Here is a 56,210-nt window from a genome sequence, read left to right on the forward strand (position 1 = left end):
CCCCAGTACAATGCCACTTAGCGCAGCAGCAACTGATATGATTGCTGTAATCACTGTAAGATCCATACGTCTACCCTCTCCTTAATATCTCCCCGGATCGGCTCCGAGGGCATAAGAAAAACGCCCTACGGCGCTTCTGTGGTTTGTTCGGTTCCTTCTTCCGGTTGTTCGGTGACTTCTTCGTAGTTTTCGGCGAGATATTCGTAATCACAAACTCCCACGGTGCCGGTGTTGTTCTTGTAAACAAATTGCCCCGGGAGCGCGGTGATCGTTTTTGATCCGTCTTTAAAGGTCACCGATTGCAAATTACCTGTCGGCGTAAAAATAACGGTCACCCCCATGCCTGTAAGCTGAATAATTGCCTGGATTGACGCAAAATCTACGAGTTCGATTGCTTGTACATAATCTTTACTCTTAAACATCCTGATCATTGTCAACACCCTTCTAATTTGATTATGCAATTCATACACCGAATACTATATATTTTGTAATTGCTCCGCCTGATTGGTAACTGCCATTTCGAGTAAACTTAATGGTAAAAGACAGTTCACTTAGACCAAAGTTAACAGTTTCAATATTCATCGAAGCATACTGCCCATAATTAGGCTCCATCAATTCTCCTCGAATACTATCACCAACGGTTAGTGTTCCACTAATGTTGTATGCGACCAAATTTCCATATACGTTCGCATCAATCGGCCCAGGAACAGAATATAGATTTACATATCCAAACAAAATTAGCAATTTAGGAGAAAACGGCAGGTTTGCTATAGACCCTACTGGTGAATTTGAGTTAATTGCCGGCGAAAAATTTCCGCTTGCAACTTTTATACCCGTCGAAATCTGCCCAATCTTCTGCGCCAAGACCGCAAAAGTATCGCTGCCTAATGCCGGTACGCCTTTGTCAGTGATAGCGGCAGCGACCGTATTTTTCCCATCACTGACATTTGTAAAAAGTTCGTTAATCGCGGCAACCGTGTTGCCTTTGGCCGTCGTAAGTAGGCTTGAGAGTGAACCAACGGCAGCATTTACTTTTGCCTGTGCTCCAGCTGGCGTCTCAGCTGCATCTGCTTTGGTCTGCGCCGCTGCGGCCGCTAGGTTCGCGGCATTTGCCGTCGTTTGCGCCGCCACAGCTGCATCATATGCCAACTTGACAGCCTTAGGCGTAGCTGCACGATCCTCTGCGGTACTGTTGGTGGCATTGGATAGCTGGACAATCCCCTTTTGCGTCGTGGTGGCATCGTTGATCTGTATTCCAGCAATAGCATCCGCCAAATCCTGCTGGGTGGCGTATACTAGCGACTCGTCGATGTTGGCCGTGATGTTTGCCGCGGATCCAACAAAGACGTTCATATTCAGCGCCTTCTCAATCACCCCATCTCCTTGCGGGGTAATATAGTCGGCTGTTGCTCCAGAGTTGGCGTACATATAAAGGATCTCGCCGTCGTCCGGATCGTCAGCGAATATACCAACCTCCCGTAAGTAAAACCCGGTCGTAACGTCTTGGTTTGTCAATGTCGCCCCGATGAGCGCCCGTGTAGCCCCGGCCGGACGTTTGAGCCTGGTAATGTCGAGGTCCTTAACGGGGGCAATCAGTGCGGTCATACTCTCAAGAGATTGCCCGCTCAGCGTGCCGCTCCCTACCGCCATCCTTGTATAAACTAGTTGAGCGCCAGCCTGCGCTTTTGCCTGCAACTGACGCCCCTTATTTGTTAATGCATAGCTCCAAGAGCTCACTAAAATCACCTACCCTATTGTGATAAACTCGCCGATGTGCAACAGGCCGCCAAAGTACATATCACGCGCCTCGATGGTTTCTTCCAAAATTACAGCTTCAAGCCACGCTGAGAGTCGCTTTACGGAGTCGATAGCCTGTACAAACTCTTGAGCCCTCTCATTTGTAGCCGACGGGTCGCTTGTGCGTACCCGGAAATAACCCGGCTCGCCGCCATACTCAAACCACTCTTCAACCTGTCCCGTCCCGAAAAGGATGGATATTAGCTCCTCGACGGCTGCGGGTGTGCCTTTCCGTCGATGGAACCGAATTGCGTTTTTGACAAGTTCCCGTTTTTGATCGATCGGCAGCGTCACATCATAAAAATCAACGTGCAGCTGCCAGGCAAGAGCGTCGGCCTCCTCATCGTCCAGGTTGTCCAGCCGGGAGAAAAAAGGCAACTGATAAATTTTGTCGGTTGCCGCCCTCAACTGTTCGTCCAACGCTTCTGCAAAGGCGATCACTTTAGGATCGTATCTGATACTCGTCGGCAGCAGATCAAGCAAGCTCACGCTTTTTATATCAGTCATCTTCAAGCCCTCCATACGCCGTATTGACCGTGCCCTCTTGGGCCACTTGATAGGCCGCCAACTCGGTATAGACCGGCTCCGTTACGTCCGCCCGCAGCGCACCGGCGGCTATCACCCGCTTGATCAACTGCGAAGGGTTAATGTGTCGGCCAAGCTTCGACTTTTGCCAAAGTACATAATCCGCCACGGCAGCCGTCACCGCCTCCTGGATGGTCGCCGCCTTAGTCGCATCTTCATCTGAGATGTAGTAGGTCAGATTGATGTTATACAGTACAGTTTCGGGAGCTTGTACAGTTACTTTGTCCGTAATCGGCCGGACCGTTCGATCATTCAACGTTGCTGCTACTGTATCCAACACGTCCTGCCCTGGGATGGCTCCGTTTTCGAGCAAGGGCACAACGAGCACCTCGCGGACCGCCGGGGACGTGACATATACGTCCGCGATCGCTGAGCTCGCCGTTTTGGCCCAATACTCATATGCTCCACCCGGTCCAGCCGTGGAAAAACTTTCGGGGGACATGCGAATGCGTTCCCGCAGGGCGTCATCGTCCTCCTCGTCGTTTCCGCCGGAGCTCTCTGTCACATTGACAGCGCTTTGCACATAAGGAAGGGGATCCATGATCGCATTGATTTGTCCGGGGATATAACCATTACCTGCCTCCCCCGCTTCGTTTGCCACAGCAGCAACATCTACTGTGGTGTTCCCGGCAGTAATTACGGCGACTTTCTCGGTCGAAAAATATACCGCACCTCCGCTGTCCTGAACTGCTACCCGAGTGCCGGACGGGATGATCGTATCCGTTGTAAGCGGTATGGAGAGGGTAAATCGGAGCGTAGTTGTGGCAGCATCCGCATCCAGCCGATAGACATTAAAAAGAGCACCCAGATGATCGAGCGCTCCACCGCTTGCATATTTCAGCAAATCCGATTTCTTAACCCTGTCGATCAGTACCCGCTGCTGGATGATGATATCAATGAGTGCCAAAAACAAGATTCGCTCCGGATCCGCACGATTCATCGTCCGGCCAATTTTTCTCTCCACCGTAGTCAGTGCTGCGTCCCGGATCGCCGCCACCTCTTGCTCAGTGAATTGGATATCCGGCAAATCAACGTACTTCATCAGCCTGCCACCTCCTCCTTTAGCACAAATTTAATTGTCGGTATGACCTTCTCCCCGTCCGTCTGCAAAGAGATATCCGTCACGATGGCCCGTGGCTCAAACTGCTCGATCGCTGACAGGATATTAACCTGCAGCAGCGCGGCGGCCGCCGTCGTAGATTTGTCCATGGCAGTTAGATCGATGCCAAATGCCCGGTCTATAGGGCAACTCCCCAGCATGGTCGTACAGATAAGCTGGATATTTTGTTTCACCGACGCTACCCCGGTCAGGCCAAATTGAATCTGCAGAGCGTCGGCCGTCACACTGTAAGTCGTCGTCATACGTATTCCTCCAATGTGATGGTGTATTCCGCACTGAGGAGGTTCCCACGATGATCAAGCGTATTCCAGTTTTGAACAAGGTTCGTGATCTTTACCTTGTTCACGCCCATACCTTTACCGCCGATCACCAGCGATAATACCTTGCCCTCACGGCTGTAGGCGACCAGTTTGTCTACCTCAGCCCGAGGATTCAAACCTAGCCGCGCATCCACCCGGACCGTCATCTCAAAGGTATCCAGCCCGGGCCCGAGGAACTGCGAGCGTGGTTTTTTGTGGATGATGTCATTATTAGCCCAGCGGTCCGTTGTCGTCCGAGAAAACCCCGAAAATGTGCGTACCTTGCTGCTGGTGACGATAAAAACGATATCCCCCAGCGTCCCAATGCCGTCTGGTAATGCCATATCAACCACCTCCGATATTGACCGCCGTCACCTTGCCCGTAACGATCAAATCGCCTTCAATTTTAACGCTGCTGGCCGCCTTTACAACGAGCCGCTGCTCATCCTGGTCATAATAGACACAGCTGCCGTCCGGGAAATATACCCCTTGCTGATGAGCTGCCCCCGGGAGAGTGTCCGGAATAACCCCAAGACATACGCCATTACTTGGGCCGTTGCCGAACATCAAGCAGACAACCATATCACCTGGCTGCGGCATGCCGTTACCTGCACCACGTCCCCCGGCGAATAGGACGGGAATCGATCGGGAAACCGCATCCTGACGATCGGGAAAGGTTACCGTGATGGTTCCTGATGCGAAATCAGAAGTCGAGCAGATGCCAGTCTTCACCATCTCCGCCGCAATGTTCGCCATATTCACCACCCCAACACCTTTCTGATCTGAATTTCGGTTGTATAGGCTGCGCCCGCGCTGATTTGATGTGTTGCATTTTCGATGATATATTTCCCGTCAAAATAACCAAACCCCCTTATATTGAGCGTCTGGCCAGCGGCGATCCTAGTGTCTCCTTCAAGCGTCAGGCGGGCCTTCCCCGCCTTTTTATTTTGCTCGCGGAGTCTGTTTTTGGCCACCCGGTTAGCTTCGGCGACGGAATCGACTTGCTCATTCACCCGCAACACAGGCAGCCCTTTCGCTTTCGGCAGTTTATACGATCCTTTAATCGTCTTTGCCAGTGATTTTTTGGTTTTCGGGGCTGTATAAACCACTTCACAAGATCCATAGGCAGCTGTTTCGCTGTTTGATTCAAAATTGTATGAGAGGATATGATCAACCCCAAATTCTAAATCAAAAGCAGGCTTTGCCGCCTCGTACTTTTCCTCGTCAAACATCACCAACGAGGCCCCGCTGACTTTTAAGGTGATGCCCTCTTTCAGGGCCAATTGGATGAGAAACTCAAAATCACTCTGCTCCGTTTGATCAAGCCTTTCATACGTCGGGTTTGACGTCGACTCATAGACCAGTTTCAACTTCGCACGCTTCGCGATTTCCGCCGCGACGGTTTTTAACTTAATGTTTTCCCAGGATTTCGACCGTTTTTCCTGTTTGGACGAATTCCCCTCAACCGGTAACGCGCTTGCTTCCAGCGTAACCACATCTGGAGGCCCATTATATGTAAACGACTTGAGGTAAAACATACCGCAGGGCAGTTTCTTCTTTTCACCTTGCTTCTCCCAATGCCAAGTTACAATTTCGGCCTTAATCTCATCACCAGTGACCGGAACCCAACTCTTGATCCAGTTGCGTTCCCGATCATCCAATTGGATTGTAATATCATCAGCTTGACCGCTGTACCCATCGTTGTATTTGAAGGATACCAAATATGGAGCCAGGTCCTTATCTACTTGTTTGCCGTTGAAAAACAACGAAACTAGTGCATAACGGCCGTTTTCAACTAACTTACTCATGCTTCAACCCTCCAAGGCGGCAGTAGATCAGAAGCAGACTCTATCGCCGTGTCAGGGATGTTGAGGACCACGCCGGCCGGGAATATGACGGTTTCCAAATGATCGGGATTTGCCTGCATAAGCTCCGTCATAAATGATTCGGTCCCCGCCACCTTGAAGGCTATGCCGTCCCATGTATCGCCCTGAATCGTCCGATATGTCGTCATGCCAGGTTCCTCCTTTGTTGCTGCCGCTGCCAAGCCTCCATATTCTGCTCCCATTCGCGCTGGGAATCTCTCATAACAGTCCGGACCATCTGCTCGTTCGCGCTTCCTTGAATGATGATCTGAGGCTTATAAACAGGTGCGAAAGTCCCACCGGGGTTATACCCTAACGCCTCTCCTGCAGCTGCGTAGAGGGCGTGCGAGCGTCGGGAGTTGTTGACCGGGATGATAAACTCGTCATCTCCTCCCTCGCCCACCCAGGCGAGCTCCGGCGAAGTGATTCGAGCGCCATCAGCATACCCGTTAAAGCCAGGATCGCGGAGTTGTATTTGCTTCAGCTTTTTACCAGCAGGAGTGGAAAAGTCCGGAATTGCTCCGGTCTGCTGCCAGACAAGTTCGAGGTTTACCTTTTTGGCATCGGGGATCATATCCATCTCCCGGTTGAGTTCTGTCAAATCTTGTAAAGCCGCATCAAATCGCCGCTTTTCGACCTCAGAAAGCTCCTTATATTTGGTTGCCTGATTTTCTATTGTGCTGCCTAGATCGAGCTCAATGAGTTTTTTCTGATTGTCATACAGTGCTTGGAAGCTATCTTCAGCATTTTTTATTTCTTCTTGAGTCTTTCTCCAACTCTCCGAGGAGGAATGCATTTCCTTCCATGCTTCTTGAGCATGATCGTAAATTAGTGCTGTTTTCCCAATAAAGTCCAGGCCTGTGTCATCATATATCTTTTTGGCCAACTCATCGAGTTGAGCGTTCATTTCCTCAAAAGATAGACTGTTATTATTTACTATAGCCTGCTGTTGATTCCAGTACTCTGAAAACTGGACATAGCTATCCTTCGCTTTCAAGTATGAATCATTAGTTTCAGCAAGTTTTTTGTTTAATCGTTCATACTCTTTTTCCAAATCAGGAAGATTTTTCTCACCTTCAATAACCGACATTTCCAGTTCCCGGCGAGCCATCTCTGACCGCGATTCGTTCAACTGTTCGGCCAGATCCAACTGATCACGGAAACTTGCACTTTTGGCATCCTCGGCCCGGAGAATATCCGGATTAAGATCTATTAATTCTTTCTCAACATTGGCTAGCTTACGACGAGCTTCGGTTAGTTCCTCGGCTGGCGTGTTGCTGTTCTTGATTTTTTCCGTAAGCCTGTCATATTCCTTAATCAAATCTTTGGTGCGTTGTGTTTGCTCATCAATCGCCGAGTAGTCATCATACGCTTTATCAAGGGCATCACCCATGTTGATGAGCTCTTGTCGTGCTGCTTCCTGGTGTTTTTTATAGGCAATGACCCCCAGGGAGAGAGCACCAATGGCTCCAAACGCCAGACCAATCGGGTTGGTCAGCAACCCGACAGCTCCACCAAATTTACCAACGTTCCCCGCAGTGCCAAGTAGTGATTTCCCAACCTTGGCAAAGTCCTTGCCCATCGATACGGTGTTTTTGGCTAACATTCCCGCAGGCACCGCCAAAGCCAACGTTTTGATCAAATCCTTGTTGTCTTTAGCCCATGCGGTCATGTCCTGGAGAACAGGCATGAGGTCCTCACCAATTGGAATAATGACCTCGTTCATCAGTTCGCGTCCGAGTTCCTGCAGGTTTTTCGTGACGCTGCTGTATTTTATCTCCTCGATCTGCTGCATGGTGTTGGCGGTTTTGTCGAACTGGTTGTCTACCGTGGCTAGAGAATTGACAACCTTTTGCCCCAAATCCTCATATTGCGTCCCCATGATGGCAATGCCTAGGGTTTGTCGCTCGATCGGGTCCTCAATCGCGGCGAGCTTGGCCAAAACGAGCTGAAACGCATCAGCGCCTTTGATCGAACCATTGGACAGCTCGACCAGCATCTTATTGGAATCTCCTAAGATTCCCTGGAGAGCGGTCATAGCCGTTGCGCCTTTATTGCCGCCTTTCCGCAAGTCAGCCACTAATTGTTTCGCCGTTTCTTTCGATGTCTTAGCAACCAGTTCCAGATATTCTGCAGTTTTCGTTGAGCCTGTCATTAATGCTGATACATACTTTTCAAAGTCCTCTGGTGCGAAAAGTTGGGCCAGCGCTTCTCGGTTTGCGGTATCCCCGGCATCCTTCAAGCGGTTATCAAATTCCTTAACCAGGTCACCGACCTTATCCAGGTTCCAAGCCCCAGCCTCCAAACCGGCGGAGAAAAAGTCAAACATCTCATTCGCTGTAAAGCCAAGAACCGAGAATTGAGGGGAAAACTCATTGATCGTATCCAGCAACTCGCCGGACTTATCCAGCCCTTTCTGCGACCCTTGAGCGATCAAGTTATAGGCTTGTTCGGAAGTCAGCCCAAATTGCCGCATAAGCATGTCTGCGGATCGAACCGACTCACTGACTTCATAGCCGAAGGTATCTCGGAGAATAAGAGCGTTCTTCGTCGTTTGCTCCAAGGCATCTCCGGATTCTCCGGTGATCCTGCGAACACTGACAAGGGCATTCCCGATGTCGCTGAATCCTTCGCCAAAGTTCCCTTCGTAGATCTCTTGGATAATATCCTTGAATTCGGCCATTTCCTCGGCCGTCGCTCCCGTAGCCGCGCCCATTTGATGAATAGAATCGTCGAGGGAACCGACCTCACTAACCATGTTGGAGAACATGTCTCCTACCGTCGTGATGATCTTGTGTGCCCCTGTAAATTGGAGCGTCTTGTCAAAAATTTCACCGAATTCTTTGGCTCGTTCCCGCAGACCAGTAAATGCCCCTTCTGCCTCTCCAGCCTCTCTGGTGAGTTTATCAAAAGTCTTGGCTTTCCGAAGTTGACCTAGATCATCCTTTAAATCAACGACTTCCCGGGACAACGTGTCGAACGCCTTGGATATTCGGGGGTCGATTTCCCCATTCAGTTCAAACGACATTTCATATTGCTTCTTCCCTGCCATGGTCAACCCCCTTCCTGCGCTTTCTTCTCTTCCTCGTATAGCTCCCCCCGGGCCAAAAACCACTCATGCATAACCCAAATCGGGCGGCTCATCCAATGATTCGGATCGCCGCCCATCCGGGAGAGGATGATGGATTTTTTCATAAGCTGCCGGAGTGGATTTTGAGCTAGACCAAACTGGACAAAAAATCCCGGGCAGCACCTGTCACTTTCAAAAAGTCTTTACCAGAGAGCTTCTTCATGAGGTTTGGATGAACACCCGCAGCCTTGGCGGCAATCACCGCCAGATACCCGGGATGCTCGGTCTTAAACTGGACAAAGACATTCTTTTGCCCCCGGATAAAGTCCATGAAATCCGACTCCACATCAAGGATGTCCTGGCCGCTGAGCGTCTCAAAATCCAGCTTAAGCTCCTTGTATTCAACATCCTCCCACTTGATCGGTCGGGATAACATAATGACCTTTCCGACGGTTTGTACTTCTTGCAAATCCTCTGTCTTCACGGTATGTTCACTCATTACTTGTTTCTCCTCTCTTAGGCCAGTCCAAGGGCTTTGCGAACATCTTGTTGGTCATCTTCACCATTCACGCGACTGATATGATTAAATTTATCCAGTTCGAAAACGGCCTCGCCGTCGATAAAGATTTTGATGTAGATGACCTCGATCGTGTTGGTAGTATCTGTGGTGGCGTTTTGCGCTAGGGTTCCAAGATCGATCCCTTTACCGACGCCGCGAACGACAATCTTGATCGCTCGGGTTACAAAGGCGCTTTTTGTGTTATCGAACTCGTTAAAAGCCCCCCGGATCTCAAGCGCTTTTTTCTGCGAACTGACCAACCGGAAGGCATCTCGATCAATCGTCCGCCAAGTGATGCCAAGCTCCATGGAGCTATAATGTCCCGGAGAAGGAAGATCAACCTCCCCCAAAATACCAGCTCCAGAAACGGTATCTGTCATTGGTGTCAAGGACGGCAGCGTAATGTCGCCGGTGGCAAAATCTTGATTACTGCCCTCCATAAAAAGTGCCATGCCTACAAGTTTGGTAGGAATTTTATTTGCCAATTTAACCCCTCCTTATGCCGCCGTTAAGGCGGATAAATAAGATGCGTCGTAAGCGACGATGAATTCAATTTCCTGGGCGACGGATGGCGGAGTGATGAATACCCGGTAAACCATTTTCCCGTTGCCGATTTGATCTGTGGAGTTATCCGTAGTTCTGAACTCGATCCGACCACCGAGTAAATACCCTGCACCAACCAAACCATTCAGCCAGATATTGGCATCGTCTGTAATCGATTCGATCAGCCGCTGATTGAGTGGGTTGTCGAGTTTTTGCCAATGCCGAAGGATGAGGTTGTTTTTGATATATGAAAACATCCGCCGCACGGGGATAAAGGAACGCTGCGCATCGGTATGCTCCGGATATGCTCCCGTACGATTCCCCCAGACCCGGAACCCATCCTGCCAGCGGAGTGCGGTCACAATGCCGTTTGCATTAAGCAGATTCGCTTGGTCAAACGGGATATTGACCGCAGTACCATCCGCATAGACCATTCCATCCGCAGTGATCGCCTGATTCGAAGGCGTCTGCACAGGGACGCCGGCGTTGGATAAGTCCGTCGCAACCATTGCGGCTGTCACTAGCGTTGATGCGTGATAGGTTCGGCCTTTGTAAGTCAATAGCGGGTACGTATTGGTCTGCAAGTGACTTGTATAACCGTTCTGTTCCTTCCAATTCACAGCTTTTGTGTACTTCTGAGTAGCATCCAGATCGGTCACGGCATGCGCTTCGAACAAACCGTTGATGTCTGCTGCCTTCGCGGCCATCACAGCGGCCACAGTAGGATGATCCGACCAACCCGGGGCCACAATCAGATTTGGCACAAACGAGGTTTCTGCGAATACGTCCTCAATCAATTCCAGACCGGTTCTGACCCCCGTTTCAGCATCCGTTCCGCCAATGATTCGTGCGGCATTTACCGCCGATGGCTTAAGGACTTGATACCCCACCTGCAGCGTGGTTGTGCCCGCAGGGATATCGCCGCCGTTTACGATCGCTATGACGAGGTTTCCGGCGTCATCAAAGGTTGTCGTGTAGTCTTTCCCTTGTTCATACGTCGTGCCCCCGTCTGCGACCGTGACCGACGTTTTCAGGACGCCCTCTTTTTGAATCGTATGGATTCCGCCGACAAAGGTAACCGCAGCCGGCGCGACGTTCTCGACATCGGTAACATCGAGCACATTGACAAAGGCAATCGGCCCCTGCTCATTCTCGACAAAATGGGCATAAGCCGCTTCGCAAAGAGTAAAGGACTTCCAATCGTCGGAATATCCCAGTTTCGCCTTAAATTCGTCGATATTGTTGGCCATAATCACCTTATTGACCGCGCTCGCCGGATCAGGAACTTGATTGATCGGCGCCGTGCCAATATAAAAAGGCAGCGTATTGGTTTGAACCACTGCTGCCTTTGAGATAAACGCTTCTGAGGCTTTTACTCCGTGAAATTCTACCATACCTTAAACTCCTTTCAAGGACCGAATGGCGGTGTATAGCGCCGTCCCCGGCATATGGATTTGTTTTCGTGCCTCAATCAGATTTTCCACCGGGACAAAAAGCTGCTTGATCAGCGGATACTCATCATAAAGTGCTTTCATATACGCCGGATGCCCGCCGACAAACACCTGGTTTGTACGCAACCCAATACCGTTTTTACGGACAGTTGGGCCGATATAAATTAACTGCACCCGCTCAACCGTTGCCGCACTCTCCACCGCCGCCGACTGAATTTCTACTGCCGGGGTAACTTCCTTTATTTCTTCGACGCTCAACTGCTCAAGTCTCTCCCGCGACTCTTCGGCGGTGGTTGTTTTTTTAGAAGCCATGCTTCCATACCTCCTGTTCGTAACTAGGCACTTCCCACGTGGTAGACATATAGCCTAACCAATACGGTTCGGCCTGCTCATCGTAAAATCCCATCGAAAGCGGCAGAGATAGCCTGAAAGGCCAACCTTCCCACGTTTCCCGTAGAAAAGAGGCCCTGACGTGCTCCATCAGATGTAACACATCCATGTAGCCGTCAGCGCCTCTTCCTTCGCCCCCAAATGTCAGAGCGATTGTAGCTGTTCTGTATCCGTCTTCGTTGTCCTCCGAGTCGGAATAAACAATGAGGATAAACGGCCAGCGCTCGTCCCGCTCGTCCGGCAGGTGCGGATCCGCCGTAGTTGGTGGGAGATCTGTCATTACAGGTAAATTCGTATCATAATCCGGTGTAGCCCGCGCAGGCAAATCAACCTTGTAGATATTCGGCCGGAGTCGATGGGGGCCCAAAAACATATCTTTGGTGATCTCCCGTAGGTACTCCTGTAGCTTATCCATCATCATGCTGGGCGTCATGCTTTCAGCCTCCCTAGCGTGCGATTAAGCTCATGTGGCAGGCGTTTTTGCATCTCATCAGCATAAACACTCTGCACATGTTCACGCACCTCATCGTTCACGGCCATCGACGGAACCGCAGGGCCTCGGAGTTCCCTAATGGGTAACCGCTTCTTACCTTCCCTCTTAAAGACACCCAAATGGCTTCCAACAGTAGCGATAAATGCGCCTGGGATAGGCTTCTTCGCTCCCCCCCGAAATACAGCTGCCTTAATAACCTTGGGTGCCTTCTTGAGTTGTTTTTTCGGCGTGACGCCAAACCGAATCAACGGGATGGTATAGCCCCTGGATGTCAAGGTTGCCGACAATGCTTTGCCCTTTGCCTTCCGGATACTGACGGTTTTAACCACTTCTGCCTGCTTGACAATGTACTTTTCACGTACCTTACGCCCCATCTCCGTCTTCGCCCGCTGCGTCGATCGGTTAATACTGGACAAGACCGCCTGCCGTACGGCCTTGTCCATTTGCTTGAGCGACTGGTTAACCTGCTTCAGATTATCCTTAATCTCCAGAAAATCGCTCATGGTCGCCCCCGATTAGCACTCATCGATATTCGTAAAATACCAGATTCAAGTGCCAGGGCATCAACAATGTATTTTGCATGGTCCAAGTGAAACGCCTGGTCTACTCGAGGGGTATAAGCCAACACTTCAGGCTTGATGTACACAACTACACGAATAGAGGATACGCCGTCTGCATGCTCAAATGGGCGTCCGTCCAAATTAAAACTCTCGACGATCATCGGAAGTTCTCGATGCTGCGGGTTTCCATTCCTATCATAAGTTGTGACAACATGAGTCTCAGCAAACTCCGATTCATTTAAAAAAACGCCCACGTCATTTATGAGCATTTCTTTAAAACTACTCATCTGCCAGTTCCTTTAACCGTTTTTCCAAAACCTTGATGGCGCTGGCTCTTGGACTATTGCTCGCTTTTTCCGACTCAAGAAGTACCGAAACGTGATCAATATCCTCAACGTTCTTAAGGTACTCTTCCAGTTCAGCTACAGACCGTGATGGCGAAAGTGAGGAATTGTTATCTTCAGACAATCCCTCCAGATTGTCCTTGGAATAGAGCGGTTCGGCTTCATTTTGATCTTCAAAGCCTCCCCTTTCCTCCAAAGCTTGAAGGAAATCCAAAGGAAGTTTTCCTTTAACCTCCTCACCGGCGTCGAATAAACGGCCGGCATAATTAAGCGGTCTTTTTAGTTTCATGGCGTCTCCTCCTCGCCCGGATTTTTAAACAACCCGCGACTATCCAGCACCGTAACCCCGTAATCAAAATAAATCCGGAAATCAATGCCGAGACGATCGAAAGGAATATCCGTTTCCAGTGTCGGTTCCTCTTGCCCCCGCAGGTAGGTAACTTCGATCGTATCTGCGATGTTCGGGTTAGCCGCAAGATACCATGCCGTCTCCGAGTATTGATCCAGCTCTGCATCTACAACAATGTCTAGGGAATTACGGAAAGTATTGGTTACCCCGGAATGCTTGCCTGCAGGATCAGCATCACTGTGGATAAACTGATTCGCATCCGTTTCAAGCGCTGCCGGAACGAGCAAAAATTGAGGAGCAATGTTCAGTGTAGCCTCTCCGCGTAATCCCTTTTGGGTCCGCATCTTTCTACGCCCTTCGCTCATGCTCAGCGTATTGATTGGCCCCGCCGTCCCCAAATTGTTATGTGCCGCACCAAATAGCGGTTCGGAATCATAAATGGTTGGATTGGTCGCCAACATTTTATAAACCAATCGATTGATACCGCGTTTGGCCGCAATAACATAAGCAGCGGGCACTTTGGAAAGCATATCCAAGTCATCGTTAATGAATGCCTCGCGAGTGAATCCCCAGCGTTTGCTGTAGGTTAGTACCGCTTTTGTAACCTTCTCATCCTTCATGGGTGTATCATAAGGAATCAAGCTATTTTGAGGTGTAAGCTCAAGCTCACCTGCTTCAGAAATCCGATAATGCTCAGCTGCTTTGAAATCAGAGTTAGAACCTTTACCTGTCCAATACTGAAAAGTTGTCGGAGCCTCCTGATAGGCTTGAGAGAGAGTCTTATGTGCTGCATTCGAAATAATCCCCTGAAACGTACTGTCGGGAGACAGAGCCCGTCTCAAAAGATCTTCATCGCGTAAGAGATGCGCACCACTTACGCCAGCACGCTGTAAACACTCGACGGCCAAATCCCGAAGCCGAAGATTCCGAAGTTCAAATGCACCGTCCGCGGCCTTTGGAATATTTCTTCCAGCTCGAAGAAGCAACGCATCTGACGCAGCAGAACGAAATTTATCAATCTCCTCGGAAACCACTCGCACGCCCGAAGGATGTGGCTTTTTATCTTCGATTTGTTTTTTCAAGATGGCATCTTTTACTTGCTCCACGGTGCTTCCATCTGCGATATACACCGATGCATCCAGCCCAAAATTTCGGCAAAGCGTAGTGATTTCTGTAACGCGTGTCCGTTCTGCGGCAGCCGCTCTTTGCTCAATCTCCCCCGTATCAATTGCAGGAGGAACGGCAGCACGCTCTCCATCGCTTTTATTTCCTCCCGGATTTCCACCAGTATCCGGAGCATGCATCAGGCCCTGAGCGGCTAGGGCAATCATTTTCAAACCATTCATTCCTTTTTCCTCGCTTTCAAATTCCCAATCGCTTGGGATTATGGTATTGTGACTTCTTCCAACTCCAACCGAAGGATCGGCAGGGGTCGGTTCGATGCTGATTTCAAACGGCTGCCATTTCAACGCAACATATGCTGGACCAGTAAACCGTCCGTTCGCAGATGACTTGCCTGCCTTAACCTCTTCCCAAGAGCTAACAGAGTAGCCAACAGATACCCCTTTGATAATACCTTTCTTCACCTTTTGGAATACCTTATCGCTATCTTCGTCGTCATCAAATTGGACGATCGCCCTGCCCTTACGTTCCTTCTCATCAATCCATACCTTTTGAATGACACCAATCGGCATACGACCATAATTGGTATCCCGTCCATGAGCGAATAATAAAACCCCGACTTCGTTTAACCTTGTCAGGTCAACCGCTCCGGGGTCATGACTTAAAATTTCTGAGCCAAAATAACGCTCATAAGGTGCTTCAGATGAAAAGGAAAGTTCTACTGTCCTTTCCTCCTCATTGATGGTGTTTCGATTGAAAGTGAACGTGCGAGAAAGCAGTTCGTCAGATGGTGCACTATTCCTATGCAGCATCATCGGAGGATTCCTCAGTTGACTCATTCTTGTTATCACCTCTGTTATTCATTAGTTCATCAATCAGCTTCTGCTCGGCAGCTCGCTGCGTAACGACATCTCTCCAGTCCTCCCCCCTCTCTGCACAGATGCGAGCTAATGTATCCTGATTGGATTCCAGCGCCGCCTTATTGGCATTTACTTCTTTCGCCGGATCAATCCAGGACGATCCAGGGGGAATCCATACATGAGCCGTATAGAGGGTTTTATCTTGTGCATACCCTGGAAGATCCAGTTTTCCTTTCAAATACATCGAGTCCAAAAACTCCAGATAAATTACGGAGAGCACCTTTTCGATGATCATTTTCTGCAGTTTTTTGTAAAGCTTGCGGTCTTCCAGTAGTCCCTGACGAGCGGAGGAATAATTGACTTGAGACAAATCCCGTGAAACCGCCTCGTAAGAAAGACCAATTCCGGATGCAATCAGGCGGATTAGTGTTGTTATAAACTCCTTCGTGTTGGAAGCCTGTCCGGCCGGGACTACGGCTTGGGCCTCGTCACCTGGATTCAGTTCTCCAATCATGCCCGGAGCCAAGGTCATGCCGTTATAGTCCACCTGTTGGCTCCCCGCCGGGCTAAGCCCCCGACCAACTCCGCCAGTAGGTGTCGCCTTTTTAATAAACACCGCAAGACACGCCAGAACACGCTCCTTGATGGATACCGCCTCAATAAATTGATTGGCGTCCCGGATTCGCGGCAACGCAGTGGCCAACTGAGAGACCTCGCGTATTTGCTGCGGGCTGTTTTTCTTGAACAGAAAAATGACGTTTTCCGCCGGAATGCGCACGGTCTCGGACGGGTGAAGGAAATTACCAACGTATTTTTTGAAATGATAGGCAATCGGACGATTGAACTCGTCAATTTCAACGCCTTCTACGATGCGATTTTTTTCTCCGGGAACAGCTATACTACTCAGATCATCGACGGACCGGATTTGGATTTTGAATGGAAAGTTACTGTCTTTGACATAGACCTTGATAATAAAGATCCCGCCATCCACGTAATAACGCCGGACAATCATCTCCTCGATCTCTTCAAGGGATTGCGTTCCGGTGACATCGATGTTCTCAGGCTTACAGAACTCCTTCCACAGTCGCTCAATTTCCTTATTGAGTTCACCATTCCCGTTACGAGGCAGTTCGTGTGGAATTTTAGCCTGCAGCATGATTCCAGTTCCGACGACGTTTCTTTCCAATGCGGAAAGAATTGCACCGGCAATATCACTGTTTCACTCCAAGTCTTGAGCCCGAGCACGGATTAAGCTGCGCTGCGCTTGATTCATATTTTCATTCGGCGTCATGGATGGATTCCAATTGGAATTTAACCGCCCACGGTCGCCGGCATCAAAAATACTCATCCCCGAACGCCATGCCATCCGCTTATAGGCCCACCTTGGGCTAACCATGGAAATCGATCGTTCAAGCCAGTTCATATATCTCACCTCCCCTCAAAAATGGCGTAACGAAATATCGTACCACCACGTTCAATGTAATCAATCTCACGCTCCAAGCGATCCCTCTCTTGGTATAGTAGCCCCAGATCAGGTTTACGCAAGGAACGGCTCCCGATTCGGTACTCTTGGGCTCCGTTCTGGATAGCAGCAATGGCTGTTTTCACCTGCAGCAGTTCCAGTCTGAGCGTTTCTAAACGTTCTTCAGTGGTCATATCCATTTCTCACCTCCTGCCCAACTGTTCACTTTCGGCTTAGATTGTACATTTTCACCCACCGCGACAGGCGGATCGATTTCCTCAAAACGTCTATACCGAATTCCGAGGCAGTCCGCTGCGAAGGCAGCGTATACTTCACAGTCCAGATAGTGGTTATCAGCATGAGAAGTTTTGGGGCGCCAAACCTCAATTTCCCTGCGACCGCTCTTCTCAATGACCTTTTCTTCAGCTGTAACCTGCTCGGCATATTCCAAATCACAGTTCTCATACACATACCATCCACCTGTTTCGTCAGGCTTTCTGGCAAGCCGATTGAAAATGAAATCCTTATAAAAGTTACCGTCTACATGGTAAAGGGATATTCCATACATCCCCTTTTCCTCTCGGTCGATCTTGGAGAGCTTGAATTTATTATCCAGTCTGGTATTCGAGCCTTTTACAGACACGGCCCACTCGCTATTCCGGGCGCAAAAGTCGTATGTTTCATCGGCATTGTAACCAGAATCGATCGCGCAAAGGTTAACGAAGTATTCAGTCCCATCCCTTGAACAATAGGAGATGTTCATAACATCTTCGATCTGGGTCCAGGTCTCCACCACCCCATGTCTGATGTTATAACTGGTCATGTTCTCTCCCCAAGCCCGGATTGTGTAATAAAACCGATCCTTCTGGACGTCTACACCGCCCGTCAAGAGAATCGTTCGGTCCGGTACGATCCCCTCCTCATAACCACTGGACTTCTCAAGAACCTTGTCGCTGTTTAGTTTGACCTGAGTATTCTCCCACGGCTCAGCCAGCCAACTGTTAATGAAATTCATTAGTTCTTCGGGTGTACGTTTGGAGATCAAAAACTCATATACCATATCTCCGAAACGTACCCAAGGGCTGTATATTGCGTTCAAATGATATCCGGTTTTTGTACCCGGCTTCGTTGAACCAGACTCAGTACGCCATTCCCCGCCGCGAAGCATAAGCGGTTTGTGGGTATCCCTAATGGGAGAGGAGCAGAATTCGCATTCATAATAGGCTGTCGCTCGCGCTTCTTCGCGTGATAGTTCACTGTTGAACTTAATCTGTTTGAATTTCAAAGTTTGAAACTGACCACAGTGAGGACAAGGCACGTAATACTGCATTTTTACATCAGCAGCCTCCCACGCTTGCCAAATGGGACCGTTTTTCAATGTAGGTGTAGAGGTCTGAATGATTTTCTTGTTGTACGTAAAGGTTTTGGTCCGTTCGCGAGCCAATGCCCGCGGATCAGCCTCTTTTCCGGCGCTTTTTGGATATTTGTCCACCTCATCCATAAACAAATACCTTATCGGCCGGGAAGAGAGTGAGGCCGGGCTGTTCGCGCCGGAGATAACCACATACATACCGTCAAATTGCAACTCTAAGACTTTGCTGTCCTCGTCTTTGTAGCGTTCGCTTAGGGCCGGGCTTAGTTTAACCATGGGCTGAAGCCGGTTTTTTGAAGTGTATTCGGCCAAATCAAGCATGGGGTACACCACCAACGCCGGGCTCGGATCCTGAGCGATTACATAGCCTAGCATATTGTTGAGGCTCTCAGTGCCCCCGACCTGCGTTGGCTTCACGAAAATGATCTCTTCGATGCGAGGATCTGTGAAGGCATCCATAATTCCCCGCAAATATGGTGTTCGGTCAGTCGACCAAGGGCCGGGTTCCGCCGACGTTTTGCTGTCCAGGACCCGAAAACGATCTGCCCATTCGGATACCGTGAGTTTTTCGGGAGGACGGAGCACCTGTAATGCTTCATAAAGCCACTCCGACCATTCTGGATTAATCCTTTTTGGCATCGTACACACCCCGAACCGACAGTTGCAGCAGCACCGCGTTGGTTGCGTCGGAAATGCCTTGTTCAATTACCCTGACTTGATCGGGTTCCAGATACGGAGCGATTTCCATGGCAATTTTCCGGCTATAGCCTCCCATAGATCGCTTGAGGGATGTAAAAAAACGTTGGAGTTCACTCACAACGTCCTCACGCTTAATATATTCCCCTTTGGCAATAGCGTTTTTTAAAGTAGCCGCATCCGCCTGCTGCTCTTTCAACTTGGCCTCATAAAACAGCTTCTGTTGGGATAGAGTCATTTCCTCTTCAGACTCCGGCGTCTTCTTTACACCACGGTTTTCCATAACCCACTTGATGACATCTTTAAGCGAATACCATCCTCTAGCCTTTTTGGGCATCCCAGTTCGCTCCCATTGTGCAATCGTATTCCGATGAACAGAGAGTATCTCACAAAGCTCAGAAGTCCCTATACACAAGGCTCCATCGATCATTTTAGCTTTTATTTTCTCACTCAAAATACCCCCTCCTTTTTGCACAATGCCTAATGTGCAAATTTTATAAAACTCGGTGAAATTTCGGGGTCGTTCGTACCCGCATAGGGGCCACCCCCTGAGAAGGACCCGCGCTCGTAAAAACCCGTAGAGCCGCGCCGTTAAAGGGTTTTTAGGGTATCAAACTCGAAGAAACACTGCAAAATCGCCTCTTCTGTCTTCTGAGTTATGCATATCTTATTAAAGTGCATAACTTGTCAGCATCGCCTCATCCTTACTCCCACAAGGCTTTCCACTATTTCGGGGATTTGAGTTCCACACTCATCAAATGAAGAGATTACAATCCAAATCGGTTCATCGCAGCATCCATCATGTCTTGGTCCATGCCGATGTATCGCATAGTGATAGACTTGTCCGAGTGATTGAGCATGTTCTGAACCAGCGTGATATCTTTGGTCTTCTGGTACATGTGGTATCCGAATGTCTTCCGCAGTGTATGCGTTCCGATGTCAACGAGTCCGAATTCGTTCGCAGCCTTCTTCATGATCTTATAAGCCATGTCCCTCTTGATCGGCTTATTTTTACCGCCTTGCCGAGATGGGAATAGTACATCGTCCGGTTTCATGTCGGCGGTGTACCGCTTGATTTCACGTTTGAGTACCGGTGTGATCTTCATGATTTTGCGTTTTCCCGTTTTCATTTCAGTCATCACTAGATACTCCCCCGTCACATCTCTCACTTTAAGTTTCAAAATGTCCTGGATGCGTAATCCAGTATTGATTCCAAATACGAACAGCATATAGTTTCGATGGGACTGCTGCATTAAGTACTCCTTAATCGCCTCAATAGTCTCTTGATCACGAATCGGCTGAACAAAATTCATTTATCACCACCTCATTTCAATTCCCCAAGCGCTTGGGAATTATATACTAACTATTGGATAATGGTTTCCAAATAATGAACATAACAAAGCGCCGCCCCCGAAGGGACGGCAATATGGAGAAAATGGTTATGATACCAGCATGAATATAAACCTATAAATAATAATTAATTTATAGCTTTCATCTATAGGTGGCGTTTGTAAGACAAAAAAGAGCCTATCTAAATAAGAATAGGCTCGTTTGAAGATCCTCTGAAATTTTCCGTTGAGCTCGTTCTACATATTTTTCGACGCTCCCTTTGCTCAATCCTAACATATTGGCAATTTCGCTGAAGGAAAAGCATTCGCCGTGTGCCATCACATAACAATCTCGTTCTCGTTCAGTGAGACGAGATAAAGCGTCTTCAATCTGATACCTTTCCCATTCGCTGAGGTTGCTCGGGCTTCCAGCCCTAGCATTACTGACATAAGCCTGCATTTTAAGAGGATCTACAAGTTTCTCTCTTTGGTAAGCAGCCCGCCGTTCAATCCCCCGCTTATTCCCTGGGCGACGGCCGGTGCTTAGCCATTCAATAGCAAATTCACAATCACTAATCATTCCGGAAATGACCTTTTTGTCGTCGGCATCAGCTCGGAAGTATGCTTTTCGGGCAACGGTAAGGGATCGTTGATAATTGCAAATGGATGCTTCTCCTAAATCGTGAACTTGGTACCGATCAGGTAACGTGTTAAGCATACTATCCCTCCTAACTTACATGCTGCCTTTCATAATTTAAGAATTTATTATAGTCCTTCATGAACACAAGCTCTACCGTGCCGACTGGACCATTCCGCTGCTTGGCAATGATGATCTCGATGATGTTTTTCTTCTCGCTTTCCTGGTTGTAATAGTCGTCCCGGTACAAAAAAGCTACGATATCAGCATCCTGCTCGATGGAGCCAGATTCCCGAAGATCTGACATCATCGGCCGTTTATCCTGTCGCTGTTCAACAGCCCGGCTAAGCTGTGATAGAGCAATCACCGGTACATCTAACTCCCTGGCGAGTTGCTTCAGCTTGCGTGATATTTCGGACACTTCTTGCTGCCGATTGTCCCTTGTCCGATCAGCGGAAATAAGCTGCAAATAGTCAATTACAACCATATCCAACCCTACTTTATCTTTGAGACGCCGGCATTTGTTAATAATCTCTGAAACTGTAATCGATGCTGAATCATCAACAAAAATTTTTGTATCGGACAAGATGCTGACCGCAGATGCCGCCTTATCCCAATCCTCCGACCGCAAAAAACCGGTCCGTATACGATTGGAATCAATCATTTGCTCGGCGCTCATCATTTTAAGCGTCAGTTGCTCGCCGGATACCTCCAGACTGAATAAAGCAACGGTCTTTTTTGCAATGATTGCAGCACTCTGGACAATGTTAAGCGCAAATGTCGTTTTCCCCACTGACGGCCGCGCCGCGACGATGATCAAATCCGAGTTTTGGAACCCTGATGTCATACGATCAAGGTAGATATACCCTGACGGGATTCCCGTGACCTCATTTCCAGAATTGGCAAATCGCTGCTCAAGTAAATCAAAGGCTGATATTCCAAGTTCCTTCATGTCACGAAAATCACGGGATTTCACAGCTTTATCAGACAGAACATTGGCAACAGACTGGACACCAGTCGCTGCCTCATAACCGGTTTCTGCCTCCCATGCTGCTGCAAGCTGTCTTTCCAAACTAACGATCGTTTCCCGCTGCAAATACCGATCCCTGACCGTATCTGCATACTCTTCAATGTTCGCCGCTGTAGGAACAGATCGAGACAACCCGGAAAGATATTTGACTCCTCCGATATCCTCTAACTGGTTCCTCTCCTGCAGCCGTCCAGCGACATTAACCAGGTCAACCGTTTTTCCCGACTCATCCAACTCGACCGCAGCCTCATAAATGATTCGATGCTCAGGAGCGTAAAACTGATCCGGTTTTAGACTATCCGCAACCCTCGTAATTGCCTTCGGATCAATAAGTAAAGCGCCAATCACGGCTTGCTCAGATGTTAGACTGTGAGGCAGAATCCGATTATCCATGTTCTCCACGCACCTTTCTGAGCTGTTCCGATGTCGGGGGTACCACTCCCTGCTTAAGACGTTCATATTCCTCCAGTGTATTGATGCCAATATACCGCATGTGCTCGTGATATCGCTCGGTATCCGTTTTGGCTTCTAGTCGTTTGGCTAACACTCCGGGATGTGGAGCATATTTGTTATCTGGATCACCAACATAGCGAATAAGATTTTGCTTGGCCGTTTCGTAGGATGTATCCCGAAGCACATCATGCCAAGCCTTAAGCTTTTCGCTTGTGCCGGTAAAGGCTGGATAATACTCAACAATCAGATCAAAGAGTTTCCCCATCTCTTCAAGCTTCATCGTTCATCCCCCTTGCCATTTCCGCAAAACTCAGCTTACTTTTCCGGCTCCCGACAGGAACTGAAGATTTAACCATCCTACGTGCATCATATTGCGCGTCGATAGCTTTAGCTTGCTCCAGGGTGCGTACACCGGATTTATAATAATCGTCCATAATTTTGAGAATAAGTTTGAAATTATGACCGGTCGATGCCGTTGCTGCTCGCTCGATTGCCCGAATCACCACAGCTTCCTCTATTCCGTCTTGCTCGATGTAGTCTGCAAGCTGCTGTGCCTGAAATGGATTACAGTCAAATCCGAATACTCGGTTATACGCTGAATAAAAGGACTCATATCCTGTTTCAACCCCTTCACAAGTAGAAGAAGCAGAAGAAGAATTAAAATCTTTAAATAATACTGAACCTTTCACCTCACCTTTTACTCCTCGTTTCACCTCATGTTTTACCTCTTGCTTTACCTCATTATTTGAGGTAAAATAAATGATTTTATATTTTCCGGCTTTTTGCTTTCCTTGCGATCTGTATTCAATTCGCCCTTTTTGAACGAGATAATTACGATGTTTATTCAGGGTGTTTTCTGTTACGCCCACTTTTGCCTGTAATAGGGGATTGGCTACTGTAAACCACTCTGGACAACCACTCTTATTTGCGATCGCCATAAGGTGAAACCACAAAGTTTGTGTGGTTGGCTCCAACGGGTTTATTTCGAGCCAATCTGTGAAGGCGTTCAATTCTGCAATATAATCCAAGCACTTCACCCTCTTTGCTTTTGTCCATCTATATCAAAGCTTCTTTCCCTTGAATCCAGCCCCTCATCTTCCGAAAGAAATTTAAAGTTTATACACTTCAAATGTAAGAACATAACGTCACAGCTTAGCTTTCATCTCGTCGCATAGCGCGGCGATCCGCCCGGATATGGCCTTTTTCTGCTCTTCATTTTCGATGGTAGCAAGAGCTGCAGCCAATTCCTTGAAGGTACTGACCAACGAATCAAAATGAAACTTCACAGCAATTGCAGCTTTGTTGTTATTTTTTCTAAGCTCCTCTTCGAGCGCGGCCACCTGCTTTGCTGCTTCTTCCTCACGCTTACGAGCCTGATCAGCAAGCTCCTTTTCCCGGGCTTTCACCGCCTTCTCGACCTTGGCATTCAGTTCGTCTTCCTTCGCTTTCATTTCAGCCTCCAGTGCTGCGATCCGCTGTTGAGACTCAGATAGCGCCTTTTCCGCTTTGCGGAGTTCCGTTTTAGTTTTAGCATCTGGTTTACCTGTTCCCTTCTCAGCCTCAAGAACTGCGGCTTGGGCAGCTGCTAAATCCTCTTGCATTTTCTGCCGGAGCTCAAGTTCAGATCTATATTGAGCATATAATGCTTCTCGTTGCTCCTTCTCTTCCTCTCGGGCAAGCTGTTCCTGCTTAACACGCTCTCTTTCTTCCGCCAACAAGCGTTCAAGTTCCTGCTTCTCTTTAATCGCCGCCTGCAGTTCACGACTAGACATTTCTGCGACATTATTTTCCTCAGCAAATGTCTCCCGTTCCCCGGCCGGGACTGATAGCAAGGCAACCGCTTGGGTGTAGCTCAAATTTGCAAGCGCTTGGGAATTTGTGTTTTTATATTCTCTGGCTACGTTCATGAAATTGTTAGCCGTTGATTGGCTATAATTGACGTTATCCTTCAGCCAAGCTCCCCATTCGCCGTGCGCGACGAGCTCTTTCGCTTCATTTAGCTTTTCTCCGATTTCAATAGCGGATTGAAGCACATATTTCCGTGCCTGTTGGTCGATCGATCGGATCTCCGCGGCGATCACCTCAGGGGTACGGTTTGAAATTGCCTTCTCTCCAGGTGCTACTACGCTGGGGACTTGAACCGATTCAGTTTTCTTCGTTTTTTTAGCTGTTGTCATATCGCACCGACCTTTCTAAACGTTCGTTGTTTTGTTTTTGATTGCAATTTAGCTCTTTCGAATTTATTCACAAACTTTTGAACTTCTTCCGTCATAGCACAGTTCCTTAAGCCCCGAGTCTGCAAAATACAATCTCCTCGCAGTTCCATCGTAAAAAAAGGATCTGCCGGCTGGTCAACTCGTCGGATAAAAAATATGGCGGTCTTACCATTGGCATAATCGTCGGCATATCTCCCAACGCAGTGATTGAGCTTCTTCCCCTCCTGGATCAGTTCATATGTCGATTCGGCCGGGCGGATCATGAATCCCGAATGCTCGAAAAAATACTTTTTCAGTTCTTTTACTCTCTTCAGGATCTTTTTATCTAATAGTTCATTCGCTTTCATCACGAGCAATTTAGACGTGCGTTGATGAGCTTCATGCAGATCTTTAGGAAATAGATAGTAGTCGTTGCTCAGGTCATACTCCAGTTCCTCGCATTCTTTGATATAATCCTTCCAATCAATAAGAACTGAACGAAGGAACTTATAAGCTTTATTTTTATGCTCAAGTTGCCTTTGGACATAATTCATGATTTGTCTAAGGTTCGCATATTTCATTATGATTTTCAGCTCATCTGATAGGTACATGCTCGTGTCGAAGAAAGACACGATCTCTTTCATAGACGGGCCGTTTGAATCCCCACGCGAACATTGATATAAGTAAAGATGCAGAGGCTGTACTCTATCCACTATAGATCTCACTTCTTTAATATCCTGTGTGGAAAGTCTTAGAATCTGATTGATCCGTTTACCTCTCCAATTAATACATTTGTAAGTCTTTTTATCGAAAAGCTTGGCTTGAACAAAATGCTCAAATCCAAGCTTGGTTAAGTATTCTACTGCCGGATACTTGCTGTACAAGGCAAAGAACTTAACATAATCACATTGTGGTTGTGGATGTTGCTCCCATGTACTGTATTGAAATGGAGTCCCTTTTACAGCATTTCGTATGCTTTCGATAGAACAAAAATGATTGAAATAACCCGATTTCGATTCAACCGAATGAACCGTGGTGGATTTTATCCATCTATCATTCCACCAATGATTCTTGTGCATTACAGCGTACCCGGGATTTCCTGCTACAAACAGATATTTCGCTAATGGAATATACTTCGTTTTAACCTGTGTATAATCACCGGTATAATCTCGGCTTACTCTAAATGCCCGAGCAATGATGGCATGAGTAGGATCGATCTTTGACTTTTCGTAATAAACAACAAATCCGCTGTCATACAGATACTTGCGGCTTGTTCCATGATTCTTAACCACGCATTTGGAGCCACAATTTACACAAATTACAAGATCATTATGTTTGAAAGGCGCCGGCGTCCGATAACGTTTATTACAATGTGTGCAGTAACCAAATTGAACCCCTTTCTCACGTTTAATGAAGACATATCTGCTGGAGAGAAGAACTGTATTCGTCACATAATCCTTGATTTCCTGACTGATTGACCTTGGAAAATGCTTATTAAACTCTCGATATTCCTTCTCATTCTGCTTCACGCATATCACCTCATAACAGATCGTCAATCGACGATGTAGTTAATTCTGGTTGGATCGCGGTCGATGCAGGTTGACGAACAGGAACCCCGAAGTATTTCAGCACCACAGCATAACCTTCTTCATCAGACAGCACGCCGATCCCATTGGTTTGTCTTTTGCGAGCCTCCTCTTTCATAGCCGCCAAACTGCCCGTGATCGTCTTTCCATCGGCAACGATAAACACAGCGTGCTCCGGATGCTGCCTTACGTACTTGATCAAATAAGCCCCGACATGCGAGACATACACATCGCCTGCCTTCTCACCGATTTCCTTTTGAAGCTTCTGTAATGCTTGCTGTAACATTGTCATTCCTCCTTAAAGACCGGGAGGGGCGTTCCTCCCGGCCCGATTAAGTTATATTAAGCAATAATGACGATTTGACCGTTACTAATCTGCTCGTCCAACGCTTCGTCCAGGTAGATCTTAATTTCCTGAATGGCTCGCAACTTCCATTCGCCACCATCGGCTTCAAAAAGGGCAGCTGATGGCCCATCCTTCATCCGGAAGACAAACTCACTTTCCGGTTGTTCGATCTCAACGAAGGTTCGAAAGGGTTTCAGGCGTACCGGATTAGGAAGCTGCACATTTTCTACTGTTGCAACTCCGACTTTTGCAGTGACCTGCTGACTGGTACCGTTGTCACCGTAATTTACAACCTTCTCATCCTTTACGTTTCCAACAATAGAGAGCAGTTGACTGCGCACACCATTTTCTACAAAGCAACTTTGCAGCAGAACGTTAAAACTTTCGATGTCATAATATCCGCCGAAATTGATTGAAGGCGGTAATGCCTCGGCTTGAATAAGTACATTACGCTGAACATCCCGGTTAAATCCAGTAATTGCGCTGACGCGTGTCGGAGACTCGATATGAATCATGACAGGCAGCTTCTTGTCAAAATCGTTACGAAGGTAGTCCACCACCCCCGTAAGATTCCGTACAATTAATGTCGAAGCCGTCGGTTCTGAAACACGCCGTAACTCCCCATTCGTGTACACTTGATCACCGATATTAGTGGTATGAATGCCCGATAAGCTCAATATCTTCTCGATAGCTTCTTTGATCATCGATGAAACCTCCTATTCACTTTTCAAAGATCAGCGATACATGCCCACAACTTTGTTGCTCCCCACATTTTCGCCAGTTCCGTCCACAACATGGCCAGAATCATTAAAGGCAAGTTGATCCCGGTCGTTTCCAGTGGGAAGCTCCTTCATAACGGCCTTGCCTTCCTTGTCAAAATCGAATACGAACATAGTTGGTACCCCTTTTGCAGGGACAAGTGAAGACTTGACTTCGATTTCGGCCGCGCCCATCTGCCGGGTTTCGTTCGGCTTAATTTTAATGCTTATCGTGAGTGTGCGAACGGCATCCGCCTTCGTATTCGGGTCCATGATGTTCTCGGCCACCTTTTGCAGCTCCCGATTGATTCGCTCCGCCATCGCTCCACCCGCCAACTTCTCGATATCCACGTTCAAGTTGATCACCTCCTTTCCCGTGAGGAGGGTGATTTCCTCTGCTTGGGACGCTCTAGAATCTCAACGACTTCTTGTTCAAAAACGGGTAGCATGGAGCCATCCTCTAACTTAAGTCGAAGGAAAGAACGGGCGATCCCCCAAGTCTCCGCAACCTCTCCTGTTGCGCCGGAGCTTGTCCGCACGATATCGCCCTTGAATATGACCAAATCGTCCAGCCCCCTTACGTGAGCGTGCAAAATGTGATATGATATTTACGAGAATTTTTAATAATGCCTGCGATCTTCCGGGGCCTATTCCGGGAGATCGCTTTTTTTCTGCCGTTTTTCCCTCAAGTTCCTCCTGAAGATCGCTGATCTCCTTGTCCAACCAATCATTAGCCGCATCCAGCGTGATGCCGCTGTTACGAAATCGAATTAAGTCCTGCATATGACTAAAAGTGCGCCAGTTTTGCAGATTCAAATCCATAGTGATTCCTCCCTTCTATCCCATGAATCGCAACCGAATGGCTTTCAGCGCGATTTCGCGATTATTGGAGTCCAGGTAGTCCATATCCGACAAATTGCAAGAATACTCCTCATTGAAGAGATGGAGCGCAAGCCGGAGCATGAATTTTTCCGAGCGACTCCACGCTCTTGATGTACGAACTAATCCTGATGTATTTATCGTGCGGGTTTCAAAATCAATATGAGACGCAACATAGCGTTGAAGCTTAGGATTGTTCAGAAAAATGTGAAGAGTCCCTCTCCAATATCGATCCTGTTGCAGTTCGCGCGGTATTAACTTCATAACTGCGTTCATCTCGTATTCCTCCTAGTTAATATATTTTTTAGCCCGTAGCTCGGATCGATGTTCTCTCCAGATCCCGATGTACGAGAAACAATACTCTTTACACAGAACGGAAACATAATGCATCAGGGCGGTAATCGCCTCCACGCTCTCCATGATGGCCGTTTTAATCTTGGCCAGATCAGATTGGTTCAGTTGCTCCCTGGTCTTTGTGATCGGAGCGTGGTGAAGAGCCTCCTTTGCTTCCCCAATCTCTTCCAACACTTTTAAATGAACACTCGAACGATGGAGGTCAACATTATTCAGCCATGGTACCGTGGCCCCTCCTGTTACCTCGCCGGCAGCAGCGATGTAAAGTCGACCATCATCGTAGTGGTCTATCGTGCTTTGCATGACCTCTTTTGATGGTTTACGGGTACCCTTGATTACCTTGCCAACGGTCGATGCGTCAACATGAGCTATTTTCGCCACATCAGATCGACTGTCCCCTGTGCGTCGAAGCACATCTGCTAATGCCGGACCAAATTGTCCGATTGCCATCGAAAAATCACCTCATTTGTCCATTTTTCAGATTGTTTTCGGACAAGAGACCGCTGTAAGATGAAGTTGTAAGTTATTTCCTCCCCAATACATCCCCTGCCCGATGAAGTCAGTACTGCTTGGTCGGGCTCAAATCTGCCCCATCTTGTCTATGATGGAAAGCTATATAGATCCTCCCTGCTCCTGGATTTTTCGGACGATTTTCCAACCAGCTTCGTGAAAATCTCTTAGGACACGCTCTTTCTCCTCGGGGGTCTTTGCAAAAAAGTTCGAGCCGATGTGAACCGTTGAACCACCTATCTTATATGTCTTGACGATTACAGGATCGATCGGTATCTTGCTTCTGCCTTTGGTCATCGCTGCATCCCTCCCGGGATTATGTGTATGCTCCGATTGTTGTGGGACAGCCATAGAAATTCTCACCTCCTTTCCAGACTTTTCCTCCTAAACCTGATAAAATGTGATTGTCCAGATCATATTTTCGGGAAGGGAGGTGCCTGTCTTGGGACTCATTAATCATTCAAATAGTGAAATTGCTCTTCAGATCGCCGTAGCTGCCATAAATAAGGTGAACTATGATTCAAGCGAACTTAGCGAAGAAACGAAGGTTCAAGTTGATTACTTAGTAGAGCTAGGGGTTCATGCTTACTATCAAGCTCTGAAAGAGTTAGACCGCCAGCTTCCTTAACCTTTATTTGCTTGATAGCGTCGATTCTTGAAATCAATTACATCAGCCGTTTTGACGATCGAACTTACTAGATCAACAATCTTCGCGGATAAGTTCACCTTTAAGTTCGCGTCTGTAATGCTACTCTGAATGGAAATCAGCATGGCTAATTGATTTTCCAGCACTTCCATAACGTCAACTGAGGTCGTCTTTGGCGCGGCGGCCTCAATCTTCTTAGAATCACTCATGAATACTTCCTCCTTCAGATGAAATCCGCTCTTTCCGACTCGCCGATCTCGCTGATGTAACAGCGTGGACATTGCTCCACCTATCCCACCTCCCCTCATGCCGTGTCCTTTTCGGAAGATACCGGCTGCTTATTATTTGGTAACTTTTTGTTGCTTGTTGATTCAAAAAAAATAGTCCAATTGACGTTCAGTATTTCCCCTAAACGTTGAGCAACTTTCACACTAGGATCACGTTGTCCGTTCTCGATCATTCCATAATACTGACGGGTAATTTTTGCTTTCTCAGCGACATCCTCATGACTCATATTAAAGGACTCACGGGCAGTTACAAGCCAAGATCGAACCATCACCACCACCTCCGTATGCAATTTTTTGTTACCCTCAACCTCTATTATAAGCAACTTATAGTTGCTGTCAACACTCTAAAGAAACTTTTTGTTACTTTTTGTTTCAGGAAACAATCTGTTTCGTTATAATAATCATAAATGATCTTAGGAGGATACCGTCTTGCTCGCACAGCGTTTGCTTTACCTTAGACAACAAAAGAAGAAAACTCAAGCAGAAATGGCAAACTTATTAGGAATTACGAGACAAGCATACGGTTACTACGAAAAGGGAGAGCGAGAACCCGATACTGAGTCTTTAAATAAGCTCGCAGATTTCTTCGATGTTTCTGTAGACTACCTTCTCGGCCGAACTGACAAACCCAGAGCATTAGAACGAGTTAATGATTTCGACGAGAAGGAACAAGCCGAATTTGAAGCTTTCATAAACAATCCCGAATACGGTCTTTTCTTTAGAGATTACCTCAGTGCTCCGGAAGAACGACGTAGAGAAATGTGGGAGATTTGGCGGGTATTAAGGGAGAGCGAGAAAGGGCGTAAACCAGGCCAGCGACAAGGAGAATAGAGCAAATCCCCCAGCCGATGGGGAACTGAAGTGAGATGTTGAAAGTGGAAGAAATGTCTTATGCAAAATTCATGAGCAAAGCTAATTTTGAGAAGGCTTTAAACTCCCTAATTGGGATTATTCAGGGTATCAGTGCTGATGCTCGGATAAATAGTCGCGAGATTGAGGAGTTGCAAAATTGGTGCTTGCTACAGAGCGATTTCCAACATCTTTATCCTTTCAAGGAGATCATTCCTCTTGTAAAGGAATCCGTTCTGGATGGGATATTGACCCAAGACGAAATTGATGACATCTCATGGCTTTGCAATAATTACTTACAAACTAATCACTATTATGACGTAGTGACATCAGACTTTCACACCCTTCATGGCATTTTATACGGAATTATTACTGACGGAACAATTAATTACAAAGAATTAGAATATCTCAAAGAATGGCTGGATGATCACGATCATCTTGAAACCATGTTTCCCTATGATGAAGTGTATTCCCTTTTGCATACTGTAATGAAAGACGGGAAGCTGGATTCAGATGAAGAACGATTACTGAAAGCCTTTTTTGCCGATTTCGTAGATACATCATCTTCGTATAATATTAATGCTACTGAAATTCAGCAACTTAAGAAGGAAATGAACATCAGCGGTATTTGTGCGTTGGGGCCAAACATTGAATTTGAAGGCAAAATGTTCTGCTTCACCGGCGTATCAAATCGAATGAAGCGCTCTGAAATTGAAGAAATCATTTTGTCTCGGGGCGGTCTTTTTAATAACAGCGTAACAAAAAAGACCAATTATCTAATCGTAGGAGCTGCTGGCAATCCTTGTTGGGCATTTTCTTGCTATGGCCGAAAAATTGAACAGGCTATCAACTTACGCAAACAAGGAACGAATATAGTTATTGCTAATGAATTGGATTTTTGGGATGCTATTGGGTAATAGATCTCCAAGGAGGATAATTTTGTGAGCGACCAAATACTTAATCAAATACTTGACAAGCTAAACGAAATGAACTCTCGGATAGGCAGTATCGAATCCGGACAAGCTGAGCTCCAGCATATCATTAGAGCCATCCGAGATCGCCAGGAAGAGAGCGACGCCAAACTGGAAGCCCTATCAATGGATGTCCACCGACTCAACGGGACAGTAGAAGCGATTAAAGAGGACCTCTCAGAACTCAAAGAGGGACAACAGCGTCAAGACAAGATACTTGAATCTCTGGCAGTGCGCTCTTTGGAGCAGGAGACTGATATTCGCCGTCTTAAGGCAAATTAACTTTTTTACCCCAAGCCGGAAACGGCTTTTCTTTTCACCCCAAAACCGAACATACATTCCCTTACTGGAGGTATTCACCATGTTCAGTCATTATCAAATGACCATTTTGGAAGAGTTTTTAGAATCAACCTACGCCGCTGCTGGAATCATCTATCCGCACCAAATCTCAGTTGAAGAACTGTCTTTACGCCTCAATGTGTGGGTTCATTATCGTCCTATCGGCAGCAGGGCATTGGAAGCTACCAGTGGGATGTATAGCATGTTCCTGGACGAGCGTCTTCCCCCAAATCAGCAACGCTTAGATTTCCTGCATGAGCTTTGTCACCTGCTCCGACATGCCGGCAACCAGATGGTCTTGCCAGAAACCTTTACTCAGATGCAGGAGAATGAGGCGGAACATTTTGTTTTGTACGCTGCCATGCCCTTCTCGATGATTTCCCGACTAGAGGTTCCTGATCGACTTGGGCAGGCTAAATTATTTCTGGCAGAGACATTCGGGGTTCCCATTGAACTTGCTGAGCAGCGCCTTGATCAATTACAACGACGCACGCTGCAGGGAATCTGGAATGAGGTGGTTAATGGCCAATTTCGAGAAAATCGAATGAAGAAACCTTTATGGTCACCGGAAACCAACAAAATATTAAAACAATTGAACCGCCAGTTAATAGCCAAGGGGTTGCCTGGTTATCAAGATAAAGGGCTGCTTCAATAACATCACCAAGCATATGTTTTATATTGGAGGATGAAATCCAGGCTGAGATCCTCAATGCAAATACCTGGATTGAAATCTAGAAAGGAGTATCTATGAGTGGATTGAAAATGATTGCCTTGGTTGCCCAGAAACTTATGCGTGCACCTGATACTGGATCTATGATTGGCAGCAGTAACCAAAGTAAGCAATATTGTATGTATTTACGTAAATCTCGTGCCGACCTCGACAGCGAATCACGCGACGAAGGCGACATACTTGCACGGCACGAACGCCATCTAATGGCCGTTGCACATAAGATGGGAATTCATATTCCTGAATCTGCAATATACCGTGAAGTTGTCTCTGGAGAGACGATCGATGATCGCCCTGTAGTACAAGAACTAATTCAAGATGTCGAGGATGGGAAATGGGCAGGCGTCTTTGTAATGGAAGTGGAACGTTTAGCTCGGGGAGATACATCTGATCAGGGGTTGATCGCCAGCACCTTCAAGTATTCATCTACGAAAATTATCACTCCTAATAAAACATATGATCCAAATGATGAATTTGACGAGGAGTATTTTGAATTTGGGTTGTTCATGTCTCGACGGGAATATAAGACGATTAATCGTCGGCAGCAGCGAGGTCGCAAGGATGCTGTTAAAGAAGGTAAATTCCCTGGTAACAAAGCTCCGTATGGATATGTACGAAAAAAGCTTGAAAAGGAAAAAGGATATACTCTCGAGCCACATCCAGATCAAGCTCCAATCGTCAAGCTAATCTTTGATATGTATGTTAATCAGAACGTTGGATCAGGAATGATCGCCAACTATTTAAAGAAGACTGGAGTCCCTACAGCCCTCGGTAGTGTATGGGAGGTTCAAACGGTAACAAGTATTTTAAAGAATCCGATCTATTACGGGCTAGTAACTTGGGGACGTAGATCCCAAGTAAAAGCCCGACATAAGGGGGTTACTATTAAGTCACGGCCGAGAACTCCGAGGGATAAGTGGGTCGTTGGCGAAGGTCGTCATGAACCGTTGGTGACAAAAGAGATGTGGGATCGAGCTCAAGAGATCATGGCAAGCCATAGAAACCACACCGGTCCTAGAGGGGTTATAGCTAGCTCACTGGCCGGTATCGTCAAATGCAAACTATGTGGTAAGGCGATGGTAAGAAGAACATATACGAGGAATCAGGCACCAACTTTAATCTGCACCACCAGAGGTTGCAATAATATCAGTTCATCCTATGAACTCGTTGAAGCTAGGATTATCGATGGATTGAGAGACTGGATTGAAGAATACAAAGCCCAATGGGGCGAGTCTGCGCAGAGTCATAAAAACCGTATGAATGACAAGATGTTGCTTGCTGCCAAAGAATCTGTAATGAGATCAGCCGAGAAAAACGTTGATCGATTGAATGTACAAGCGGATAATCTTGATGATTTACTCGAGCAGGGAGTATACACCAAAGAAAAGTACATCGAAAGAGCGAATAGGTTGAGAGGACGGATAGAAGAAGCAGAAGCGGCCTATGCTGAGGCAAAGAAAGAATATGAGCTTGAGCTACAGCGGCAACAGGCAAAAATCGATATCATACCGAAAGTGGAGCATGTCCTTGATGTTTACCCATGCACAGACGATGTAGAGCTTAAGAATGAGTTGCTCAAATCGGTTATCGAGGTTTGTACTTACATAAAGACCGTACGGGGCCACTGGTCTAAGCCTGACACCTTAGAACAATTCGAAGTTACAATATATCCTAAACTCCCAAAGCATAGTCATCAAAATCCCAAGCGCTTGGGAATATAGCCGAAAGACAAACACAGCACTGTCAGGCCAGGTGCTGAAAAGCCCGTCAGTGCTGTGTTTTTTGTGAACGATAATAGAATGGTACAGATTCCTCCGTCCCGATGTCATTCAAGAGTCCAATCACCTTGTCGGGGATCGTATATCTCTGATTTAGATAACGCAGCGCTGCTGCCAGCTCCCCATCAGCACCGCCGTATTGCTCGATCAGCAGTTTGGCCATCCGCGGATCGCATTTGCTGACGCGTACCGGGTATTGCAGCTTTTTCTCATACACCCACATATCGCCTGTTTAACCTCCTTTAGCTTCCCGTCACAGATGGAAGGCAGGTTGCTACACCTGCCAAGGCCAAGGGCTTTTCGACCATTCCCACGGGAATTTCGAATATGCGCGCCCGAAGTTTTGCAGCGGGCCGTACAACTGTTGAAAATGATTTGCGTGCTGCGTCCGCTCTTGGGTCAGCTGATTAAACTGCTGGATCGCGGCCAGATCATCCGGATGCGTATCCAGATACAAATTCAGCTCTACCAGTGCGAAGTCCAGCGCTTGCAGCTTCTCAAGCTTCTCGTAATACTCCTGATCGAACGGTTGGTTGTTCGGATTTGTCGACATGGGCTCACCGTCCTTTTCCCCATTTGGATTCATAAGGGCTGTACAAAGCTGGCCACAACGTTCCGTGCTTTAAGGCGTCCATCGGGCTAAACTGCGGCAAATTCGGAGGTTGGAAGTGGATAAACAGCTGCGGAGGGGTGCTGTAGGTTTTTTGCGTGATCGGCGGACACGGATCGAATGGGCCAATATACGGGGTCCACACACGTTCTTGAGGATGGTTCAAAGAAACTTCCTCCTTACTTCAAGCATTGGTCATGCAGGCAAGCCACCAAATTTTCCCTGCATCCTACCTATAACATATGACAATCGCCCAAATAATGAACCGAAATAGACGTATTTTTACAAAAAAAATCACGCTGCCCCTGAACCCAGAGACAGCGTGATGCCGGATGAAGCTTGTCCGGCTTTATTCCTCTTCGATTTCCTCTTCCGGCTCCTCGACAACGAGGCGGATGACCTTCACGCGCGTGATGCGCAATCGGCTGGCTTCCTCAACCTCGAATAAGAAGCGGTCAACCTGTTTTCTTTTGCCTTTGGCCGGGGTGCCTTCCAACTCCTTAAACAACCAGCCACCGATGGAGTCCACTTCCTCGTCTTCAATGTCGCTGCCGACCAGTTCATTGACTTCTTCGATCAACAAGCGGCCGTCCACCGAATAGACATCATCCGTTATTTTCTCGATATCCGGACGTTCATCCTCGAACTCGTCATGGAGATCGCCAACGATCTCCTCGAGAATTTCTTCTGCCGTCAGCAGGCCGGCTGTTCCGCCGTATTCATCGACGACCAGCGTGACCTGAGAATGCTTCTTCTGCATCAAGCGAAGCACCTGGCTGATTTCCATCGACTCCGGCACGTTCAGGATCGGGCGAACCATCTCCTCCAAACGAAGCGGCTTCTCCGAATCGGGCAGCAGCAGGTCGGTAATATGTACGAACCCGATGATCTGATCCTTATCCTCGACGGCAACCGGATAACGGGAGTGCTTCGTGTTGGCTACGATTTTCATATTATCTTCCCAGCTCAAATTCGTGTACAAGCAATCCATATCCGTCCGCGGCAGCATGACCTCACGGGCCAGCATGTCGGAGAAGTCGAAAATATTGTCCACCAGCTTCATTTCATCTTTATCGATGACGCCGCTTTTGGCGCTTTGATCCATGAGAATGCGAATTTCTTCCTCGGAATGCGCCGCCTCGCTCTCACTGGCCGGTTCAATTCCAATCAACCGAAGCGCACCGTTCGCCGCCGTATTCAGCAGCCAGATCACAGGAAGGAAAATGCGATAAAACATCAACAACGGCCAAGACAGCCATAGGGACGTTGCTTCCGACTTTTGGATCGCCAGCGATTTTGGTGCCAGCTCCCCCATGACAATATGTAAAAACGTAATGATCGCAAAACCGACCGCTACCGAGACCGTGGAGATCAAGGTAGGATCGGTTGCGCCCATCTTATGCATCAGCGGTTCAATTAACAGCTCAGACACTGCGGGTTCTCCGACCCACCCGAGACCCAGCGATGCCAGCGTGATGCCAAGCTGTGTTGCCGACAAGTAAGTGTCAAGCCGTTTATTGACCTTCAGCGCGTAGTTCGCCCGGCGGTTGCCCTCCCGGGCCAATTGGGTCAGCCGGGATTGGCGAACCTTCACGAGCGAAAATTCAGCAGCCACAAAGAATCCGTTTAAGAAGACGAGAATCAGGACGATCAGTAAGTTCCATATTAGCTTGCCGATTTCAAAATTGGTATGAGCATCGATGGCTACCGGCATGTCATACGCCTCTTTTCTAGTTTAGTTCTACCTTATAGCGCAGCCGCTTTGCGCGATTTGAAATCAATGTCTTGATAATACATATCCGCGACCAAGAGATTCGGACCGCAGCAGTCGGCCGCATCGCAGTGGCAGTTGACTTTCTGATTTAATGGATGCTCTGTCAGCCAACGGCTGAAGATCTCATCCAGCTTCCCTTCCCGCACATTCCCAAAGGCTGGGATGGCGGCAAAATCCGTTACAAACACATCCCCGGTGAACATATTCACATTTACGCGGTTACGTCCATCCGGATCATTGCGAACAGTCACGTTAGGCTCTTTCCGCAGTCTGCGTAGCAACGCCAAGTCTTCCTCATTCCCGTTACAAGCAAAGAAGGGCAGCGTTCCGAACAGCATCCATATGTCCGGATCCCGAGCGTCCAGCAACGAGTGGATCGCCGCTCGCATCTCGCTTAACGCGAGCACCGGCAACCCTTCAGCAAAATCGGCCGCATACATCGGATGGACCTCATGTCTTTGGCAGCCCATTTCTACAATCATACGATGAATCTCCGGAAGCTTGCGGTGCGTTCGATAGTTAATCATCGATTCGGCCGACACGAACATGCCCGCATCGCTTAATTTGCGTGTGTTCTCAATCATCGTCTCGTACATTTTATAAGCGACCTCCGGCTTAACCGGGTGCCCGCTGCGGGCGAATCCGATCTCATGGAAATCGCGTTCGCTTGTATAGTTAAACGAGATGTGCATCACGTCCAAATAAGGAAGCAACTTCTCGTAACGTTCATAGTCTAAGGTCAGATTGGAATTGATTTGCGAACGAATCCCGCGCTCCTTGGCATATTTCAGGATCGGGATCATTTTCTCCTCCACGGTTTGGCGCCGAAATGTCGGCTCGCCGCCCGTGATGCTGATCGTCTGTAAATGCTCAACTTCGTCTAACGCCTTCAGAATCAGCGGCAGCGGAAGCTGCTCAGGTTCCTTCAGGACGAGACTGTCACCAACCGCGCAGTGCTCGCAACGCATATTACATAGATTTGTGACCGTCAGCTCAACGCTGGTTAAGGCATGCCGCCCGAACTCCCGCAGGGACAAAATCGGATCCCACGGATCATAACTCGGGCTGATCGGCCGAGTGCCTTCATTTATCGCTATCGTCTGTTTTCTCATTCTCCACTACCACCATTCTAATCCGTCCGCTCCCGCAATCCGACTGGAGAGCGAAAGCGGACATATCTACTGTGCAAGAAGACGTTTCTCCCGTCCTCATTATAAATCTTTTTCCTGGATTTCATTCCAGCTTGAAATATCGTCGGTCTTTGAACAGAATTAACGCATAATAAAGATCCAGAACAAGGCCGCCAAAATAAACCGATAATAAGCAAAATGGCGAAGCTGTACCTTTTGGATGAGTTTTAAGAACGCCAGTACAACCACATAGGCCACCACAAAAGCAATCACAAAACCGATCAAGAAATACCCGATCGTTTCAGATGTTAAATAGCGGTATGAATCCAGCATTTCGTAAGCGGACACTGCACACATGATTGGGATCGCAATAAAGAACGAGAAGTCCGCAGCCGCCTTGTAGCTGGCACCGCTCAGCATGCCGCCGGCGATCGTGGATCCAGACCGGGAGAAGCCGGGCCAGAGCACGGAAATACATTGATACAACCCGATCAGCAGCGCTTGCTTGTAGGTCAGCTGATCCATTTCTTGCGCGGTAACCACCGCTTTGTTCTTATTAAACCATTCGGCAAAGATCATGAATATGCCGCCAACAACCAGCGCCCACAATACCGTCTGCGAGCTGAACAGGCTTTTGATAAAATCGCGGAAGAAAAAGCCGACCACCAACGCTGGCGCAATCCCCAGCAGAACATGGATCAAGTTCAGACGGCCTTTTGGGGCGTTTAGGTCCACAACCGTTATTTTTTTGCTTAAGCCCAGAAGATTTAAAATCCGTTCCCGGTAGACCCAGGCCATGGCCAAGATCGCACCCAACTGAATAACGATTTCAAAGGTTTTCATTTCCGGCGACTGATCATCGTACCCCATCAGCTTGGCAGTTAAGATCATATGTCCCGTTGACGAGACCGGAATAAACTCGGTTAAACCTTCGACAATGGCTAAAATAATCGAGACAATAAAACTCATTCGTTCCTCCTGATCGAGTGTGACTTCGCGCTATAGCTATTCTACTTTTTTCCAACGGGATTGAAAACAGTTATCCACTGCACCGGCCGTCTGCAGCTCAAAGCGGAGCAAATCGCGCAAAAATTCAGGGAGCATATAACGCTTCTCCGTACCTCGCTTTAATCGTTCATAGCCGACGCCAAAGGTGAACATATCCAGCGTGCCTACGAGATACGTCTGGTCGCTCCGCAATGGCTTGCCCGCAACGCTTGCCCGGATGATCCGTTCGAAGGGAGGAGCGTCAGGGTTGTATTCGATCTCCAATCCGTCAACGCAAATGCCGCCAAGCACCTTCCCGCGAAAGCCAAATCCCATAATGAATTTGCCCATCTTCTCCTCAAGCAGCGATTCCTCCAGACTCGCCAAAATATCTTCGCCGGACAGTCGCATCGTACATGGGTTAATCGGCGAAGGGCACCGTTCATGCAGCATTCCTTCGCTGATCTCTCCAGCTGGCAGGTTGGCGAGCAGCTGACCGCTGTTCACCAGCGAGAATTCGCTGCCGGTATGGCGGCGCACAGCTTGAGCCAGCAGATTGCCAAACGGCGATTCCGCCTTATAAGACACCGGCAATTCGCGATCCGTCACCGCAACCGTGCGATTCAAACGGAGCTTGGCTGCTTCTCGCTGCAGGGCGATGGCCGTCTCTACCTGCTCCAGCTTCGGCCCTTCCCCGACAGGCAGGCAAATGCCGTCCATCGATAAACGGCCGGTTCCGGCCTCCCGGTGAACAACAACCTTACCTAAGTAGTTGCCGAACTTCCCGGCAGCCGTGATCACCGTCGATCCGATACGCAGCGGCTCCTCCAGCAGATGATGGGTATGACCGCCGATAATCAGGTCGATGCCCGGAACCGTCTCAGCCAGCTGCCGATCCATCGGCAGGCCTAAATGGGACATCACGATAACCAGATCGACCTCATCGCGCAGCTGACTTACATCCCTGGCGATCGTGTCCAACGGATTCAGGGATTCCAGGCCCAGCAGCTCATAAAACTCGGCAAACGCAGCTGTCGCAGCCACCAGCCCGATCTTAAACCCCTGCTTGCGTATAATGAGACGGTTCTGCATCCACGCCGGGGGCTGCCCTGTCCGCATCTCGATGATATTGCCGCATACGACAGAACTATGCAGGCCAGCGTAAGCCTGGCCCAACATTTCCGGCGTAAAGGTCAGCCCTTCATTATTGCCGATCGTTACCGCATCGTATCCCGTTAGGTTCAACACGTCCACGTTGGCCTGTCCTAAAGTCCCTTCCGTTTCGAGCGCCGCCCGGTCCATATGGTCGCCGATATCGAGAAGGAGCGTAGAAGCCGGCGCCTCGGCACGCAACTCATCAATCATCGCCGCGATGCGCCCCATCGTTTCAAAATGGCTGTGAATATCGTTGGTGTAGAGTATCGTTAACGTTTCCTGGTTCATCTCCGACATAAGCACTACCTCCTTGCCCTCTCAATCTATTCGGCTTATTCTAAATTTTAGAGTTCAATGTGTATTATATACCTTAAAATTGATCGTTGTCTTGTTATAATGTATATTACTAACAAACCATTCCGAGGAGACTCCTATGAATATTCAAATTGCTCTTTTTGCCGGGTTGGCGGACCGGATCGGTACGTCAACCTTAAGCTTTGTATATCCTTATCCAGAACGTCCAATTACGGCAGCCTCATTAAAGGAAGCGTTGGCTGAGGCTTACCCTTCGGCAGTTGCATTGATCTCCGCCTCCTTCGTTGCGGTCAATCAAGAGTACGCTGCAGGGGATACCCCCATCCATGCGGAGGACGAGATCGCGCTGATCCCGCCGGTATCCGGCGGCGAATCAAGTTCAGGTGATGCTTCTGACGCAGCAGAGGATCAACTCTACAACATCACGGAAGAACCGCTGTCCGTGGAGGAGATTACGGCGAAGGTCATCAGTCCCGACCATGGCGCCGTTCTCACATTCACCGGGACTACCCGGGAATGGACACAAGGTCAACGTACCGTACATCTCGAATACGAAGCGTATGTGCCGATGGCCCTAGCCAAGCTGCGTCAAATCGGTGATGAGATCGCAGAGCGCTGGCCAGGAACTCGCTGTGCTATCAGCCACCGGATCGGTCGCGTGGATATCGCGGAAATCAGCGTTGTCATCGCCGTATCCGCTCCGCACCGGGCCGGATGCTATGATGCCAGCCGTTACGCTATTGAACGCCTTAAACAGATTGTCCCGATCTGGAAGAAGGAAATCTGGGAAGACGGTTCCGAATGGAAGGGCCACGGTCTTGGTCCTTGGGACCCTCGTGTACCGGGAGAACACCTCCTTTCGGGCGATTGACAACCTTACAAATTCGTTGTCATGCCAGTTGTTTCCTGATATGATTAAGAAAAACAGGAAGATTACGAGGTGTCATCGTCTTTGAAAGTACATATTATGGATCTCAGTCCAGGTGACCGTCTTCAAAATGACGTATTTAATCATTTCGGTGTTTTTGTTTTGCAGAAAGGCTGTGAACTCAGTAATGATTCCATCGTGAAGCTCATGCAGCACGGGATCGACTACGTGGATATCGAACCACAAACCTTAGACGCCGAATTCCCTTCGGATCCAGCATTCCGAGCCAAGCCGGTTTTAGATGAGGCCGTTGACGGTTTCGAGGAACTGTTTCTGGAAGCGCTAACGAACGGGACGATCGACGAAGCGAAAGTCGACAAGCTGTTAGAGCCGATGATCTCAGAACTGGATAACCAGAAGGACGTCGTCTCTTTATTGCTGATGATTGGTGACGGTGACAATTATACTTACCATCATTCCATGCAAGTCGGCATGCTCAGTTATTATATCGCCTCCTGGTTAGGGTATCCTAAGGAAGAAGCCTACAAGGCTGGGAAAGCCGGCTACTTGATCGATATCGGCAAGAGCAAGGTCCCACAGATCATTTTATCCAAGCCCGGCAAGCTGACGCCGGAGGATTTCGAAGAAGTGAAGCGTCATTCCGAATACGGTCATGACATTATTCTCAATTCTACCGGAGACGAGCTTTCGGCCTTGGTGGCGCTGCAGCATCACGAACGGGAGGACGGCAGCGGTTATCCGCATGGCTTAACAAGCAAGGATATCCATCCGTTCGCCAAGATCGCCGCGGTTGCCGACGTGTATTCGGCGATGACCTCCAACCGAGTCTATCGCTCGAAGCAAGAGCTGCTGTCCGTGCTGCGCGAGTTGAACAGCCTCAGCTTCGGCCAGCTGAGCCCGGAGCCTACACAAGCATTAATCCGTCATTTGTTACCGAACTTCATCGGCAAGAAAGTGATGCTGAGCACCGGCGAAATTGGTTCCATCGTGATGACGAACCAAACCGACTTCTTCCGGCCGCTCGTCAAAACGGATTCCCGATTTATCGACTTGTCCAAAGAACGCGAAACCTCAATCGCAGAAGTCTATCTCTAATACGCTTTTTCTCCCGGGCCTGCATAGGTTTCCGGGTTTTATTTTACCCAGAATTCTTGAATCAGGAACGCTTACGCATTCGCCCAATCCACTCTTGCCTACCCGTCATACATTAGCAATAAAACAACGGGAGGCGCGCTCACATGCCCAATTACCGCATTATCGTAGATTTATCGGATCGTATGCTGTATCTGCTCGATAACGACATCGTCGTTCGTGGCTTTCCGGTAGGGATCGGAAAAATGCTTACGCAAACCCCAGTAGGAACGTTTGCGATCGTCAACAAAGCCCCCAATCCCGGCGGGCCGTTTGGCGCCTATTGGATGGGCTTGTCCAAGCCCCATTACGGGATCCACGGCACTGATGATCCTTCCTCCATCGGCAAAGAGGTTTCACACGGGTGTATCCGAATGTATAACCCGGACGTCATCGAGCTAGCCCGGATCGTGCCGATCGGAACCAGCGTCACGATCCGTCAGTAAAGCCCAACCACGCAAAAAAAAGGAGAAGTCCCGCTCAGGGGCTTCTCCTTTCGTTTGGCCTAAACTTTTAACCGATCGAGCCTTCCATCTCAAATTTGATCAAGCGGTTCATCTCTACTGCATATTCCATCGGCAGCTCTTTCGTGAACGGCTCGATAAAGCCCATAACGATCATTTGCGTTGCTTCTTCTTCGGTCAGACCGCGGCTCATCAGATAGAAGAGCTGCTCTTCCGACACTTTCGATACGGTCGCCTCATGCTCCAGCGTGATGTTGTCGTTCATAATCTCGTTGTACGGGATCGTATCCGACGTCGACTCGTTATCGAGAATCAGCGTATCGCACTTGATGTTCGATTTCGCGCCTTCCGCTTGACGGCCGAAGGAAGCGAGACCGCGGTAAGTTACCTTGCCGCCATGTTTGGAAATCGACTTCGACACGATCGTCGATGTGGTATCCGGCGCCAAGTGGATCATTTTCGCACCGGCATCCTGCAATTGACCTTTGCCGGCAACGGCGATGGACAGCACGCTGCCTTTCGCGCCGCGGCCTTTCAAGATAACTGCCGGGTACTTCATCGTCAGCTTCGAACCGATATTGCCGTCAACCCATTCCATCGTAGCATTCTCTTCGGCTACCGCACGTTTAGTAACCAGGTTATAGATGTTTGGTGCCCAGTTCTGGATCGTCGTGTAGCGAACACGAGCGTCCTTCTTCACGATGATTTCCACGACCGCGCTATGCAGCGAGTTCGTGCTGTAGATCGGCGCCGTGCAGCCTTCGGTGTAGTGTACAAAGCTGCCTTCATCGGCGATGATCAACGTACGTTCGAACTGACCCATGTTCTCGGAGTTGATCCGGAAATATGCCTGAAGCGGCACTTCACATTTCACACCTGGCGGCACGTAAATGAAGCTGCCCCCGGACCATACGGCGCTGTTCAGAGCTGCAAACTTGTTGTCCGCAGCAGGAACTACCGTCCCGAAATACTCTTTGAACAGTTCCGGATACTCACGCAATGCGGAATCTGTATCCATGAAGATAACCCCTTGATCTTCAAGGTCCTTCTGAATGCTGTGGTATACGACCTCCGACTCGTATTGCGCGGAGACACCGGCCAGGAACTTCTGCTCGGCTTCTGGAATCCCCAGCTTATCAAACGTTTCTTTGATTTCAGCCGGAACTTCTTCCCATGTCTTGCCTTGTTTCTCAGATGGCTTCACGTAGTATTGAATATCGTCAAAATCGAGCTCGCTCAAGTCACCGCCCCAACGCGGCAACGCCATTTTCTCGAATTGCTCCAGCGATTTCAGGCGGAAGTTAAGCATCCACTCCGGCTCGCCTTTGATCCGGGAGATTTCCGTTACGATTTCACGGGTCAAGCCTTTACCCGATTGAAAGATCGCCTTGTGTTCATCCCGGAAACCGTATTTATACTCTTCTAATTCCGGTGCTTTCTTGGCCATGTTCGGCTACCTCCTCAGGGGATTAGTTTTCCGCTTGGATTCCTTTTTTCAGCGCATTCCAAGCTAATGTAGCGCATTTGATGCGGGCAGGAAATTTCCTAACGCCGGATAAGGCCTCGAGATCTTCATAGTCGTCAAACTCCACCGTCTCTCCCATCATCAGCCGGGAAAAACGTCCAGCAAGCTCCATTGCATCATCAATCGTCCGACCTTTGACGGCCTCCGTCATCATCGATGCCGACGACATGCTGATGGAGCAGCCTTCCCCGGTAAAGCGGGCGTCCTTGACGACGTCTCCTTCCACAATCAACTGTAAGGAAATGCGGTCGCCGCAAGTCGGATTGTTCAGATCAACCGTCAGCGCGCCTTCCTCAAACTTCCCGCGGTTCCGCGGATTTTTATAATGATCCATAATGACACGGCGGTATAAGTCGTCTAGTTGCATCATCCAAAATACTCCTTTGTTTGGATTAAAGCTTCCGCCAGTCGGTCGATATCCTGTTCCGTATTATATAAATACAGACTCGCTCTAGCCGTTGCACTGGCTTCAAGCCAACGCATCAGCGGCTGGCAGCAGTGATGTCCGGCCCGGATGGCGATGCCGGAAGCGTCAAGCACGGTCGCAACGTCATGCGGATGAATGTCCAGCAGGTTGAAGGTAATCAGTCCCACTTCGCGCTCGCGCGGTCCATAAAGAGTCAACCCTTCAATCTCAGACAGGCGGTTCATCGCATAAGTGGCAAGCTTGGCCTCGTGACGGTGTATTTCCTCAAGTCCGATGGCTTCAAGGAAATCGATGGCCGGCGGGAAAACGTCGCACTCGGCGATCATGGCGCGGGCACTGGGCATTCCGCTGGTATCGGGGCTTGAGAACAAGCTGACCGAGCCGTTGCAAACGGGCGATCTGCTAGTCATCGACGGCGACGAAGGATACGTATATCTGAATCCGGAGCCGGAGATCATCGCCCGGTATACAGAGCTGGCGGAGAAGCAACGCCGCCGCAAAGAACAGCTGCAGCTGCTGGCTGCCGTGGAAGCGGTCACCAAGGATGGCGTACGCATGCGGCTCGCCGGCAATATCAGCTCCGTGAAAGACTTGGAGCTGGCGTTAAAGCACGGCGCGGAAGGCGTGGGCTTGTTTCGTACAGAATTTTTATATATGGACCGGTCCACTTTTCCTGGGGAAGATGAGCAATTTGAGGTGTACCGGCAGGTTGCGGAGAAGGCTGGGCCGCATTCGGTTACGATTCGGACGCTGGACATTGGCGGCGACAAGCAGCTGGAATATTTCGAGCTGCAGGAAGAGGAGAACCCCGTGCTGGGCTATCGCGGAATTCGTATCAGTTTGGACAGCCGGGAGTTGTTTCAAACCCAGCTTGCTGCGATTTTACGCGCCAGCGCTTATGGGAAGATGAAAATCCTGTATCCGATGATCTCCTCGCTGGAGGAAATCCGTGCGGCGAATGCGATCCTGGAGGAAGCCAAGCAGGATTTGACCCGGAGGGGAATCGCCTACGATCCCGATATTCAAGTTGGCATTATGATTGAAATTCCGGCCGCGGCGGCGATTGCCGATCTGCTGGCCCAAGAGGTGGACTTCTTCAGCATCGGCACCAACGATCTGGTACAGTATGTGCTTGCCGTTGACCGGATGAACGAGCAGATCGCTCACATGTATCATCCGTTCCATCCAGCCGTCTTGCGACTGCTGCGTCAAACGGTGCAAGCGGCTAAGGATGCCGGCATCACCGTAAGTGTCTGCGGTGAAATGGCCGGGGACGAGAAGGCGGTGCCGTTATGGCTGTATCTTGGCGTCACCGATCTGAGCATGTCGCCGCAGGCGCTGCTGCGGGTGAAGCACCGCATCTTGAACTCCGATTCGCGGGAGAGCAAGGAAGTGGGCGCGGCTTGCTACCGCTTACCGACCAGCAATCAGGTTGAAGCCGAACTGGTCCGCTATGCACACGAGCTGGAGCAAGAGCGTTTGAGCAAATAAAACAGGCCGTCCTTCCGGGTCAGCATGGACATCGGGGACGGCCTTGTTTTGTTATGTTGCGGCTTGGGGGCGCATGCAGATGGCGAATGGATCCCTCGCTAACTCCACGTTCGCTCCGTGCCTTCCTGAGTTGAGATGTAAAAGTGCAGTTGAGTTTTGTCGAACTCGCCTCAATCGGCTAGTTGAAATGCAAAAGTACAGTTAACTTTGGGGGAATCGGTCCGATAGCGGACTTTTCATTCGATCTGAACTGCACTTTTGCATTTATAACCCGAATTTCGGGATGTTCAGAGGATTTAAACTGTACTTTTACATTTGGTGAAAGCAGGAAGCACACGTCACAATCCCGCTATTCCGCCGCGGCTACACACACATCTCAGCACTTATACTACCTCATGCACCATTACCCCCGGTTCGCCACCGCATCCCCGAACGCTTTGCCGTAAGCCGGCAGGTCCGGCGGGCGGCGGGCCGAGATGATGTGCCCGTCCACGACAACGGGCTCGTCCACCCAAATCGCGCCTGCGTTCTGCATATCGTCGCGGATCCCTGGCGTAGACGTAACGGTCACGCCTTTCAGGATCCCTGCGGAGATGAGTACCCAACCGGCGTGGCAGATTTGCCCGATCGGCTTCTTCGCTTGGTGCAGCTCGCGAACGAGCTGAAGCACCTTATCGTATCGGCGAAGCTTGTCTGGCGCCCAGCCGCCGGGGACAAGAATGCCGTCATACGCGTTGGCATCGATTTCCTCGAAGGCAAATTCCGCTTCAGCGGGGACCCCGTATTTGCCAATGTATTTTTTGCCTTTCACCGGACCGGCCAAATGCACCTCCGCTCCCTCTTCGCGAACGCGGTAGACCGGGTACCATAGCTCCAAATCTTCAAACTCCTCATCGACTAAAGCAACGATCTTTTTACCATTTAATCTCAAATCCAACTCCTCCTGTCTTTTATGGCACTTGACGAAAATTCGAATCAATATTTTAATTGTATCAAAAATGATGACTCTTACTATGCCTGGCTCTTTCTGAAACCTTTCCAAATATGGAAATTTAAAGTATCTTTTGCTAACGGAAGGAGATTCTTGCGGGCGAGTCGAATAAGAACAATATTCTAAATTAAAACGTCTATCGATGTGCACGCGGTGTGTACGTTCTAAGTCACGAGTTGAGTGGAGCGGCAGTGAAATCGTTTTGCCATCTAAGGCAGCGGAGGCTCCGATACAAGAGACTTACTTATACTAGCAATATCAGTCGGAACAAAAAAAGCAGAGGACTAAGATGAGGTGGTACTGTGCGTAAGCACTGTCAGTGCGGGAAAATGATGAACCTGGGCTTCAGGCTGGTCATTTTTGAAGGAATCTATGAAATCGACCGTGTTCCAATTTACGAGTGCGAAGATTGCGACTTCTACGAAGTGCTTCCGGAGGTGAAGTCGGATTTGACGGACCTGCTGGCTGAGCTCAAGAAGGAGGCGCCGAGCGGCCGCATTTATTTTACCGAGCGGAACGAGCTGGCAGACTTGATCTTCAGCATTTATCGTCAATGGGACGGAGCGGATTACGAATCCTTTGAAAATCTGTTGGAGCAGCAATGTGAGGAACGAATCAACATGCTATTGGACCTGTACGGCGGGGCCAAGAACTTAGGCGATCTGGATTGGATGAATGAAATCTCCAAACGTCTATCCCAATTGTCTAAATTTGTAAAGAATCGACAACTTTCCAAGGCTAATTGACGATTTTACTCGATTTTTGCAAATCATTTGTAAATAAAAGTTGTATTTTCATTTCTCTTTTTGTTAAGATATCAACAGAACATCTGGAGATTCTTATTCGATCAAAAAGGGGATGAGACGTCATGTCCAAATGGATGAGAATACAATCGATCCAAGAGCTGAACGATGCTTTGGAACGCTCCGCAAGCCAGCCGTTGTTGCTATTCAAGCACAGTACCCGCTGCCCGATCAGTGCCGGGGCACATATGGAAGCGGAGGCTTATTTAAACGGAACTCCGCGGGAAGACGTTACATACGGGCTGATTTACGTTATCGAGAACCGAGACGTATCGAATGAGGCAGCCGAGCGGCTTGGCGTCAAGCATGAATCCCCGCAAGCGATCCTGATTAAGGATGGACAAGCCGCCTGGCATACGTCCCATTCTAAGATCACGAAGTCGACTTTAGAGGAGATTTTACGCTAAGTGAAGCGTTAACATTGCATTAAGTAGTATTTTGTCGTATCATAAATTTAATTGAAGCTCTGGATCTTTACCGGATGAATGAGTGAAAATCTATTGGCAATGGAGAGAAGAATGTGACGGTTACCATTTATGATGTGGCACGTGAAGCAGGCGTCTCGATGGCCACGGTTTCCCGGGTTGTCAATAACAATCCGAACGTGAAACCGCAGACCCGGAAAAAGGTTTACGAAGCGATAGAACGGTTAGGCTACCGGCCCAACGCTGTAGCCAGGGGGCTTGCCAGCAAGAAGACCACCACTGTAGGTGTGGTTATCCCCGATATTTCGAATTCGATTTTTGCGGAAATCGCTCGGGGCATCGAAGATATTGCGAACATGTATCACTATAACATTATTTTGTGTAATGCCGACAAACGGAAAGAGAAGGAGATCCGCGTCATCAACACCTTGCTCGAGAAGCAAGTGGACGGGCTCCTGTTCATGGGCGGAACCGTAACGGAGGAGCATATTCAAGCGTTCCAGACGTCTGCGGTACCAATCGTGCTGTGCGCAACGAGCGACGAGAACGGCCAATATCCATCCGTGGATATTGATCACGAAGCCGCTGCATTTGACGCCGTCAGCACACTGGTTCGCCATGGACACCGCGAAATCGCGATGATCAGCGGAACGTTGCAGGATCCGGCGAACGGCTATGCCAGATTCCAAGGGTACAAGCGTGCGCTGGAAACCGCAGGCATTCAGTACCAGGAGGACCTGGTGCGGATCGGCAACTACCGTTATGAATCCGGCGTGGAAGCAATGAAGTATTTCCTGGGGCTGAAGAAACGGCCGACAGCGATTTTCGCCGCAACGGATGAAATGGCGATTGGCGCCATCCACAGCATTCAGGACGAAGGCTTGAAGGTGCCGGACGATTTCTCGATCATCAGTGTGGATAACATCCGCATGGCTTCGATGGTACGTCCTCAGCTGACAACGGTCGCTCAACCGATGTATGATCTCGGTGCGGTAGCGATGCGTTTGCTGACGAAGCTGATGAAGAAGGAAACGGTTGAGAACCCTCGGGTCATTCTGCCGCACGAGACGATCTTGCGCTTGTCTGTTAGCCACCTGTAAGGCTATTGTTGCGATTGACGTTTCGGCTTAGAGAGATAAGTAACACATAGATATATATGAAAAAGGTTAACAACGGACAAAAAGCTCCTTGCATAAGGAGCTTTTTTGAGCATTTTGAGCGATTTTTGGTGAATCGGAGGATCGGAGGGAGGATTGAACCATGTACAAAACCATTGGCCTGATGGGGGCCATGGATGAAGAGATCGCGTTACTGCTCGACAAGGTGGAGCACCAGGAGGCGGTTGACGTGGCTGGAACGCGGTTCGTCAAGGGCGTGCTCCATGGGCAGAATGTAGTCGTGTGTAAATCCGGCGTCGGCAAAGTGAACGCGGCAGCTACAACACAAGCCCTGATCGACCGCTTTGGCGCGGATACGATCTGGTTTACCGGGGTGGCGGGAGCAGTGCATCCTGAGCTGAATGTAGGCGACATCGTCATCTCGTCAACTTGCCAGCAGCACGATATGGACGCGCGGCCGCTAGGTTTTGCGCGCGGAATCACGCCGTACCAGGATGTCTCTGACTTTCCGGCTGAATCTGGACTCATCCGCTTGGCCGAGCAAGCCTGTGCCCGTCAGTGTACAGACCATCAATATCGGGTTGGCCGGGTGCTGTCCGGTGATCAGTTTATTGCGAATCGGGAGTTTGTCAGCTCGGTGCTGTACGGGGAACTGAACGGTGCTTGCGTGGAAATGGAAGGGGCGGCGCTCGCCCAGGTGTGTCATCGGAACGGGGTTCCGTTTATTGTACTCCGCTCTATTTCGGATAAGGCGGACGGTTCGGCAGACGTAAATTTTGCTGAGTTTACGGTATTGGCGGCCCAGCGTTCGTTCGCCATTCTCAACGATATGGTCCAGCATGTGGAGGAGCTGAATAAATAAAAACTCAGGTGGGGTTTGAGCAGGCCCCACCTGAGCTTTAGGGATAATCCTGTAAAGCGACCGCGAGACTCTCGCGGTTTTTTGCTGTAATTTCCGCCCGGCGGGGAATGCCCTCCCAGTGGGATAGATCATCAAGCCAAGCCGCAGGAAGCTGGAACGGGGTCTGCGGCTGCCAGCGGTTGATCCAGGCTTGCGGCAGTGGGAGTAGCGGGCTCTGGCGCAGGGAAGCGATTAAGGGGTGATCGCTCATCTCCAGCCATAGCAAGCTCCACGCCCGCGGGACGACTCGCCAGAAATCGTAACCGCCGCCGCCCATCGCCACCCAGCGGCCCTCGCAATACGTATGGGCCAGCTCGTGCAGGATCGCCGGCATATCGCGATAGATCGCCATGCTGCAGTGCATATGCGATAGCGGATCCAGCGCATGGGCGTCGCAGCCGTGCAGACTGACGATCACATCCGGCTGAAAATGCGCGGTTAAGCGCCGAATTGACTCCTCGAAGCATTCCATCCAAGAGGCATCCTCCGTATAAGGCTGGAGCGGCAGATTCATACAAGCGCCGTAGCCTTGATGCTCGCCGCGTTCCGGAAGGAAGCCGGTACCTGGGAATAAGTATTTTCCGGTCTCGTGGATGGAATAGGTGCAAACATCGGGGTCTGAATAGAAGCTCCACTGTACCCCATCCCCGTGATGGACGTCCGTGTCAACGTACAGAACGCGTGCGCCATACTTTCGACGGGCATAGTCAATGGCCACTGCGGCATCGTTGTAGACACAGAAGCCGGCGGCTTTCGCCGACAGGGCGTGATGCAGGCCGCCGCCGAGATGCAGGGCGTGGGTGGTGGAACCGGACAGCACGGCTTCTACAGCCGTAATCGTTCCTCCAACGACCCAGGCAGCCGCTTCATGCATGCCGGGAAAATACGGCGTATCCTCGTCCAATAGTCCGAACTGCTCGCCGCGCGTGATCCAGTCCGCCTCGGGATTCGGGCGGCTCAGCTGTTTCACTGCTTCAACATACGCCGGCTGATGGATCCATAGCAGTTCCTCGTCGGTTGCCGGGCGCGACAGGTGCATTTGCTGCGGCGTCAGTGCGCCCAGCTCCTGCAGCAAGTCCATCGTCAGTTCCAGCCGGATCGGATGGAACGGATGGCTGTCGTGAAACCGGTAGTTCATCGCCTGTTCATGGTGGACAAATAAAGCGCTTCCAGGCATGGATTCATCACGCCTTCCTTTTGAACTATCAGTACATAAAACGCTGCTGAAAACGAATCCGGTCAAACTGCTCCTCGGACGACAAAGGAACCTCCTTGCCGATCCGCACCATCAGGCAGTTGGCCGGATGGGAGCAAATTTCCGGGTCGTCAGTGGCATACCAGACCATGTCGACCGTCTTCATCAGACGCTCCATCATGCTGCGGTATTCCCATACGGAAAGCCCGCTCTTTTTCAAATCCCAGTGCCAATAATATTCGGTCGTAAAGACGATGTACTTCTCCATCTGCTCGTCTTCGAATGCAGTGCGGATCATGGTCGATCCGATTCCGAGCGACCGATAGTCATCGGCCACTTCGATCGCCCCCAGCTCGATGAGGTCAGGCATATTGCCCTGAGACCACCTCTCCATCTCGTCGGGATAGTGAAAGGTGACGTATCCTACGATGGTTGAATCCTCCCGGGCCAGGATGATCCGTCCCTCTGGAAGTCCGGCAATTTCCACCAGCGCAGCATGTTGATCGGCAGGCTTGCGGAAGGCGTCCAGGTCGGGATGCATGGTTAAGGTTTGAAGATGGGAAGGGGATACGGGTCCTTCCACAACAATTTCACGTTGCTGATGGGGCAGGGTGTGGCGGATATACGTTTTTTTATGTTCCATGGAACCGCCTCCTTTGCTCGTTCCCCTCACTTATAACAGAAAAAAGAAAAAATGAAAAGTGTAGCCTGTGTGTAAAAACGTGTGCTATAATGTTCTCCGACATAAAATTTTCACATTTTCAATCCGCTCGTGTGATCGTTGTCCTCGTAAATCGCCTCAGTTGTTTAAGTTCTGTCGTTGCTTTTTCGATCAAAACGGATGCCCACACCCATGAAGCTGAAACAAAGCTTTCAACTTACGTTGCTATGTATCCGTTTTCATAAACTTTGATCTATTGCTTGGAGATTTCCAAAGATTAAGGGAGGATGAAACGATGAGTCAACTGCAAGGGGAAGTCATTTCATCGGGCGTTCCGTCGTCCAATATGGGCAACTACGAAGAGGCGTATAAGAACTTTAAGTGGGAGGATGTCGAGAAGAAGTTCTCCTGGTACGTCACTGGCAAAGTGAACATGGCTTACGAGGCGATCGACCGCCATGTCGATGCGGGCAAGGGCTCGCGCACGGCGCTGTTATTCAGTGATCCGACGCGTGAGGAGTCGTACACGTACGAGGACATGCAGGGGCTGACCAACCGGTTTGCCAATGTGCTGCGCAAATACGGAATCACCAAGGGAGATCGGGTCTTCGTCTTTATGCCGCGGACGCCGGAGCTCTATGTGAGTGTATTGGGTACACTGAAGGTTGGTGCGGTGGTTGGGCCGTTGTTTGAGGCGTTTATGGAAACGGCGGTTAAGGATCGTCTGGAGGACAGCGGTGCGGTTGCGTTGGTCACGACGCCGGCATTGCTGCCGCGGGTGAAGCGCGAAGAGCTGCCAACGCTGCGGACGATCATCGTTGTAGGCGACGATGTGAAGGCCGGGGACGGTATCGTTGATTATAAGGCGGAGATGGAAGCCGCATCCCCTGAGGCTGAGATCGAGTGGGTGAACCGCGAAGATGGCCTGATTTTGCATTATACATCGGGTTCAACTGGCAAACCCAAAGGGGTTTACCATGTGCATAATGCCATGATTCAGCATTATCATACTGGCCATGTCGTGCTGGACCTGAAGGAAGACGACATTTATTGGTGTACGGCGGACCCGGGATGGGTAACCGGCACATCTTATGGGATTTTTGCCCCGTGGCTGCATGGGGCGACCAACGTCGTGCGCGGCGGTCGCTTCAGCCCGGCGGATTGGTACGAAACGATTCAGAAGTACAAAGTCACTGTGTGGTATAGCGCGCCTACGGCATTCCGGATGCTGATGGGAGCTGGACAGGATATCATTAAGCAATATGATCTGTCGTCGCTGCGCCATGTGTTGTCGGTGGGTGAGCCGCTAAATCCAGAGGTTGTTCGTTGGGGGATGAAGGTGTATAACCGCCGCATCCATGACACCTGGTGGATGACGGAAACGGGCGGCCAGCTCATCTGTAACTACCCGTCGATGCCGATCAAACCGGGATCGATGGGCAGACCGGTGCCTGGCATTCAAGCGGCGATTATTGACGATAACGGGAAGGAGCTGCCGCCGTACCGGATGGGGAACCTGGCGATTCGCACCCCGTGGCCGTCGGTGATGCGACTGATTTGGAACAACGCGCCGAAGTACGAGGAGTATTTCCGCATCCCGGGCTGGTACATTTCCGGCGATACGGCCTATATGGACGAGGACGGATACTTCTGGTTCCAGGGTCGGATCGACGACGTGATCAACTCCTCCGGCGAACGGATTGGTCCGTTTGAGGTCGAGAGCAAGCTTGTCGAGCATCCGGCTGTTGCAGAAGCAGGGGTGATCGGGAAGCCGGATCCGGTGCGTGGAGAGATCATCAAGGCGTTTATTTCGCTGCGCGAGGGCTTTACACCATCCGAGGAGCTGAAGGCGGAAATCGCCAAGTTCGTCAAGGAAGGGCTGTCCGCCCACGCCGCTCCGCGTGAAATCGAATTCAAAGACAAACTGCCGAAGACCCGCTCCGGCAAAATCATGCGCCGCGTGCTCAAAGCCTGGGAGCTCAACCTCCCAGCCGGCGATTTGTCGACGATTGAGGATTAAGTTTGTATTCGAAAAGTCCCTTCAAGCTGAGGCTTGAGGGGACTTTTTTGGGTTGGGTGCGGGGAATGGGATCGGCCGTTAGGTTTGGGAGCGGGTTGAGTCTGGACTGAATTGGACTGGTCTTGTCTGGCCCGGGCTCGGTTTGGCTTGAACTGGTCTAGTCCGGTTCGGTCTGGTCCGGTCCGGGAGCACACCCTCTTCCGCCAAAACGGAATTCTATATGAAAAATCAAGTATATTCTCAGGAATCCGGCGAATTTAACCAATTCTATATGAAATTTCATATAGAATCACCCTCCTGAAGCCCAAAACTTGAGATTCTATATGAAAAATCGAGTATATTGCCGCCAAACGGGGGGATGCCACCAAATATACTCGAAAAATCATATATATTTCAACGGACAACGGAGTTCTGGCTGAAAACTAATCCCACACAAAAAAGCAGCAGGCACACACCTGCTGCTTTTTCGCTATTTACTATACTGCACCGGCGCCGACGGCGGGGATTCACCCAGCACGTTGACGGCGGTGACTTGGATCCAGACGGAGCTGGAGTCGGTCTTGAACGAGAAGTGCGGGTCCGAGGTGGAGCCGACCTTCGTGTAGGTGCCGCCTTGGGCATCGGACACGTAGACGTTGTAGCTCGTCACCAGGTCAAGCGGACCGTTCGCATCCCAGCTCACCGTGAATCCCCGGTCGTCCTGCTTCACGCTCACGTTAGCTGGCGATGAAGGTAACGGACCGTTGTTCCCATTGTCTCCAATGATACCACCGTCGCTGCCGCCTGGCATTTCACCATGCGTATTCGGCGTCGAGCCGTCGCCCGGGAATACACCGCCGCCAAAAACGTTGACGATCACGCTTGGCGCCGATTCCTTGCCGGCCACATCAACGGCCGTGACGTAGTACGCGGTGGTGAAGCCCACGGATCGATCGTCAGTAATCACCGCCGGATCTCCAACCAGCGCGGCTTTCCCAGTATACTGGAACGTCACGCCGTCATCCGCGCGATACAAACGGTAACCGACGACGTCTTTTTCCGTATTTTCATTAAACGTGATCGTCGCTGCTCCACTGCCTGCAGACAAGGCAACATTCGCCGGAGGCGCTGGTGCCTGACCATCGTCGACACGAGGATCTGGCTTGTAAGGCGCATCTTCCCCGGCATCCTTCGGCAAGTAGAAGCTCAGCGGTTTGTGACTGCCGGACATTCCGGCGAACGCCTGCTCCAGTTGTTCCTTGAGCACTTCGATCGGCGTCTCGCGCTTCACGACAACTTTCTCACGAAGCATATCCGAAGGCGTTGTTTCGAGCGGCACGTAGTTGATGCCTTCGTATGTCACGTACTTGGCGCGAATCAATACGTCGTCCGGTTCGGTTGGCACATATTTCGCATTAAAAATATCCGTAACCAGCTTCCCGGCCTGTTGGGTCAACTGGGTAGGCAACTTCCCGCTGTAGCCGGAAACTGTCTTCTTCACGATGCCGTCCGGCTTCGTGAACGCTTCGGTCGCAAACAATTCCGGTCTGCTATCGGTAACCTCGTTCATCACGAGCGCCCATATTTTGCGCGCCCGGGATTTGCCGGC

67 protein-coding genes and 3 pseudogenes (1 of these 70 running past the window's edge) are annotated in these 56,210 nt (G+C 49.4%); 15 read left to right on the top strand and 55 right to left on the bottom strand.

Translation table 11 applies throughout. The features are described from left to right. Window positions 1-125: 125 nt before the first annotated feature. The 39 genes from RW092_RS20510 to RW092_RS20700 all read right to left on the bottom strand — a co-directional run bounded on the left by RW092_RS20510 (window position 126) and on the right by RW092_RS20700 (window position 29,364). Window positions 126-431 (bottom strand): hypothetical protein, encoded by a 306-nt coding sequence (locus RW092_RS20510; protein ID WP_316011129.1) that lies wholly within the window; start codon window positions 429-431, stop codon window positions 126-128. 31 nt (window positions 432-462) lie between these two features. Then, complete coding sequence (locus RW092_RS23940) at window positions 463-1,746, bottom strand: tail fiber protein (protein WP_316011130.1); 1,284 nt, start codon at window positions 1,744-1,746, stop codon at window positions 463-465. Beyond that, window positions 1,747-2,304: a phage tail protein I gene (locus tag RW092_RS20520; RefSeq protein ID WP_316011131.1), complete on the bottom strand. Its 558-nt coding sequence runs from the start codon at window positions 2,302-2,304 to the stop codon at window positions 1,747-1,749. Further along, the gene (locus RW092_RS20525; RefSeq protein ID WP_316011132.1) at window positions 2,297-3,424 is read right to left on the bottom strand and encodes a baseplate assembly protein; all 1,128 of its coding nucleotides are present in this window, start codon (window positions 3,422-3,424) and stop codon (window positions 2,297-2,299) included. The genes RW092_RS20520 and RW092_RS20525 overlap by 8 nt, the downstream gene beginning before the upstream one ends. Continuing rightward, window positions 3,424-3,744, bottom strand: coding sequence for a GPW/gp25 family protein (locus tag RW092_RS20530; protein ID WP_316011133.1), 321 nt, complete (start codon window positions 3,742-3,744; stop codon window positions 3,424-3,426). The genes RW092_RS20525 and RW092_RS20530 overlap by 1 nt, the downstream gene beginning before the upstream one ends. Continuing rightward, window positions 3,741-4,145, bottom strand: a complete 405-nt coding sequence (locus RW092_RS20535) for a phage tail protein (protein WP_316011134.1) — start codon at window positions 4,143-4,145, stop codon at window positions 3,741-3,743. Before RW092_RS20535 ends, RW092_RS20530 begins: the two co-directional genes overlap by 4 nt. Before the next feature lies 1 nt (window position 4,146). Beyond that, the gene (locus tag RW092_RS20540; RefSeq protein WP_316011135.1) at window positions 4,147-4,563 is read right to left on the bottom strand and encodes a hypothetical protein; all 417 of its coding nucleotides are present in this window, start codon (window positions 4,561-4,563) and stop codon (window positions 4,147-4,149) included. Next, the gene (locus tag RW092_RS20545; RefSeq protein ID WP_316011136.1) at window positions 4,560-5,609 is read right to left on the bottom strand and encodes a phage late control D family protein; all 1,050 of its coding nucleotides are present in this window, start codon (window positions 5,607-5,609) and stop codon (window positions 4,560-4,562) included. Before RW092_RS20545 ends, RW092_RS20540 begins: the two co-directional genes overlap by 4 nt. Further along, the gene (locus RW092_RS20550; protein ID WP_316011137.1) at window positions 5,606-5,815 is read right to left on the bottom strand and encodes a tail protein X; all 210 of its coding nucleotides are present in this window, start codon (window positions 5,813-5,815) and stop codon (window positions 5,606-5,608) included. The genes RW092_RS20545 and RW092_RS20550 overlap by 4 nt, the downstream gene beginning before the upstream one ends. Continuing rightward, the gene (locus RW092_RS20555) at window positions 5,812-8,718 is read right to left on the bottom strand and encodes a phage tail tape measure protein (protein ID WP_316011138.1); all 2,907 of its coding nucleotides are present in this window, start codon (window positions 8,716-8,718) and stop codon (window positions 5,812-5,814) included. Before RW092_RS20555 ends, RW092_RS20550 begins: the two co-directional genes overlap by 4 nt. Before the next feature lie 2 nt (window positions 8,719-8,720). Beyond that, on the bottom strand, window positions 8,721-8,861 hold the full coding sequence (locus RW092_RS20560) for a hypothetical protein (RefSeq protein WP_316011139.1): 141 nt from the start codon (window positions 8,859-8,861) through the stop codon (window positions 8,721-8,723). A 23-nt stretch (window positions 8,862-8,884) separates the two neighbouring features. Then, a complete protein-coding gene (locus RW092_RS20565; protein WP_316011140.1) occupies window positions 8,885-9,235 on the bottom strand; it encodes a phage tail assembly protein in 351 nt (116 codons plus the stop codon). Window positions 9,236-9,252: 17 nt separating this feature from the next. Then, on the bottom strand, window positions 9,253-9,780 hold the full coding sequence (locus tag RW092_RS20570; protein ID WP_316011141.1) for a phage major tail tube protein: 528 nt from the start codon (window positions 9,778-9,780) through the stop codon (window positions 9,253-9,255). A gap of 12 nt (window positions 9,781-9,792) precedes the next feature. Continuing rightward, entirely contained in the window at window positions 9,793-11,232 is a 1,440-nt protein-coding gene (locus RW092_RS20575; protein ID WP_316011142.1) for a phage tail sheath family protein, read from the bottom strand. A 3-nt stretch (window positions 11,233-11,235) separates the two neighbouring features. After that, window positions 11,236-11,601, bottom strand: a complete 366-nt coding sequence (locus RW092_RS20580; protein ID WP_316011143.1) for a hypothetical protein — start codon at window positions 11,599-11,601, stop codon at window positions 11,236-11,238. Next, complete coding sequence (locus tag RW092_RS20585; RefSeq protein ID WP_316011144.1) at window positions 11,591-12,112, bottom strand: hypothetical protein; 522 nt, start codon at window positions 12,110-12,112, stop codon at window positions 11,591-11,593. The genes RW092_RS20580 and RW092_RS20585 overlap by 11 nt, the downstream gene beginning before the upstream one ends. Next, window positions 12,109-12,675, bottom strand: coding sequence for a phage tail protein (locus RW092_RS20590; protein ID WP_316011145.1), 567 nt, complete (start codon window positions 12,673-12,675; stop codon window positions 12,109-12,111). Before RW092_RS20590 ends, RW092_RS20585 begins: the two co-directional genes overlap by 4 nt. After that, window positions 12,672-13,019, bottom strand: coding sequence for a hypothetical protein (locus tag RW092_RS20595; RefSeq protein WP_316011146.1), 348 nt, complete (start codon window positions 13,017-13,019; stop codon window positions 12,672-12,674). Before RW092_RS20595 ends, RW092_RS20590 begins: the two co-directional genes overlap by 4 nt. Then, window positions 13,012-13,365 carry a hypothetical protein gene (locus RW092_RS20600; RefSeq protein WP_316011147.1) on the bottom strand — a complete coding sequence of 118 codons (354 nt, stop codon included), beginning with the start codon at window positions 13,363-13,365 and terminating at the stop codon, window positions 13,012-13,014. Before RW092_RS20600 ends, RW092_RS20595 begins: the two co-directional genes overlap by 8 nt. Beyond that, window positions 13,362-15,386: a prohead protease/major capsid protein fusion protein gene (locus RW092_RS20605; RefSeq protein ID WP_316011148.1), complete on the bottom strand. Its 2,025-nt coding sequence runs from the start codon at window positions 15,384-15,386 to the stop codon at window positions 13,362-13,364. The genes RW092_RS20600 and RW092_RS20605 overlap by 4 nt, the downstream gene beginning before the upstream one ends. Then, on the bottom strand, window positions 15,349-16,593 hold the full coding sequence (locus RW092_RS20610) for a phage portal protein (RefSeq protein WP_410055560.1): 1,245 nt from the start codon (window positions 16,591-16,593) through the stop codon (window positions 15,349-15,351). Before RW092_RS20610 ends, RW092_RS20605 begins: the two co-directional genes overlap by 38 nt. 33 nt (window positions 16,594-16,626) lie before the next feature. Next, window positions 16,627-16,830 (bottom strand): hypothetical protein, encoded by a 204-nt coding sequence (locus RW092_RS20615; protein WP_316011149.1) that lies wholly within the window; start codon window positions 16,828-16,830, stop codon window positions 16,627-16,629. Between the two features lie 5 nt (window positions 16,831-16,835). Beyond that, window positions 16,836-17,069 (bottom strand): hypothetical protein, encoded by a 234-nt coding sequence (locus RW092_RS20620; protein ID WP_316011150.1) that lies wholly within the window; start codon window positions 17,067-17,069, stop codon window positions 16,836-16,838. Beyond that, entirely contained in the window at window positions 17,060-18,880 is a 1,821-nt protein-coding gene (locus RW092_RS20625; RefSeq protein ID WP_316011151.1) for a phage terminase large subunit family protein, read from the bottom strand. Before RW092_RS20625 ends, RW092_RS20620 begins: the two co-directional genes overlap by 10 nt. Further along, complete coding sequence (locus tag RW092_RS20630; RefSeq protein WP_316011152.1) at window positions 18,864-19,391, bottom strand: hypothetical protein; 528 nt, start codon at window positions 19,389-19,391, stop codon at window positions 18,864-18,866. Before RW092_RS20630 ends, RW092_RS20625 begins: the two co-directional genes overlap by 17 nt. 313 nt (window positions 19,392-19,704) lie before the next feature. Then, a complete protein-coding gene (locus RW092_RS20635) occupies window positions 19,705-20,250 on the bottom strand; it encodes a site-specific integrase (protein WP_316011153.1) in 546 nt (181 codons plus the stop codon). 214 nt (window positions 20,251-20,464) lie between these two features. Continuing rightward, on the bottom strand, window positions 20,465-20,983 hold the full coding sequence (locus RW092_RS20640) for a sigma-70 family RNA polymerase sigma factor (RefSeq protein ID WP_316011154.1): 519 nt from the start codon (window positions 20,981-20,983) through the stop codon (window positions 20,465-20,467). A gap of 10 nt (window positions 20,984-20,993) precedes the next feature. Further along, entirely contained in the window at window positions 20,994-22,325 is a 1,332-nt protein-coding gene (gene dnaB / locus RW092_RS20645; protein ID WP_316011155.1) for a replicative DNA helicase, read from the bottom strand. Continuing rightward, window positions 22,318-22,665, bottom strand: coding sequence for a hypothetical protein (locus RW092_RS20650; RefSeq protein WP_316011156.1), 348 nt, complete (start codon window positions 22,663-22,665; stop codon window positions 22,318-22,320). Before RW092_RS20650 ends, dnaB begins: the two co-directional genes overlap by 8 nt. Next, a complete protein-coding gene (locus RW092_RS20655; protein WP_316011157.1) occupies window positions 22,655-23,413 on the bottom strand; it encodes a DnaD domain-containing protein in 759 nt (252 codons plus the stop codon). Before RW092_RS20655 ends, RW092_RS20650 begins: the two co-directional genes overlap by 11 nt. Window positions 23,414-23,530: 117 nt before the next feature. After that, window positions 23,531-24,562, bottom strand: a complete 1,032-nt coding sequence (locus tag RW092_RS20660; protein ID WP_316011158.1) for a DUF3102 domain-containing protein — start codon at window positions 24,560-24,562, stop codon at window positions 23,531-23,533. After that, on the bottom strand, window positions 24,559-26,109 hold the full coding sequence (locus tag RW092_RS20665; RefSeq protein ID WP_316011159.1) for a PcfJ domain-containing protein: 1,551 nt from the start codon (window positions 26,107-26,109) through the stop codon (window positions 24,559-24,561). The genes RW092_RS20660 and RW092_RS20665 overlap by 4 nt, the downstream gene beginning before the upstream one ends. Before the next feature lie 10 nt (window positions 26,110-26,119). After that, window positions 26,120-26,452, bottom strand: coding sequence for a hypothetical protein (locus tag RW092_RS20670; protein WP_316011160.1), 333 nt, complete (start codon window positions 26,450-26,452; stop codon window positions 26,120-26,122). 56 nt (window positions 26,453-26,508) lie between these two features. After that, window positions 26,509-27,216, bottom strand: coding sequence for a hypothetical protein (locus RW092_RS20675; RefSeq protein ID WP_316011161.1), 708 nt, complete (start codon window positions 27,214-27,216; stop codon window positions 26,509-26,511). A 30-nt stretch (window positions 27,217-27,246) separates the two neighbouring features. Then, window positions 27,247-27,627, bottom strand: coding sequence for a replication terminator protein (locus tag RW092_RS20680; protein WP_316011162.1), 381 nt, complete (start codon window positions 27,625-27,627; stop codon window positions 27,247-27,249). Window positions 27,628-27,735: 108 nt separating this feature from the next. After that, window positions 27,736-28,092 (bottom strand): hypothetical protein, encoded by a 357-nt coding sequence (locus tag RW092_RS20685; protein ID WP_316011163.1) that lies wholly within the window; start codon window positions 28,090-28,092, stop codon window positions 27,736-27,738. A gap of 15 nt (window positions 28,093-28,107) precedes the next feature. Beyond that, a complete protein-coding gene (locus RW092_RS20690) occupies window positions 28,108-28,425 on the bottom strand; it encodes a hypothetical protein (protein WP_316011164.1) in 318 nt (105 codons plus the stop codon). 12 nt (window positions 28,426-28,437) lie between these two features. Continuing rightward, window positions 28,438-28,953, bottom strand: a complete 516-nt coding sequence (locus RW092_RS20695) for a helix-turn-helix domain-containing protein (protein WP_316011165.1) — start codon at window positions 28,951-28,953, stop codon at window positions 28,438-28,440. 162 nt (window positions 28,954-29,115) lie between these two features. Beyond that, window positions 29,116-29,364 (bottom strand): hypothetical protein, encoded by a 249-nt coding sequence (locus RW092_RS20700; protein WP_316011166.1) that lies wholly within the window; start codon window positions 29,362-29,364, stop codon window positions 29,116-29,118. Between the two features lie 91 nt (window positions 29,365-29,455). Between RW092_RS20700 and RW092_RS20705 the strand changes: the two genes are divergently transcribed. Continuing rightward, window positions 29,456-29,641 carry a hypothetical protein gene (locus RW092_RS20705; protein ID WP_316011167.1) on the top strand — a complete coding sequence of 62 codons (186 nt, stop codon included), beginning with the start codon at window positions 29,456-29,458 and terminating at the stop codon, window positions 29,639-29,641. Here RW092_RS20705 and RW092_RS20710 read toward each other — a convergent pair. Together RW092_RS20710 and RW092_RS20715 are read right to left on the bottom strand one after the other, a co-directional pair. Further along, window positions 29,638-29,940 carry a hypothetical protein gene (locus RW092_RS20710; protein WP_316011168.1) on the bottom strand — a complete coding sequence of 101 codons (303 nt, stop codon included), beginning with the start codon at window positions 29,938-29,940 and terminating at the stop codon, window positions 29,638-29,640. The genes RW092_RS20705 and RW092_RS20710 overlap by 4 nt on opposite strands. A 23-nt stretch (window positions 29,941-29,963) precedes the next feature. Then, window positions 29,964-30,215 (bottom strand): helix-turn-helix transcriptional regulator, encoded by a 252-nt coding sequence (locus RW092_RS20715; RefSeq protein WP_316011169.1) that lies wholly within the window; start codon window positions 30,213-30,215, stop codon window positions 29,964-29,966. A gap of 160 nt (window positions 30,216-30,375) precedes the next feature. On the opposite strand from RW092_RS20715, the gene RW092_RS20720 reads away from it, so the two are divergent. From RW092_RS20720 to RW092_RS20740, 5 genes are all read left to right on the top strand, one after another. Further along, complete coding sequence (locus RW092_RS20720) at window positions 30,376-30,777, top strand: helix-turn-helix domain-containing protein (protein WP_316011170.1); 402 nt, start codon at window positions 30,376-30,378, stop codon at window positions 30,775-30,777. 35 nt (window positions 30,778-30,812) lie between these two features. After that, window positions 30,813-31,712, top strand: a complete 900-nt coding sequence (locus tag RW092_RS20725; protein WP_316011171.1) for a BRCT domain-containing protein — start codon at window positions 30,813-30,815, stop codon at window positions 31,710-31,712. 24 nt (window positions 31,713-31,736) lie between these two features. After that, window positions 31,737-32,048, top strand: coding sequence for a hypothetical protein (locus RW092_RS20730; protein WP_316011172.1), 312 nt, complete (start codon window positions 31,737-31,739; stop codon window positions 32,046-32,048). Between the two features lie 79 nt (window positions 32,049-32,127). Continuing rightward, window positions 32,128-32,760, top strand: a complete 633-nt coding sequence (locus RW092_RS20735) for an ImmA/IrrE family metallo-endopeptidase (RefSeq protein WP_316011173.1) — start codon at window positions 32,128-32,130, stop codon at window positions 32,758-32,760. A 92-nt stretch (window positions 32,761-32,852) separates the two neighbouring features. After that, a complete protein-coding gene (locus tag RW092_RS20740; RefSeq protein ID WP_316011174.1) occupies window positions 32,853-34,553 on the top strand; it encodes a recombinase family protein in 1,701 nt (566 codons plus the stop codon). 88 nt (window positions 34,554-34,641) lie between these two features. Here RW092_RS20740 and RW092_RS20745 read toward each other — a convergent pair. The 7 genes and pseudogenes from RW092_RS20745 to RW092_RS20775 all read right to left on the bottom strand — a co-directional run. Continuing rightward, window positions 34,642-34,833, bottom strand: a pseudogene (locus tag RW092_RS20745) (manganese catalase family protein); the annotation flags it as partial. A gap of 51 nt (window positions 34,834-34,884) precedes the next feature. Next, the gene (locus RW092_RS20750; RefSeq protein WP_016312893.1) at window positions 34,885-35,163 is read right to left on the bottom strand and encodes a spore coat protein CotJB; all 279 of its coding nucleotides are present in this window, start codon (window positions 35,161-35,163) and stop codon (window positions 34,885-34,887) included. 4 nt (window positions 35,164-35,167) lie between these two features. Continuing rightward, the gene (locus RW092_RS20755) at window positions 35,168-35,386 is read right to left on the bottom strand and encodes a spore coat associated protein CotJA (protein ID WP_028538239.1); all 219 of its coding nucleotides are present in this window, start codon (window positions 35,384-35,386) and stop codon (window positions 35,168-35,170) included. 183 nt (window positions 35,387-35,569) lie between these two features. Further along, entirely contained in the window at window positions 35,570-36,922 is a 1,353-nt protein-coding gene (locus tag RW092_RS20760) for a hemolysin family protein (RefSeq protein WP_410055561.1), read from the bottom strand. Window positions 36,923-36,966: 44 nt separating this feature from the next. Beyond that, window positions 36,967-38,106 (bottom strand): radical SAM/CxCxxxxC motif protein YfkAB, encoded by a 1,140-nt coding sequence (yfkAB, locus tag RW092_RS20765; RefSeq protein ID WP_316011176.1) that lies wholly within the window; start codon window positions 38,104-38,106, stop codon window positions 36,967-36,969. Between the two features lie 159 nt (window positions 38,107-38,265). Continuing rightward, entirely contained in the window at window positions 38,266-39,093 is an 828-nt protein-coding gene (locus RW092_RS20770) for an undecaprenyl-diphosphate phosphatase (protein WP_316011177.1), read from the bottom strand. Between the two features lie 36 nt (window positions 39,094-39,129). Then, a complete protein-coding gene (locus RW092_RS20775; RefSeq protein WP_316011178.1) occupies window positions 39,130-40,563 on the bottom strand; it encodes a bifunctional metallophosphatase/5'-nucleotidase in 1,434 nt (477 codons plus the stop codon). A 136-nt stretch (window positions 40,564-40,699) separates the two neighbouring features. On the opposite strand from RW092_RS20775, the gene RW092_RS20780 reads away from it, so the two are divergent. The 3 genes from RW092_RS20780 to RW092_RS20790 all read left to right on the top strand — a co-directional run bounded on the left by RW092_RS20780 (window position 40,700) and on the right by RW092_RS20790 (window position 43,047). Then, entirely contained in the window at window positions 40,700-41,452 is a 753-nt protein-coding gene (locus RW092_RS20780; RefSeq protein WP_316011179.1) for a molybdenum cofactor biosynthesis protein, read from the top strand. A gap of 81 nt (window positions 41,453-41,533) precedes the next feature. Further along, window positions 41,534-42,565 carry an HD-GYP domain-containing protein gene (locus RW092_RS20785; RefSeq protein ID WP_316011180.1) on the top strand — a complete coding sequence of 344 codons (1,032 nt, stop codon included), beginning with the start codon at window positions 41,534-41,536 and terminating at the stop codon, window positions 42,563-42,565. Between the two features lie 143 nt (window positions 42,566-42,708). Continuing rightward, window positions 42,709-43,047, top strand: coding sequence for a L,D-transpeptidase (locus RW092_RS20790; RefSeq protein ID WP_085170202.1), 339 nt, complete (start codon window positions 42,709-42,711; stop codon window positions 43,045-43,047). Between the two features lie 67 nt (window positions 43,048-43,114). On the opposite strand, the gene sufB is transcribed toward RW092_RS20790, so the two are convergent. The 3 genes and pseudogenes from sufB to RW092_RS20805 all read right to left on the bottom strand — a co-directional run. After that, the gene (gene sufB / locus RW092_RS20795) at window positions 43,115-44,512 is read right to left on the bottom strand and encodes a Fe-S cluster assembly protein SufB (RefSeq protein WP_016312902.1); all 1,398 of its coding nucleotides are present in this window, start codon (window positions 44,510-44,512) and stop codon (window positions 43,115-43,117) included. Between the two features lie 22 nt (window positions 44,513-44,534). After that, window positions 44,535-44,957, bottom strand: a complete 423-nt coding sequence (sufU, locus tag RW092_RS20800) for a Fe-S cluster assembly sulfur transfer protein SufU (RefSeq protein WP_028538231.1) — start codon at window positions 44,955-44,957, stop codon at window positions 44,535-44,537. Beyond that, window positions 44,957-45,313: pseudogene (locus RW092_RS20805) on the bottom strand (aminotransferase class V-fold PLP-dependent enzyme); the annotation flags it as partial. The pseudogene RW092_RS20805 and the gene sufU, both read right to left, overlap by 1 nt. Here RW092_RS20805 and ptsP point away from each other — a divergent pair. Then, window positions 45,306-46,508, top strand: a pseudogene (gene ptsP / locus RW092_RS20810) (phosphoenolpyruvate--protein phosphotransferase); the annotation flags it as partial. The pseudogenes RW092_RS20805 and ptsP overlap by 8 nt on opposite strands. 403 nt (window positions 46,509-46,911) lie before the next feature. Here the strand turns inward: ptsP and RW092_RS20815 are convergent. Beyond that, complete coding sequence (locus tag RW092_RS20815; protein WP_316011181.1) at window positions 46,912-47,439, bottom strand: type 1 glutamine amidotransferase domain-containing protein; 528 nt, start codon at window positions 47,437-47,439, stop codon at window positions 46,912-46,914. Window positions 47,440-47,801: 362 nt separating this feature from the next. On the opposite strand from RW092_RS20815, the gene RW092_RS20820 reads away from it, so the two are divergent. The 4 genes from RW092_RS20820 to RW092_RS20835 all read left to right on the top strand — a co-directional run bounded on the left by RW092_RS20820 (window position 47,802) and on the right by RW092_RS20835 (window position 50,707). Continuing rightward, window positions 47,802-48,245, top strand: a complete 444-nt coding sequence (locus RW092_RS20820; protein WP_016311581.1) for a hypothetical protein — start codon at window positions 47,802-47,804, stop codon at window positions 48,243-48,245. Between the two features lie 122 nt (window positions 48,246-48,367). Beyond that, window positions 48,368-48,709 (top strand): bacillithiol system redox-active protein YtxJ, encoded by a 342-nt coding sequence (gene ytxJ / locus RW092_RS20825; protein WP_016311582.1) that lies wholly within the window; start codon window positions 48,368-48,370, stop codon window positions 48,707-48,709. Between the two features lie 113 nt (window positions 48,710-48,822). Beyond that, window positions 48,823-49,827, top strand: coding sequence for a catabolite control protein A (gene ccpA, locus RW092_RS20830; RefSeq protein ID WP_016311583.1), 1,005 nt, complete (start codon window positions 48,823-48,825; stop codon window positions 49,825-49,827). 160 nt (window positions 49,828-49,987) lie between these two features. Continuing rightward, window positions 49,988-50,707 (top strand): 5'-methylthioadenosine/adenosylhomocysteine nucleosidase, encoded by a 720-nt coding sequence (locus tag RW092_RS20835; RefSeq protein WP_316011182.1) that lies wholly within the window; start codon window positions 49,988-49,990, stop codon window positions 50,705-50,707. A 37-nt stretch (window positions 50,708-50,744) separates the two neighbouring features. Here the strand turns inward: RW092_RS20835 and RW092_RS20840 are convergent, their stop codons facing one another. Both RW092_RS20840 and RW092_RS20845 read right to left on the bottom strand, forming a co-directional pair. After that, window positions 50,745-51,923 carry an acetoin utilization protein AcuC gene (locus RW092_RS20840; RefSeq protein WP_085170777.1) on the bottom strand — a complete coding sequence of 393 codons (1,179 nt, stop codon included), beginning with the start codon at window positions 51,921-51,923 and terminating at the stop codon, window positions 50,745-50,747. Window positions 51,924-51,951: 28 nt separating this feature from the next. Beyond that, on the bottom strand, window positions 51,952-52,584 hold the full coding sequence (locus RW092_RS20845; RefSeq protein WP_085170776.1) for a GNAT family N-acetyltransferase: 633 nt from the start codon (window positions 52,582-52,584) through the stop codon (window positions 51,952-51,954). A 313-nt stretch (window positions 52,585-52,897) separates the two neighbouring features. Here RW092_RS20845 and acsA point away from each other — a divergent pair, with 313 nt between their 5' ends. After that, entirely contained in the window at window positions 52,898-54,622 is a 1,725-nt protein-coding gene (gene acsA, locus RW092_RS20850; RefSeq protein ID WP_085278641.1) for an acetate--CoA ligase, read from the top strand. A 469-nt stretch (window positions 54,623-55,091) separates the two neighbouring features. On the opposite strand, the gene RW092_RS20855 is transcribed toward acsA, so the two are convergent. After that, window positions 55,092-56,210, bottom strand: the final stretch of a protein-coding gene (locus RW092_RS20855; protein ID WP_316011183.1) for a transglycosylase domain-containing protein. It continues 2,001 nt past the right edge of the window; the window shows 1,119 of its 3,120 coding nt (coding positions 2,002-3,120); its start codon lies off the right edge, out of view; its stop codon occupies window positions 55,092-55,094.

Source organism: Paenibacillus sp. 3LSP, from assembly GCF_032465655.1.
GTDB classification, from domain to species: Bacteria; Bacillota; Bacilli; order Paenibacillales; family Paenibacillaceae; genus Fontibacillus; species Fontibacillus barengoltzii.

Coding starts and splice junctions, on each gene's coding strand:
- RW092_RS20845 (WP_085170776.1), bottom strand. CDS start 52,584: ATGGAACATAAAAAAACGTATATCCGCCACACCCTGCCCCATCAGCAA.
- RW092_RS20670 (WP_316011160.1), bottom strand. CDS start 26,452: ATGTTACAGCAAGCATTACAGAAGCTTCAAAAGGAAATCGGTGAGAAG.
- RW092_RS20615 (WP_316011149.1), bottom strand. CDS start 16,830: ATGAACTGGCTTGAACGATCGATTTCCATGGTTAGCCCAAGGTGGGCC.
- RW092_RS20790 (WP_085170202.1), top strand. CDS start 42,709: ATGCCCAATTACCGCATTATCGTAGATTTATCGGATCGTATGCTGTAT.
- yfkAB (WP_316011176.1), bottom strand. CDS start 38,106: ATGAGAAAACAGACGATAGCGATAAATGAAGGCACTCGGCCGATCAGC.
- sufB (WP_016312902.1), bottom strand. CDS start 44,512: ATGGCCAAGAAAGCACCGGAATTAGAAGAGTATAAATACGGTTTCCGG.
- RW092_RS20530 (WP_316011133.1), bottom strand. CDS start 3,744: ATGACGACGACTTACAGTGTGACGGCCGACGCTCTGCAGATTCAATTT.
- RW092_RS20605 (WP_316011148.1), bottom strand. CDS start 15,386: ATGAGTCAACTGAGGAATCCTCCGATGATGCTGCATAGGAATAGTGCA.
- RW092_RS20555 (WP_316011138.1), bottom strand. CDS start 8,718: ATGGCAGGGAAGAAGCAATATGAAATGTCGTTTGAACTGAATGGGGAA.
- dnaB (WP_316011155.1), bottom strand. CDS start 22,325: ATGGATAATCGGATTCTGCCTCACAGTCTAACATCTGAGCAAGCCGTG.
- RW092_RS20770 (WP_316011177.1), bottom strand. CDS start 39,093: ATGAGTTTTATTGTCTCGATTATTTTAGCCATTGTCGAAGGTTTAACC.
- RW092_RS20750 (WP_016312893.1), bottom strand. CDS start 35,163: ATGTCGACAAATCCGAACAACCAACCGTTCGATCAGGAGTATTACGAG.
- acsA (WP_085278641.1), top strand. CDS start 52,898: ATGAGTCAACTGCAAGGGGAAGTCATTTCATCGGGCGTTCCGTCGTCC.
- RW092_RS20510 (WP_316011129.1), bottom strand. CDS start 431: ATGATCAGGATGTTTAAGAGTAAAGATTATGTACAAGCAATCGAACTC.
- RW092_RS20590 (WP_316011145.1), bottom strand. CDS start 12,675: ATGAGCGATTTTCTGGAGATTAAGGATAATCTGAAGCAGGTTAACCAG.
- RW092_RS20740 (WP_316011174.1), top strand. CDS start 32,853: ATGAGTGGATTGAAAATGATTGCCTTGGTTGCCCAGAAACTTATGCGT.
- RW092_RS20565 (WP_316011140.1), bottom strand. CDS start 9,235: ATGAGTGAACATACCGTGAAGACAGAGGATTTGCAAGAAGTACAAACC.
- RW092_RS20675 (WP_316011161.1), bottom strand. CDS start 27,216: ATGATCAAAGAAGCTATCGAGAAGATATTGAGCTTATCGGGCATTCAT.
- RW092_RS20690 (WP_316011164.1), bottom strand. CDS start 28,425: ATGAACGCAGTTATGAAGTTAATACCGCGCGAACTGCAACAGGATCGA.
- RW092_RS20725 (WP_316011171.1), top strand. CDS start 30,813: ATGTTGAAAGTGGAAGAAATGTCTTATGCAAAATTCATGAGCAAAGCT.
- RW092_RS20520 (WP_316011131.1), bottom strand. CDS start 2,304: ATGACTGATATAAAAAGCGTGAGCTTGCTTGATCTGCTGCCGACGAGT.
- RW092_RS20780 (WP_316011179.1), top strand. CDS start 40,700: ATGAATATTCAAATTGCTCTTTTTGCCGGGTTGGCGGACCGGATCGGT.
- RW092_RS20685 (WP_316011163.1), bottom strand. CDS start 28,092: ATGGATTTGAATCTGCAAAACTGGCGCACTTTTAGTCATATGCAGGAC.
- RW092_RS20650 (WP_316011156.1), bottom strand. CDS start 22,665: ATGAAGCTTGAAGAGATGGGGAAACTCTTTGATCTGATTGTTGAGTAT.
- RW092_RS20575 (WP_316011142.1), bottom strand. CDS start 11,232: ATGGTAGAATTTCACGGAGTAAAAGCCTCAGAAGCGTTTATCTCAAAG.
- RW092_RS20525 (WP_316011132.1), bottom strand. CDS start 3,424: ATGAAGTACGTTGATTTGCCGGATATCCAATTCACTGAGCAAGAGGTG.
- RW092_RS20635 (WP_316011153.1), bottom strand. CDS start 20,250: ATGAATTTTGTTCAGCCGATTCGTGATCAAGAGACTATTGAGGCGATT.
- RW092_RS20580 (WP_316011143.1), bottom strand. CDS start 11,601: ATGGCTTCTAAAAAAACAACCACCGCCGAAGAGTCGCGGGAGAGACTT.
- RW092_RS20715 (WP_316011169.1), bottom strand. CDS start 30,215: ATGGTTCGATCTTGGCTTGTAACTGCCCGTGAGTCCTTTAATATGAGT.
- RW092_RS20840 (WP_085170777.1), bottom strand. CDS start 51,923: ATGCCTGGAAGCGCTTTATTTGTCCACCATGAACAGGCGATGAACTAC.
- RW092_RS20560 (WP_316011139.1), bottom strand. CDS start 8,861: ATGAAAAAATCCATCATCCTCTCCCGGATGGGCGGCGATCCGAATCAT.
- RW092_RS20550 (WP_316011137.1), bottom strand. CDS start 5,815: ATGACGACATATCGGACGATTCAGGGCGATACATGGGACGGCATAGCC.
- RW092_RS20695 (WP_316011165.1), bottom strand. CDS start 28,953: ATGGCAATCGGACAATTTGGTCCGGCATTAGCAGATGTGCTTCGACGC.
- RW092_RS20535 (WP_316011134.1), bottom strand. CDS start 4,145: ATGGCATTACCAGACGGCATTGGGACGCTGGGGGATATCGTTTTTATC.
- RW092_RS20625 (WP_316011151.1), bottom strand. CDS start 18,880: ATGCCAAAAAGGATTAATCCAGAATGGTCGGAGTGGCTTTATGAAGCA.
- RW092_RS20700 (WP_316011166.1), bottom strand. CDS start 29,364: ATGGCTGTCCCACAACAATCGGAGCATACACATAATCCCGGGAGGGAT.
- RW092_RS20775 (WP_316011178.1), bottom strand. CDS start 40,563: ATGTCGGAGATGAACCAGGAAACGTTAACGATACTCTACACCAACGAT.
- RW092_RS20620 (WP_316011150.1), bottom strand. CDS start 17,069: ATGGATATGACCACTGAAGAACGTTTAGAAACGCTCAGACTGGAACTG.
- RW092_RS20545 (WP_316011136.1), bottom strand. CDS start 5,609: ATGAGTAAGTTAGTTGAAAACGGCCGTTATGCACTAGTTTCGTTGTTT.
- RW092_RS20735 (WP_316011173.1), top strand. CDS start 32,128: ATGTTCAGTCATTATCAAATGACCATTTTGGAAGAGTTTTTAGAATCA.
- sufU (WP_028538231.1), bottom strand. CDS start 44,957: ATGCAACTAGACGACTTATACCGCCGTGTCATTATGGATCATTATAAA.
- RW092_RS20640 (WP_316011154.1), bottom strand. CDS start 20,983: ATGCTTAACACGTTACCTGATCGGTACCAAGTTCACGATTTAGGAGAA.
- RW092_RS20835 (WP_316011182.1), top strand. CDS start 49,988: ATGTACAAAACCATTGGCCTGATGGGGGCCATGGATGAAGAGATCGCG.
- RW092_RS20585 (WP_316011144.1), bottom strand. CDS start 12,112: ATGACGCCCAGCATGATGATGGATAAGCTACAGGAGTACCTACGGGAG.
- RW092_RS20660 (WP_316011158.1), bottom strand. CDS start 24,562: ATGACAACAGCTAAAAAAACGAAGAAAACTGAATCGGTTCAAGTCCCC.
- ytxJ (WP_016311582.1), top strand. CDS start 48,368: ATGTCCAAATGGATGAGAATACAATCGATCCAAGAGCTGAACGATGCT.
- RW092_RS20600 (WP_316011147.1), bottom strand. CDS start 13,365: ATGAAACTAAAAAGACCGCTTAATTATGCCGGCCGTTTATTCGACGCC.
- RW092_RS20710 (WP_316011168.1), bottom strand. CDS start 29,940: ATGTCCACGCTGTTACATCAGCGAGATCGGCGAGTCGGAAAGAGCGGA.
- RW092_RS20595 (WP_316011146.1), bottom strand. CDS start 13,019: ATGAGTAGTTTTAAAGAAATGCTCATAAATGACGTGGGCGTTTTTTTA.